Source organism: Reyranella sp. (assembly GCF_965249915.1).
GTDB lineage: Bacteria > Pseudomonadota > Alphaproteobacteria > Reyranellales > Reyranellaceae > Reyranella.
This window is the reverse complement of the sequence record NZ_OZ252257.1, coordinates 6,140,591-6,189,949: the sequence shown is the minus strand read 5'-3', so window position 1 is coordinate 6,189,949 and position 49,359 is coordinate 6,140,591. Positions and strand designations below refer to the sequence as shown.

Annotated in this window: 48 protein-coding genes and 1 pseudogene (1 of these 49 running past the window's edge); 12 read left to right on the top strand and 37 right to left on the bottom strand. The window is 67.0% G+C overall.

Annotated features, from left to right (window positions below; all coding sequences use genetic code 11):
- From ACP15H_RS30425 to ACP15H_RS30415, 3 genes and pseudogenes are all read left to right on the top strand, one after another.
- Nucleotides 1-598: pseudogene (locus tag ACP15H_RS30425) on the top strand (cobaltochelatase subunit CobS); the annotation flags it as partial.
- 14 nt (nucleotides 599-612) lie between these two features.
- The gene (cobT, locus tag ACP15H_RS30420; protein ID WP_425069841.1) at nucleotides 613-2,526 is read left to right on the top strand and encodes a cobaltochelatase subunit CobT; all 1,914 of its coding nucleotides are present in this window, start codon (nucleotides 613-615) and stop codon (nucleotides 2,524-2,526) included.
- 255 nt (nucleotides 2,527-2,781) lie between these two features.
- Nucleotides 2,782-3,777: an esterase-like activity of phytase family protein gene (locus ACP15H_RS30415; RefSeq protein WP_425069840.1), complete on the top strand. Its 996-nt coding sequence runs from the start codon at nucleotides 2,782-2,784 to the stop codon at nucleotides 3,775-3,777.
- 350 nt (nucleotides 3,778-4,127) lie between these two features.
- Here ACP15H_RS30415 and rpmB read toward each other — a convergent pair whose 3' ends face one another.
- From rpmB to ACP15H_RS30390, 5 genes are all read right to left on the bottom strand, one after another.
- The gene (rpmB, locus tag ACP15H_RS30410) at nucleotides 4,128-4,433 is read right to left on the bottom strand and encodes a 50S ribosomal protein L28 (RefSeq protein ID WP_425069839.1); all 306 of its coding nucleotides are present in this window, start codon (nucleotides 4,431-4,433) and stop codon (nucleotides 4,128-4,130) included.
- Nucleotides 4,434-4,508: 75 nt separating this feature from the next.
- Nucleotides 4,509-4,991 (bottom strand): YcgN family cysteine cluster protein, encoded by a 483-nt coding sequence (locus ACP15H_RS30405; protein ID WP_425069838.1) that lies wholly within the window; start codon nucleotides 4,989-4,991, stop codon nucleotides 4,509-4,511.
- Entirely contained in the window at nucleotides 4,981-5,979 is a 999-nt protein-coding gene (gene meaB, locus ACP15H_RS30400) for a methylmalonyl Co-A mutase-associated GTPase MeaB (protein ID WP_425069837.1), read from the bottom strand. Before meaB ends, ACP15H_RS30405 begins: the two co-directional genes overlap by 11 nt.
- Nucleotides 5,980-5,994: 15 nt before the next feature.
- Entirely contained in the window at nucleotides 5,995-7,164 is a 1,170-nt protein-coding gene (locus ACP15H_RS30395) for an MFS transporter (RefSeq protein WP_425069836.1), read from the bottom strand.
- Complete coding sequence (locus ACP15H_RS30390; RefSeq protein ID WP_425069835.1) at nucleotides 7,151-9,019, bottom strand: ABCB family ABC transporter ATP-binding protein/permease; 1,869 nt, start codon at nucleotides 9,017-9,019, stop codon at nucleotides 7,151-7,153. Before ACP15H_RS30390 ends, ACP15H_RS30395 begins: the two co-directional genes overlap by 14 nt.
- 106 nt (nucleotides 9,020-9,125) lie before the next feature.
- Here ACP15H_RS30390 and ACP15H_RS30385 point away from each other — a divergent pair, with 106 nt between their 5' ends.
- Nucleotides 9,126-9,956 carry a DUF3108 domain-containing protein gene (locus ACP15H_RS30385; protein ID WP_425069834.1) on the top strand — a complete coding sequence of 277 codons (831 nt, stop codon included), beginning with the start codon at nucleotides 9,126-9,128 and terminating at the stop codon, nucleotides 9,954-9,956.
- An 81-nt stretch (nucleotides 9,957-10,037) separates the two neighbouring features.
- Here ACP15H_RS30385 and ACP15H_RS30380 read toward each other — a convergent pair whose 3' ends face one another.
- The 4 genes from ACP15H_RS30380 to ACP15H_RS30365 all read right to left on the bottom strand — a co-directional run bounded on the left by ACP15H_RS30380 (nucleotide 10,038) and on the right by ACP15H_RS30365 (nucleotide 13,858).
- On the bottom strand, nucleotides 10,038-10,217 hold the full coding sequence (locus tag ACP15H_RS30380; protein ID WP_425069833.1) for a hypothetical protein: 180 nt from the start codon (nucleotides 10,215-10,217) through the stop codon (nucleotides 10,038-10,040).
- A complete protein-coding gene (locus ACP15H_RS30375) occupies nucleotides 10,214-10,291 on the bottom strand; it encodes a GIY-YIG nuclease family protein (RefSeq protein ID WP_425069989.1) in 78 nt (25 codons plus the stop codon). Before ACP15H_RS30375 ends, ACP15H_RS30380 begins: the two co-directional genes overlap by 4 nt.
- 157 nt (nucleotides 10,292-10,448) lie before the next feature.
- Nucleotides 10,449-12,605, bottom strand: a complete 2,157-nt coding sequence (scpA, locus tag ACP15H_RS30370; RefSeq protein ID WP_425069832.1) for a methylmalonyl-CoA mutase — start codon at nucleotides 12,603-12,605, stop codon at nucleotides 10,449-10,451.
- Between the two features lie 41 nt (nucleotides 12,606-12,646).
- Nucleotides 12,647-13,858: a polyhydroxyalkanoate depolymerase gene (locus tag ACP15H_RS30365; protein WP_425069831.1), complete on the bottom strand. Its 1,212-nt coding sequence runs from the start codon at nucleotides 13,856-13,858 to the stop codon at nucleotides 12,647-12,649.
- A gap of 81 nt (nucleotides 13,859-13,939) precedes the next feature.
- Between ACP15H_RS30365 and ACP15H_RS30360 the strand changes: the two genes are divergently transcribed.
- The gene (locus tag ACP15H_RS30360; RefSeq protein WP_425069830.1) at nucleotides 13,940-14,596 is read left to right on the top strand and encodes a glutathione S-transferase family protein; all 657 of its coding nucleotides are present in this window, start codon (nucleotides 13,940-13,942) and stop codon (nucleotides 14,594-14,596) included.
- A gap of 103 nt (nucleotides 14,597-14,699) precedes the next feature.
- On the opposite strand, the gene ACP15H_RS30355 is transcribed toward ACP15H_RS30360, so the two are convergent.
- Nucleotides 14,700-15,233, bottom strand: a complete 534-nt coding sequence (locus tag ACP15H_RS30355; RefSeq protein WP_425069829.1) for a DUF3833 family protein — start codon at nucleotides 15,231-15,233, stop codon at nucleotides 14,700-14,702.
- Nucleotides 15,234-15,351: 118 nt separating this feature from the next.
- Here ACP15H_RS30355 and ACP15H_RS30350 point away from each other — a divergent pair, with 118 nt between their 5' ends.
- Nucleotides 15,352-16,299, top strand: coding sequence for an alpha/beta hydrolase (locus tag ACP15H_RS30350; RefSeq protein WP_425069828.1), 948 nt, complete (start codon nucleotides 15,352-15,354; stop codon nucleotides 16,297-16,299).
- A 212-nt stretch (nucleotides 16,300-16,511) separates the two neighbouring features.
- Here the strand turns inward: ACP15H_RS30350 and ACP15H_RS30345 are convergent, their stop codons facing one another.
- Nucleotides 16,512-18,320, bottom strand: coding sequence for an adenylate/guanylate cyclase domain-containing protein (locus ACP15H_RS30345; protein WP_425069827.1), 1,809 nt, complete (start codon nucleotides 18,318-18,320; stop codon nucleotides 16,512-16,514).
- A gap of 138 nt (nucleotides 18,321-18,458) precedes the next feature.
- Nucleotides 18,459-18,992 (bottom strand): hypothetical protein, encoded by a 534-nt coding sequence (locus tag ACP15H_RS30340; RefSeq protein WP_425069826.1) that lies wholly within the window; start codon nucleotides 18,990-18,992, stop codon nucleotides 18,459-18,461.
- A 557-nt stretch (nucleotides 18,993-19,549) separates the two neighbouring features.
- On the opposite strand from ACP15H_RS30340, the gene ACP15H_RS30335 reads away from it, so the two are divergent.
- A complete protein-coding gene (locus ACP15H_RS30335; protein WP_425069825.1) occupies nucleotides 19,550-20,419 on the top strand; it encodes an amidohydrolase family protein in 870 nt (289 codons plus the stop codon).
- A gap of 139 nt (nucleotides 20,420-20,558) precedes the next feature.
- Nucleotides 20,559-21,362, top strand: coding sequence for a maleate cis-trans isomerase family protein (locus ACP15H_RS30330; RefSeq protein ID WP_425069824.1), 804 nt, complete (start codon nucleotides 20,559-20,561; stop codon nucleotides 21,360-21,362).
- A gap of 79 nt (nucleotides 21,363-21,441) precedes the next feature.
- Here ACP15H_RS30330 and ACP15H_RS30325 read toward each other — a convergent pair whose 3' ends face one another.
- Entirely contained in the window at nucleotides 21,442-22,416 is a 975-nt protein-coding gene (locus ACP15H_RS30325; RefSeq protein WP_425069823.1) for a tripartite tricarboxylate transporter substrate binding protein, read from the bottom strand.
- Nucleotides 22,417-22,545: 129 nt separating this feature from the next.
- A complete protein-coding gene (locus ACP15H_RS30320; protein ID WP_425069822.1) occupies nucleotides 22,546-23,556 on the bottom strand; it encodes a Tim44 domain-containing protein in 1,011 nt (336 codons plus the stop codon).
- Between the two features lie 117 nt (nucleotides 23,557-23,673).
- Here ACP15H_RS30320 and ACP15H_RS30315 point away from each other — a divergent pair, with 117 nt between their 5' ends.
- Nucleotides 23,674-24,129: a hypothetical protein gene (locus ACP15H_RS30315; RefSeq protein WP_425069821.1), complete on the top strand. Its 456-nt coding sequence runs from the start codon at nucleotides 23,674-23,676 to the stop codon at nucleotides 24,127-24,129.
- On the opposite strand, the gene ACP15H_RS30310 is transcribed toward ACP15H_RS30315, so the two are convergent.
- Nucleotides 24,022-24,660: a hypothetical protein gene (locus ACP15H_RS30310; RefSeq protein WP_425069820.1), complete on the bottom strand. Its 639-nt coding sequence runs from the start codon at nucleotides 24,658-24,660 to the stop codon at nucleotides 24,022-24,024. The two genes, ACP15H_RS30315 and ACP15H_RS30310, sit on opposite strands and share 108 nt — an antisense overlap.
- Before the next feature lie 25 nt (nucleotides 24,661-24,685).
- Nucleotides 24,686-25,321, bottom strand: a complete 636-nt coding sequence (gene trhA, locus ACP15H_RS30305) for a PAQR family membrane homeostasis protein TrhA (RefSeq protein WP_425069819.1) — start codon at nucleotides 25,319-25,321, stop codon at nucleotides 24,686-24,688.
- A gap of 85 nt (nucleotides 25,322-25,406) precedes the next feature.
- Between trhA and ACP15H_RS30300 the strand changes: the two genes are divergently transcribed.
- The gene (locus ACP15H_RS30300) at nucleotides 25,407-25,844 is read left to right on the top strand and encodes a DUF5991 domain-containing protein (protein ID WP_425069818.1); all 438 of its coding nucleotides are present in this window, start codon (nucleotides 25,407-25,409) and stop codon (nucleotides 25,842-25,844) included.
- A gap of 51 nt (nucleotides 25,845-25,895) precedes the next feature.
- Nucleotides 25,896-26,309: a RidA family protein gene (locus tag ACP15H_RS30295; RefSeq protein WP_425069817.1), complete on the top strand. Its 414-nt coding sequence runs from the start codon at nucleotides 25,896-25,898 to the stop codon at nucleotides 26,307-26,309.
- Here the strand turns inward: ACP15H_RS30295 and ACP15H_RS30290 are convergent.
- The 8 genes from ACP15H_RS30290 to ACP15H_RS30255 all read right to left on the bottom strand — a co-directional run bounded on the left by ACP15H_RS30290 (nucleotide 26,306) and on the right by ACP15H_RS30255 (nucleotide 34,761).
- A complete protein-coding gene (locus tag ACP15H_RS30290) occupies nucleotides 26,306-27,223 on the bottom strand; it encodes a FecR family protein (protein WP_425069816.1) in 918 nt (305 codons plus the stop codon). The two genes, ACP15H_RS30295 and ACP15H_RS30290, sit on opposite strands and share 4 nt — an antisense overlap.
- A gap of 12 nt (nucleotides 27,224-27,235) precedes the next feature.
- A complete protein-coding gene (locus ACP15H_RS30285; protein ID WP_425069815.1) occupies nucleotides 27,236-28,567 on the bottom strand; it encodes a tetratricopeptide repeat protein in 1,332 nt (443 codons plus the stop codon).
- A gap of 110 nt (nucleotides 28,568-28,677) precedes the next feature.
- Nucleotides 28,678-29,520, bottom strand: a complete 843-nt coding sequence (locus tag ACP15H_RS30280; RefSeq protein WP_425069814.1) for a carbohydrate ABC transporter permease — start codon at nucleotides 29,518-29,520, stop codon at nucleotides 28,678-28,680.
- A 2-nt stretch (nucleotides 29,521-29,522) separates the two neighbouring features.
- Nucleotides 29,523-30,431, bottom strand: coding sequence for a carbohydrate ABC transporter permease (locus ACP15H_RS30275; protein WP_425069813.1), 909 nt, complete (start codon nucleotides 30,429-30,431; stop codon nucleotides 29,523-29,525).
- A gap of 31 nt (nucleotides 30,432-30,462) precedes the next feature.
- Nucleotides 30,463-31,803, bottom strand: coding sequence for an ABC transporter substrate-binding protein (locus ACP15H_RS30270; protein ID WP_425069812.1), 1,341 nt, complete (start codon nucleotides 31,801-31,803; stop codon nucleotides 30,463-30,465).
- Nucleotides 31,804-31,984: 181 nt separating this feature from the next.
- Nucleotides 31,985-32,449 carry a DUF1348 family protein gene (locus ACP15H_RS30265; RefSeq protein WP_425069811.1) on the bottom strand — a complete coding sequence of 155 codons (465 nt, stop codon included), beginning with the start codon at nucleotides 32,447-32,449 and terminating at the stop codon, nucleotides 31,985-31,987.
- Nucleotides 32,450-32,467: 18 nt separating this feature from the next.
- Entirely contained in the window at nucleotides 32,468-33,685 is a 1,218-nt protein-coding gene (locus tag ACP15H_RS30260) for a CaiB/BaiF CoA transferase family protein (RefSeq protein ID WP_425069810.1), read from the bottom strand.
- Between the two features lie 41 nt (nucleotides 33,686-33,726).
- Nucleotides 33,727-34,761 (bottom strand): fatty acid desaturase family protein, encoded by a 1,035-nt coding sequence (locus ACP15H_RS30255; RefSeq protein ID WP_425069809.1) that lies wholly within the window; start codon nucleotides 34,759-34,761, stop codon nucleotides 33,727-33,729.
- 260 nt (nucleotides 34,762-35,021) lie between these two features.
- Between ACP15H_RS30255 and ACP15H_RS30250 the strand changes: the two genes are divergently transcribed.
- A complete protein-coding gene (locus ACP15H_RS30250; RefSeq protein ID WP_230553079.1) occupies nucleotides 35,022-35,240 on the top strand; it encodes a cold-shock protein in 219 nt (72 codons plus the stop codon).
- A 137-nt stretch (nucleotides 35,241-35,377) separates the two neighbouring features.
- On the opposite strand, the gene ACP15H_RS30245 is transcribed toward ACP15H_RS30250, so the two are convergent.
- From ACP15H_RS30245 to ACP15H_RS30185, 13 genes are all read right to left on the bottom strand, one after another.
- Nucleotides 35,378-35,668, bottom strand: a complete 291-nt coding sequence (locus tag ACP15H_RS30245; protein ID WP_425069808.1) for a hypothetical protein — start codon at nucleotides 35,666-35,668, stop codon at nucleotides 35,378-35,380.
- A gap of 144 nt (nucleotides 35,669-35,812) precedes the next feature.
- Nucleotides 35,813-37,720, bottom strand: a complete 1,908-nt coding sequence (locus ACP15H_RS30240) for an AsmA family protein (RefSeq protein ID WP_425069807.1) — start codon at nucleotides 37,718-37,720, stop codon at nucleotides 35,813-35,815.
- A 72-nt stretch (nucleotides 37,721-37,792) separates the two neighbouring features.
- A complete protein-coding gene (locus tag ACP15H_RS30235) occupies nucleotides 37,793-38,176 on the bottom strand; it encodes a DUF4345 domain-containing protein (protein WP_425069806.1) in 384 nt (127 codons plus the stop codon).
- Nucleotides 38,177-38,267: 91 nt separating this feature from the next.
- Nucleotides 38,268-39,248, bottom strand: a complete 981-nt coding sequence (locus ACP15H_RS30230; RefSeq protein ID WP_425069805.1) for a Bug family tripartite tricarboxylate transporter substrate binding protein — start codon at nucleotides 39,246-39,248, stop codon at nucleotides 38,268-38,270.
- A 316-nt stretch (nucleotides 39,249-39,564) separates the two neighbouring features.
- Nucleotides 39,565-40,602 (bottom strand): D-cysteine desulfhydrase, encoded by a 1,038-nt coding sequence (locus ACP15H_RS30225; RefSeq protein WP_425069804.1) that lies wholly within the window; start codon nucleotides 40,600-40,602, stop codon nucleotides 39,565-39,567.
- A 61-nt stretch (nucleotides 40,603-40,663) separates the two neighbouring features.
- A complete protein-coding gene (locus tag ACP15H_RS30220; protein WP_425069803.1) occupies nucleotides 40,664-41,185 on the bottom strand; it encodes a superoxide dismutase family protein in 522 nt (173 codons plus the stop codon).
- 33 nt (nucleotides 41,186-41,218) lie between these two features.
- A complete protein-coding gene (locus ACP15H_RS30215) occupies nucleotides 41,219-42,091 on the bottom strand; it encodes an SDR family oxidoreductase (protein WP_425069802.1) in 873 nt (290 codons plus the stop codon).
- Nucleotides 42,092-42,119: 28 nt separating this feature from the next.
- Nucleotides 42,120-42,749 (bottom strand): hypothetical protein, encoded by a 630-nt coding sequence (locus ACP15H_RS30210; protein WP_425069801.1) that lies wholly within the window; start codon nucleotides 42,747-42,749, stop codon nucleotides 42,120-42,122.
- Complete coding sequence (locus ACP15H_RS30205) at nucleotides 42,746-44,416, bottom strand: transporter substrate-binding domain-containing protein (protein WP_425069800.1); 1,671 nt, start codon at nucleotides 44,414-44,416, stop codon at nucleotides 42,746-42,748. Before ACP15H_RS30205 ends, ACP15H_RS30210 begins: the two co-directional genes overlap by 4 nt.
- A gap of 1 nt (nucleotide 44,417) precedes the next feature.
- A complete protein-coding gene (locus ACP15H_RS30200; protein WP_425069799.1) occupies nucleotides 44,418-45,113 on the bottom strand; it encodes a methyltransferase domain-containing protein in 696 nt (231 codons plus the stop codon).
- Between the two features lie 3 nt (nucleotides 45,114-45,116).
- Nucleotides 45,117-47,228 (bottom strand): adenylate/guanylate cyclase domain-containing protein, encoded by a 2,112-nt coding sequence (locus ACP15H_RS30195; RefSeq protein ID WP_425069798.1) that lies wholly within the window; start codon nucleotides 47,226-47,228, stop codon nucleotides 45,117-45,119.
- Between the two features lie 296 nt (nucleotides 47,229-47,524).
- Entirely contained in the window at nucleotides 47,525-48,919 is a 1,395-nt protein-coding gene (locus ACP15H_RS30190; RefSeq protein ID WP_425069797.1) for an amidase, read from the bottom strand.
- A gap of 10 nt (nucleotides 48,920-48,929) precedes the next feature.
- Nucleotides 48,930-49,359: the 3' portion of a GNAT family N-acetyltransferase gene (locus tag ACP15H_RS30185; RefSeq protein WP_425069796.1), read on the bottom strand. 29 nt of this gene lie beyond the right edge of the window; the window shows 430 of its 459 coding nt (coding positions 30-459); its start codon lies beyond the right edge, outside the window; its stop codon occupies nucleotides 48,930-48,932.

Here is a 49,359-nt window from a genome sequence, read left to right as displayed (position 1 = left end):
GCAGAACCCCACCGCCCTGGTGTTCGACGAATACGACGCCGGCCGCGCCGACGTGATGTTCGTGATCCAGCGCGTGCTCGAGGTCGACGGCAAGCTCACGCTGCTCGACCAGAACAAGGTCATCCATCCGCATCCGGCGTTCCGCCTGTTCTCGACCGCCAACACGGTCGGCCTCGGCGACACGACGGGCCTCTATCATGGCACGCAGCAGATCAACCAGGGCCAGATGGACCGTTGGTCGATCGTGACGACGCTGAACTACCTGCCGCACGAGCAGGAAGTGAACATCGTCGCCGCCAAGACGCCGCACTACAACAGCGACGAAGGCCGCAAGACCATCGCCGCCATGGTGGCCCTGGCCGAGCTGACCCGCGCGGGCTTCATCGCCGGCGACATCTCGACCGTCATGTCGCCGCGTACGGTGATCACCTGGGCCGAGAACGCGCGCATCTTCGGGGGCGACGTGGGCTTTGCCTTCCGTCTCACCTTCCTGAACAAGTGCGACGAGGTCGAGCGCAGCACGCTCGCCGAGTACTATCAACGCTGCTTCGGCAAGGAATTGCCGTCGTCGAGCGCCAAGGGCGGCAAGCTGCACTAACCGGAGAGGGCCGCATGGCCAAGGACTCCACTCCCCTCGAGGAGTTTCGTCGCGTCACCGCCACCACAATGCGGGCGGTGTCGCGCAAGGAAGTGAACGTAGCCTTCGTCCCCGACGGCGGTTCACTGCTGGGCCAGGAAGCCCGCATCACCGTGCCGGCGCGCGATCTGCCGGTCGAGGATGTGAGCCGCGTCCGCGGCGAGGCCGACTCGATGGCGCTGAAGCTGCGCCATCACGACCGCAAGACCCATCTGCGCCGCGTGCCCCGCGGCGAGGCGGCGCGCGCGATCTTCGAGGCGGTCGAGCAGGTCCGCGTCGAGGCGCTGGGCGCCCGCAAGATGGTCGGCGTCGCCGACAATCTCTCCGCCCTGTGGCGCCAGCGCTCCGACCAGCGCGGCCATGCCCGCATCAAGACCAAGGAAGATGCCCCGATCGCCGACGTGATCGGCCTGATCGCCCGCGAGCAGCTCCTCGGCGCCGAGCCGCCCGAATCGGCCAAGGCGATGGTCGACATGTGGCGCTCCGACATCGAAAGCGCCGCCGGCCGCGATTTCCAGAAGCTGCGCGATTCGCTCACCAACCAGGAAGCGTTCGCCCGCGCCGCCCGCCAGCTGATCCGCGACCTCAAGCTCGGCGACGAGACGGCCGAACTGCAGGACGACGACAACGAGGACTCGCAGGACCAGGAGAACGCCGACGGTCAGTCGAACGAGACCGGCGACGAACAGAGCGATTCGAGCGAGACCCAGGGCTACGGCGCCCAGGGCGAGGAATCCGAGGACGCGTCCGAGCAGGACGATGCTTCCGAGACCGTCGCCGACCAGGCCCAGACCGAGATGCAGATGGGCTCGGGCGACGAGGAGGAGCCGGGCCGTGCCGAGCGTCCGTGGCTGCCGCCGGGGGCGCTCAGCAACGAGCCCGCCGGCCAGCAGTATCACGCCTATTCCAACAAGTTCGACGAGATCGTCGAGGCCGACGCGCTGTGCGACGCCGAGGAACTCGGCCGCCTGCGCAACCATCTCGACCAGCAGCTCGCCCACCTTCAGGGCGTGATCGGCAAGCTCGCCAATCGCCTGCAGCGCCGCCTGATGGCGCAGCAGAACCGCGCCTGGGAGTTCGATCTCGACGAGGGCATCCTCGACGCCGCGCGCCTCACCCGCGTCGTCACCAACCCGATGCACGCTCTGTCGTTCAAGACCGAGCGCGACACCAACTTCCGCGACACCGTGGTCTCGCTGCTGATCGACAATTCCGGCTCGATGCGCGGCCGGCCGATCACGGTGGCGGCGATGAGCGCCGACATTCTCGCGCGCACGCTCGAGCGCTGCGGCGTGAAGGTCGAGATCCTGGGCTTCACGACGCGCGCCTGGAAGGGCGGCCAGAGCCGCGAGCAGTGGCTCGCCGCCGGCAAGCCGGCAAACCCGGGCCGCCTCAACGACCTGCGCCACATCGTCTACAAGCCGGCCGACGCGCCGTGGCGTCGCGCCCGCAAGAACCTGGGCCTGATGCTGCGCGAGGGCATCCTCAAGGAGAACATCGACGGCGAGGCGCTGCTGTGGGCGCACAGCCGCCTGCTGCCGCGCCCCGAAGAACGCAAGATCATGATGGTGATCTCCGACGGCGCGCCGGTCGACGATTCCACCCTGTCGGTCAATCCCGGCAACTATCTCGAGCGGCACCTGCGGGACGTGATCGACTGGATCGAGACGCGCTCGCCGGTCGAACTGGTCGCCATCGGTATTGGTCACGACGTCACGCGCTACTATCGTCGCGCCGTCACCATCGTCGACGCCGATCAGCTGGGCGGCACGATGATGGAGCAGCTCGCCTCGCTGTTCGACGACGACGACAAGAAGGACGCGCGCGCCGCCCGCGGCTCGGCCAAGCAGCCCGGCAAGGGCGGCAAGTCCGGCAAGCGCGCGGCCTAGAGCCAGTTATTTGACTTCGGCCCGAGAAGCTCCGTCGTCTCAGGGCGGGTTTCACCCTGCCCGAGCCGGAGCGCCCGTCGGAGCCCCGGGCGCAATCGGAAGTGAAGTTTTCCGTCGTCTCGACCGGAGCGCGCAGCGCGGAGTGGAGAGACCTTCTCTCCACCCAATAACGGCAAATCGTGGAGAAAAGGTCTCTCCGCTCCGCCTCGCTTCGCTCGGCTCCGGTCGAGACGACGGATACTGAATTCGAACTCGATGACCAACCGCTTCCTCCTCACGCTCTGCCTGCTCGTCGCGGCCTGCGCCGGCGTCTCGCCGCCGCCGGCCGGCGCGCAGGAACAGCCCGTCACCATCGAGAGCTCGCCGCTCACGCTCAAGATCGACGAGCCCACCGCGACCCGGGTCGGCCGCCTGATCTGGCGCGGCGGCCTCGAGATGCGCGCCAGCTCGCGCAATTTCGGCGGGCTGTCGGACCTGCACATCACGCCGGACGGTCGTACGCTGACGTCGATTTCCGACGAAGGCGCCTGGCTGGTCGCCACGCCGCGCTTCGATGCCAAGGGCATGCTGGTGGGCCTGGCCGACGCCAGCATGGGGCAATTGCGCGGACTGGACGGCAAGCCGATCGACAGCAAGCCCGAGGCCGATGCCGAGGCGATGGCGCGCCTGCCGGATGGATCCTGGATGGTGGCCTTCGAGCGCCGCCACCGGCTCTGGCGCTACACGTCGCTCACGGCGACGCCGCTGCCCGTCGAAGGGCCGGCCGATATCGGCCGCCAGCCCGCCAATGGCGGCATCGAGGCGATGACGGCGCTGGCCGACGGCACGCTGATCGCCATCAGTGAGGAATACAGCCTGCATCCCGCGACGGTGACCGGCTGGATCGGCAAGCCGGACGGCAGCGGCCGCTACGTCTGGAACCCGTTCGCCTACGCCACCATCCCCGACTACAAGCCGACCGCGCTGGCGGTCCTGCCGGACGGCTCGTTCGCGACCCTGGAGCGGGCCTTCGACATGGTGCGCGGGGTGCGGGTCCGGGTGATGCGGTTCGAGGCCAACCAGCTCAAGCCCGGCGCCACGGTACAGCCCGAGGAGCTGGCGCGCCTCGCCTCACCCTATGCGGTCGACAATCTCGAAGGGCTGGCGGCAACGCGCGGCGCCCGGGGCGAAACGCTGCTCTGGCTGATATCGGACGATAATTTCAATCCGCTTCAGCGCAATATTCTGATGCTGTTCGAAGTAGCGCCTTAGAGTCTTTCTGACTTCACTCGAAGCAGAACAGACTTTCCAGCAACGGCCTCACCCTAGGAGCGAAAGCAGTGAGCGTCTCCAAGGGTGGGCACGAGCACCACGTCCTTTGCCCATCCTTCGAGACGCACGCCTGCGGCGTGCCGCTCACGATGAGGTGGTGCGAGTGAGTTTAAGTGGGAAAACTCCAGGGCGCTGTGCCAATGACGAATCGCGATCCCCCTCCCCATTCAAATGGGGAGGTGCCGGCGCAATCGCCGACGAAGGGGTCATGAGAGAGGCGTTCGTCCTTCGGCGCTCTCGGACATTGCAAGGCAATGTCCTGTCGCTCAAGAGGCTGAGCTTCGCTCAGCCTACGCCGCCTGCTTGGCGTCCTTCTTGCCCTTGGCCGACACGACGCGGCGCTTCAGCACCTTCATCTCGGGTGAGAGCTTGCTGTCGTTCGTGTCGAGCAGGTAGGCGTCGATGCCGCCATTGTGCTCGATGGTCTTGATGCCGCGCGGCGTCAGGCGCAGGCGCACCGCATGGCCCAGCGCATCCGACAGGACCGAAGCGACCTGAAGGTTCGACATGAACCGGCGCTTCGACTTGTTGTTAGCGTGGCTCACATTGTTGCCGTACTGGACGGACTTGCCCGAGAGGGCGCAACGACGAGGCATGGCGATATCCGCTGAAAAAAACGATCCCGCCGGAGGGCGGGAAGGCCGGCTTTTTACGGGCCGAAAGGGTGCCCGTCAAGCGAACCAGTCCACCACTCTTTCGCTGATATCCTCAACCTGGTCCTCCGGGATCACCCGCCCCCGGGCGGAGATTCCCGCCTCGTGCACGCTGTTCGGGTCGCCCGAGACCAGCGGATGCCACCAGTAGAGATCCTGCTTGAGGTGCACCAGCCGATAGCCACAAGTCCTGGGGAGCCAGTCCATCTTGGCCACCACCTTTGGGGTCAGCTGGATGCACTCCGGCACGATCTTCTTGCGGTTCTTGTAGTCCTTGCAGAGCGCCGTCTTGGGGTCGAGCAGCCGGCAGCAGGTGTCGGTCTGGGCAAGCTCGCCCGTGCCCTCGTATTCCAGCTTGTTGACGCAGCACATGCCGCAGCCGTCGCACAGCGATTCCCATTCCTGCTGGGTCATCTCGGCGAGGGTCTTGCGCTTCCAGAAGGGTTCCTTCTGGGCGTCGGCCGCGCGGCGGGCGCGTTTCAGGAAGGATTTAGCGACCATGGAAGGCTTGTAGCATGGACCGGGCCGCCGCGGCGGGCGTGAGCCGCCCGGCCTCGACGTCACGTTCCAGTGCGCCCACCCGCCGCCGGACCTCGGGGTGAGCCTTGAGCTCCGCCAGCAGGGTTTCGCCGACCTCGTTCCACATCCAGGCGCGGGCCTGCTCGGCACGGCGCTTCTGGATCCCCGCCTCGCCCACCGCCTTGTTGAAGCGCTCGACGACATCCCAGATTTCGACGACGCCGTCGCCGGTCTGGGCCGAACTCGTGGTGACCTCGGGCGTCCAGCCGGGGGTCGGCGAGCGCAGCATGCGCAGCGCATGCTGGTAGTCGGCGGCCGAGCGCCTGGCGGTCGCCTTGAGATCGCCGTCGGCCTTGTTGACCACGATCAGATCGGCCAGTTCGATCACGCCGCGCTTGATGCCCTGCAGATCGTCGCCGCCGGCCGGCAGCAGCAGCACGATGAACATGTCGACCATGTCGGAGACCGCCGTCTCGGACTGGCCGACGCCCACCGTCTCGACGATCACCGTGTCGAACCCGGCGGCTTCCACCAGCAGCATCGTCTCGCGCGTGCGCCGGGCGACACCGCCCAGGGTGATGCCGGCCGGTGACGGCCGGATGAAGGCCTCGCGGCGCCGCGACAGCTCTTCCATGCGCGTCTTGTCGCCCAGGATCGAGCCGCCGCCGCGCTTGGACGAGGGATCGATCGCCAGCACGGCGAGCGAGCGGCCACGCTCCAGCAGCGACAGGCCGAAACGTTCGATCAGGGTCGACTTGCCGACGCCGGGCACGCCGGTGATGCCGAGCCGCACCGACTTGCCGGTGTGCGGCAGTACCTCTGCCAGCAGCGCATCGGCGCGCGCACGATGGTCGCTGCGGGTCGATTCGATCAGGGTGATGGCCTGGGCGAGGGCACGCCGGTCGCCCGCCAGCAGGGGCGCAAGAAGGGGGTCGGCCGACTCGCCGGACATCGCTGCGGACGCATTCATCGGCAAGCAGCCTTATCAGCCGCGGCGGCGCATTGCCAGCAAGGCGCCGCCCGTGGCGATCGCGTAGAAGAAGCCCAGCGTCCAGCCGAGACCGGGTTCACCCACCGCATCCATGGCCGCCCCCGTCAGCGGCCGGCCGACCAGCCCACCCACGACGTAGATCAGGCTGAAGGCGGTATTCGCGCGCGCGATGTCGCCGCCGCTGAAGCGCTGCCCAAGCAGCGCCAGGCCCACCGGATAGATGGCGAACGAAATGCCGCCCCACAGCATGATGACGCCCACGATGGCGAGCGACTGGGCCGGCACGAAGGTGAGGCCGATCACCAGCGCCGCACTGACCGTTGCGAGACCGGCCAGCACGCCGCGCCGGTCGGAATGGTCGGCCAGCCAGCCGATCGGCCATTGCAGGGCCACGTTGCCGACCACGAAGGCCGAGAGCCACAGCGCGCCGGTCTCCGGCGCCACGCCGGCGCTGACCGCATAGACCGGCAGGAAGCTGAAGGCGACCTGCTCGCCCAGGCCTCCGGCGAAGGCCGCGAGCATGGCCAGCGGCGCCGCCACGAAGATCGCGCCGTAGCCACTGTCGGCGTGGTGCCGGATCGCCGGCGCCCGGTACCTGTAGGGCAGCAGCGGCAGGGCGACCAGAAGGGCGAGCCCGGCGCAGGTCAGGAACGGCACCGGCCCGTAGACGCCGACGATCTGCAGCACGAAGGGTCCCAGCGCCATGCCGCCCGCGAACATCGCGGCATAGATCGCCATGACCCGGCCGCGCCGCTTCTCGTCGACGACGAGGTTCATCCAGATCTCGCTCACCACCCACGGCACGCCGCCGACCGCGCCGTGCACGAAGGAGAGCAGGAACCAGGCGACCGGATGCGTGGTCAGCGTATAGCCGACCGTGCAGAGGGAACCGGCCAGGACGGCGGCCAGGATGAGCGGCACGGCGCCGAAGCGGGCGGCCAGCCGGGGAATGTGCGGCCCGGTCGTGAGCATGCCGAGCGCCCAGGCGGCGGCGACGATGCCGATGGTGAGCTTGTCCTCGCCCTGCCGCTCCAGCGCGAGCGGCACCAGCGGCATCACCGCGCCCGACTGCAGGCCGATGGCGGCGCAGGCGACGAAGACGGGAACGAGGGAACGCCAGGGGCCGGTGGCCCCCAGTCCGACCTTCGCCCTAATCGCCGACACGCAGATGCCCCTCGGCGCGGAAGGAGGCCGCCTCCTCGACGCGGCGCTCGGCCGCGGCGGCGGCCTCCTGCTGGCGGCGCCACATGTCGGCATAGAGGCCGTTACGGGCCAGCAGTTCGCCATGACGGCCGCGCTCGGCGACCCGGCCGCGGTCGAGCACGATGATCTCGTCGGCGTTGATGATGGTCGACAGGCGATGGGCGATGATCACCGTGGTGCGGCCGCGGCTGACCTCTTCGAGCGAGCGCTGGATTTCCTGCTCGGTGCGCGTGTCGAGCGCGCTGGTCGCCTCGTCGAACAACAGGATGCGCGGGTTCTTGAGGATGGTCCGCGCGATCGCCACGCGCTGCTTCTCGCCGCCCGAGAGCTTCAGCCCGCGCTCGCCCACCGTGGCCTCGTAGCCCTGCGGCAGGGCCACGATGAAATCGTGGATGCGGGCCAGGCGGGCGGCCTCCTCGACCTCCTCGCGGCTGGCGCCGGGTCGTCCGTAGGCGATGTTGTAGTAGATCGTGTCGTTGAACAGCACGGTGTCCTGCGGCACGACGCCGATCGCGGCGCGCAGGCTCGCCTGCTGGACCTCGCGGATGTCTTGGCCGTCGATGCGCACATGGCCGGCCGACACGTCGTAGAAGCGGAACAGGATGCGCGAGATGGTCGACTTGCCGGCGCCGCTCGAGCCGACGATGGCCACCGTATGTCCGGGCGCCACGCGAAAGCTGACATCGTGCAGGATCGGCCGCGACGGCTCGTAGCAGAAGTCGACATGATCGAACACGATCTCCCCCCCGGCCACGGCGAGCGGCGGCGCGCCCGGCCTGTCGGCGATCTCGGCCGGCACGTCGAGGAGGCCGAACATCTTCTCCATGTTGACCAGCGCATTGCGGATCTCGCGATAGGCGAAGCCCAGCATGTTGAGCGGCATGTAGAGCTGGATCAGGAAGGCGTTGACCGCCACGAAGTCGCCGATCGTCATCGTGCCGGCGATCACGCCCTGACCCGCCATCGCCATGACGGCGACGAGGCCCACCGCGATGATCGTGCCCTGCCCGATGTTGAGCAGCGAGAGCGTGCGGCTGGAGCGGATGGCGGCATTCTCGTAGCGCCGGCGGCCGACATCGTAGCGCCTTGCCTCGTGCGGCTCGTTGCCGAAATACTTCACGGTCTCGAAGTTCAGCAGGCTGTCGATCGCCTTGGCATTCGCATCGGTGTCGGCCTCGTTCATGTAGCGCACGAACTTGATGCGCCATTCCGAGAAGACGATCGAGAAGACGATGTAGACGCCGACCACGACCAGCGTCACGACCGAGAAGCGCCAGTCGTAGAGGCTCCACAGGATGCCGCCGACCAGCATGATCTCGAACAGCGTCGGCAGGATGTTGAAGGTCGTGAAGCGGATCAGGAAGTCCATGCCCTGCGTGCCGCGCTCGATGACGCGACTGATGCCGCCCGTCTGCCGCTCGAGATGGAACCGCAGCGACAGCGCATGGAGATGCCCGAACACGACGAGCGCCAGGTTGCGGATCGCCCGCTGGGCCACCGGGGCGAAAATGGCGTCGCGAATTTCGCCGAAGGCCTGGGCCAGCACGCGGGCGGCCCCGTAGGCGACGATCAGGGCGATCGGCACCGCGACCGCCTGCGCCGCGGGCGTTCCCAGCGCATCGACGGCGTCCTTGTAGAGAATCGGGACGTAGACGTTGGTGACCTTGGCCACCACCAGAAGCACCAGGGCAATGACGACCCGGACCCGCAGCGCCAGTTCATTCTTCGGCCACAAATGGCGTCCGAGAATCTTGATGACGCCCCAGGCGCGGGGGCCGTCGACCTTGGGGATGCCGTCAGGGCCGGGTTTCGACATGAACGAAAAATGCCTTATTGGGCCACCATGTTGGGTGGCGAAGGGAGCGTCGGGCTTCTATCGTGCCCATGGAGCCGACGTAAGCCCTTCCGGGAAAGGGAGTCTCATGAGATTTCGTAGGGCCTTGGCAGCGATCGTCTTGAGCGTGGCCGCGCCTGCGGCAGCGTCGGCCCAGGGCGCCTCGGACGCGCGCCAGGTCGATATTGCCTACGAGATCACCTTCGCGGGCCTGTCCGGCTTCCGGATCGACCTGACCGCCCGGTTCAACGGTCCGAACTACGATATCGAAAGCCGTACCTTCAAGGAAGGCGTGCTGCGCGCGGTCACCATGCACTATGACGGGCGCAATCGCGCCTGGGGCGGCTTCTCCCCGCAGGGCGCCCGGCCGGCCGCCGGCTCGCTGTCGATCGTCGTCGGCGACAAGCCGCGCACCTGGATCGCGCAATATGCCGGCAGCACGGTGCAGGAGAGCCACAATCCCGCCTACACGCCGTCGCCGCAGAACGCCATTTCCGAGGAGCAGCGGCGCGGCTCGCTCGACCCGCTCTCGGCCGCCCTCAGCGTCGGCATGGCCGGCGACGCGGCCTGCGACCGCACGGTGCAGACCAACGACGGCAAGCGCCGCATCGACGTCATCATCAGGAAGGTCGGCACCGAACCCGCCGTCTCCGCCGGAATCCCCGGCGCGCAGGGCGACGTCCTCGTCTGCGAGATCTTCACCAAGCGCGTGGCCGGCGAATTCGAAAGTTCGCCGAAGGAAGCCGAGACCGAGCGCGAACGGCCGATGCGCGTCTGGCTGGCCCATATGGACCAGAGCCAGATCCGCTATCCCGCCAAGCTGGAGGCCCAGACCGGCTTCGGCACGATCCGCGGCCGCATCCTCTCCTTCCGCGAACGCCCGATGACGCCGGACGAAAGCCAGGCGATGCGGAAGTAGCGAGCAAGCGAAGGATCCCTCACTTCGTTCGGGATGACACCTTTACTGGGTTTGCGCAGTGCGCCAATGCAGAAAACGGTGTCATCCCGAGCGTAGCGAGGGATCCTTGCTCGGCGACACTTCCAAAAGATCAGCCCATGTTGGATTGGCGGCCTCGACCAACTCATTCTTCTTCGACCGCCGCCATCCCTTGACCTGCGTTTCCCGGGCGATCGCATCCTCGACGTACTGGTAATCCTCGGCATAAACGAGGGTCGTCACATTGTAGCGGCTCGTGAAGCTTCGCGATGCTGAGCGATCCGATTTTCGAGGTTGTTCGTCACACCGACGTACATGACGTTCCGGCTGGTGTTGGTGAGGATATAGACCCAGTAGGTCGGCATTCTTAAGGCCGCGAGAAGTCAAGGATCCCTCGCTGCGCTCGGGATGACACCTGTCTTGGAACAACCCTCTCGTGTCATCCCGAGCGCAGCAAGGGATCCTTAGGTCATCTCAGGCCGCGCGCTTCTGGTCGCGCTGGCGCAGGATCGAGAGGATTTCGGCGGCGGCGGCCGGGATGTTGGTGCCCGGTCCGTAGATCGCCGCGACCCCCGCCTTCTTCAGGAAATCGTAGTCCTGGGCGGGAATGACGCCGCCCACCACGACCATGATCTCCGACGCGTTCTGCTTGGCCAGTTCCTCGATGAGCTGCGGCACCAGCGTCTTGTGGCCGGCGGCCTGGCTCGAGATGCCGATCACGTGCACGTCGTTCTCGATGGCCGCGCGCGCGGCTTCCTCGGGCGTCTGGAACAGCGGCCCGACATCGACGTCGAAGCCCAGGTCGGCGAACGCGGTGGCGATCACCTTGGCGCCGCGATCGTGGCCGTCCTGGCCCATCTTCACGACCATGAGACGCGGCCGGCGGCCCTCCTCCTCGGCGAAGGCGGCGATGTCGGTGCGGATGCGGTCGAGACCGGCATCGCCCTCCCATTCGCCGGCATAGACGCCGGAGATCGAGCGGATGGTCGCCTGGTAGCGGCCGTAGACGCCTTCCAGCGCCGAGGAGATCTCGCCCACCGTGGCGCGGGCGCGCGTGGCCTCGATCGAGAGGCCGAGCAGGTTGCCGGTGCCGGTGCGCGCGGCCTCGCCCAGCGCCTTCAGCGCGGCGACGCACTTGGCCTCGTCGCGGGTCGTCCGGATCGTGTGAAGGCGCTTCAGCTGTGCCTCGCGCACGACATCGTTGTCGATGTCGAGGATGTCGATCGCCGCCTCTTCCTTGAGCTGGAACCTGTTCACGCCGACCACGATCTCCTCGCCGCGGTCGATGCGGGCCTGGCGCCGCGCCGAGGCCTCCTCGATGCGCAGCTTGGGCATGCCGGCCTCCACGGCCTTGGTCATGCCGCCCAGCGCCTCGACCTCCTCGATCAGCTTGCGCGCCTCGGCGACCAGGCTCGCGGTCAGCGATTCGACGTAGTAGCTGCCGGCCAGCGGATCGACGACCTTGGTGACGCCGGTCTCGTGTTGGAGGATCAGCTGGGTGTTGCGCGCGATGCGCGCCGAGGTCGGCGTCGGCAGCGCGATCGCCTCGTCGAACGAGTTGGTGTGCAGCGACTGCGTGCCGCCCAGCACCGCCGCCATCGCCTCGTAGGCGGTGCGGATCACGTTGTTGTACGGGTCCTTCTCGGTGAGCGAGACGCCCGAGGTCTGGCAGTGGGTGCGCAGCGACAGCGAATCGACCTTCTTGGGCTCGAACGGCTTGATCAGCTCGGCCCACAGGAAGCGCGCGGCGCGCAGCTTGGCGGCTTCCATGAAGAAGTTCATGCCGATGCAGAAGAAGAACGAGAGGCGCGGCGCGAAGGCGTCGATGTCGAGGCCCTTGGCCTTGGCGGCGCGCACGTATTCGAGGCCGTCGGCCAGCGTGAACGCCAGCTCCTGGACCAGCGTCGAGCCCGCCTCCTGCATGTGATAGCCGGAGATCGAGATCGAGTTGAACTTGGGCATGTAGAGCGCGGTGTGCTCGATGATGTCGGCCACGATGCGCATCGAAGGTCCGGGCGGATAGATATAGGTATTCCGGACCATGAACTCCTTGAGGATGTCGTTCTGGATCGTGCCCGCGAGCTTGTCCTGCGGCACGCCCTGCTCCTCGGCGGCGACGATGTAGCCGGCCAGCACCGGCAGCACGGCGCCGTTCATCGTCATCGACACGCTCATCTTGTCGAGCGGGATGCCGTCGAACAGGATCTTCATGTCCTCGACCGAATCGATCGCCACGCCCGCCTTGCCGACGTCGCCGACGACGCGGGGATGATCTGAATCGTAGCCGCGATGGGTGGCGAGATCGAAGGCCACCGACAGGCCCATCTGGCCGGCCGCGAGATTGGCGCGATAGAACTTGTTGCTCTCTTCGGCGGTCGAGAAGCCGGCATACTGGCGGACCGTCCAGGGACGGCCGGCGTACATCGTGGCCTTGGGGCCGCGCGTGAAGGGCGGGAAGCCGGGCAGCGAGCCCACCGTCTCGATCTGCTCGAGGTCGGCGGCCGTGTAGAGCGGCTTCACCGGAATCCCCTCGGGGGTCATCCAGGTGAGGTCATCGAGCGGGCGGTCGCGCAGCTCCTTCGCTGCGAGCTTTTCCCAGTCGGCGAGGGTCTTCTTCGGAAAATCGGCCATACCCGCAATGTACTGCGGATTTCCGGCCTCAAAAAGCCCCGCTATTCGTTCGCAAGAATCGTGTTTCGCACCAAGGGATAGATCTGGGTGGCCCAGCGGCGGCCGCTGAACACGCCGTAATGGCCGACGCCGGCCTGCATGTAGTGCTTCTTGCGATAGGGCCGCAGGCTGGAACAGAGGTCGTGGGCGGCCACGGTCTGGCCCAGCGCGCAGATATCGTCGCGCTCGCCCTCGATGGTGAACAAAGCGGTGCGGCGGATCGCCTTGGGATCGACCCGGCGGCCCTTCCAGTCGAGCTCGCCCTTGGGCAGCCGGTGCTCCTGGAACACCCACTGAACGGTCTCGAGATAGAATTCGGCGGCCATGTCGAGCACGGCGAAATACTCGTCGTAGAAGGCCTTGATGGTGTTGGCCTGCTCGGTCTCGCCCTTGGACAGATGCTGGTAGAGCTCGACCTGCGCCTTGATGTGGCGCTCGGCGTTCATGCTCATGAAGGCGGTGAGCTGGATGAAGCCGGGATAGACCCGCCTTGTGGCGCCGGGATAGCGCATCGGCACGCGATGGATCAGGTTCTGCTCGAACCAGCTGATCGGCTTGCCCATCGCCAGCTCGTTGACCTTGGTCGGGCTGATGCGGGTGTCGATCGGGCCGGCCATCAGGGTCATGCTGCGCGGCTGCGCCGGATTGTCGTCCTCGGCCATGATCGCCACCGCCGCCAGCGCCTGCACGCAGGGTTGGCAGACCGCGATGACATGGACGCCTTCGCCCATCACCTCGAGAAACTTGATCAGGTGCTCGACATATTCGTCGAAGCCGAAGCGGCCGTTCCAGATGCCGACGTCGCGGGCATTGGCCCAGTCGGTGATGTGGACGTCGTGGTCGGGCAGCAGGACGCGCACGGTATCGCGCAGAAGCGTCGCAAAGTGCCCTGAAAGAGGCGCGACCAGCAGGACCTTGGGCTGCGGCGGCACACCCACCTTGGCGAAGCGCAGCAGGGTCCCGAACGGCGTGGCGAAGACCTCTTCCTCGCGCACCGCCACCGTCTGGTTGCCGTAGGGCACCTCGGTGATGCCGAAGGAGGGTCGGCGATGGCTGAGCGTGGCCCGCGTCGTCATCTCGCACAGCGCGCTGGCCGCCCGCCAGCTGTCGGGCGTCGGACTTCCCCCGTTGGAAAGGGTCTGCCCTGCCGCTGTCGCCCAGAGGCGGACCGGGAGCATCATGTCGGCGGCGGTCTGATACATCGCATAAAGCATAAGGGGCGACCGGCTCGGTATTTGCATGTTTGCGGGCACCTAAGATACAGACAGTCCCACCAACCGGGAGGGGTGGAGTCCATGGCCAAGGCCTCGCTCACCATCAGTAGCAAAAACTATTCCTCTTGGTCACTGAGAGGTTTTCTTCTCTGCCGGATGGCCGGCCTGGATTTCGAGGAGCGGGTCGCGCCCTGGGACGATCCCTCGACGCGCGCCGAGCTTCTGCTGCTGTCCCCCTCGTTCCTGGTGCCCTCCCTGGAGGACGGTCCGGTCAAGGTCTGGGACACGCTGGCGATTGCCGAATATCTGCACGAGACCAGGCCCGACGCCGGCCTGCTGCCCAAGGATCCGGCAGCCCGCGCCCATTGCCGGGCGGTCTGCGGCGAGATGCATTCGGGCTTCGCCAACCTGCGCTCGGCCCTGCCGATGAACCTCAAGGTCCGTCACGAAAGCTTCAAGGTGTGGGGCGGTGCCCAGGCCGACATCGAGCGGGTGACCGCGATCTGGCGCGACTGCCTGCAGAAGTATGGCGGGCCCTACCTGTTCGGGAAGACGCCGACCATGGCCGACGCCATGTACGCTCCCGTCTGCACCCGCTTCCAGACCTACAACGTGAAGCTCGATGAGGCCTCGGCCGGCTATCGCGACCTGATGCTGCGCTTCCCCGCGATGCTGGAATGGATCGCGGCCGCGAAGTCCGAGCCCGAGGAAGTCGAGGAGCTCGACGTCGAGTTCTAGCTCTTTGTCTTTGTCGTCCTGAGCGCGGCGAAGGACCTCACGCTCGCCAGGGAGTACCCTGGTCGTCCGGCCAGGTCTTTCGCTTCGCTCAAGACGACCTGGGTCAACTCCCCGGCGCGCGGCGGAGTTCGAGTTCGACCCGGCCGACGCGGATGCCCCATTTGCCGACGGTGGCCTTGTTGATCAGGGAGCCGTCGGGATTGAGCGCGAGCACGTCGGAGAAGTCGACGGTCCAGCCGCCCAGGCTCACCGCATATTCCAGCCGCACCACCTTGCCCTCGGTCCAGGCGCGCGCCTGGCCGACCACGTCCTCGCGCATGCCGACATAGGTGCCGGGCGCGGTGCGCTCCAGGCGCCAGGTCTTGCGGTCCTTCTCGCCGTCGGCATAGGCGAAGTCCTCGACCAGGGTCAGCGTCTTGCCGTCCCAGGCGCCGTCGATCACCACGTCGAAGCGGCGCTGCGAGCCGGTCCAGCTGTTGGTGAAGACGCCTTGGCCTACCGTGCGGCCGGGGAAGAACTGTTCCAGCACCAGCGGCGGGGACGAGGCGGCGACGGTCGCGTCCGGCGGCGAGGCACAGGCGCCCAGCAGCGCGAGCAGGCCGAGTAGGGAGAAGCGGGACGGCAGGGTGGATGTCATGCCGATTGTACGTCGAACGGACGCCCGCCGGATCACCCGCGCCCCATCGCCCTCGATCACCCCCTTGTCGCCCCGCGCCCTGCCGCGCAGAGTCCGCCCGACGAATCGGAGGACATGAATGCTCGACGCCGAAGCCCGTATCCTGCTCGACCTGATGGAAGAGGCCACCAAGGCCGGCCGGCCGAAGCTGGAATCCCTGCCGCACGCGATCGGCCGGCAGGCGGTCGACAAGATGTCGGAGGACAGCGAGGCCGATCCGCCCGAGGTCGCGGAAACCATCGACGGCGCCTTCGCCGGACCGGGCGGCCAAATCAAATACCGGCGCTACCTCCCGCTCGGCGTCACGCCCGGCAGCCTGCCGACGCTGATCTACTATCACGGCGGCGGCTTCGTGATCGGCACCATCGAGACGCACGATTCGACCTGCCGGCGGCTGGCCAACAGGAGCCGCTGCCAGGTGATCTCGATCGACTACCGCCTGTCGCCCGAGCATCCCTTCCCCGCCCCGATCGACGACGGCATCGCCGCGTTCCGCCACGTCCGCGACAACGCCGCCGCGCTGGGCGCCGATCCGGCGCGCCTCGCGGTCGGCGGCGATTCGGCGGGCGGCGCGATGGCGGCCGTCGTGTGCCAGGCGATGCGCGATGCGAAGGAAGCCGGCCCCGCCTTCCAGATGCTGATCTATCCCGCGACGGACTCCAGCCAGGAGAGCGGCTCGCGCAAATCCTTCGCCGAGGGCTATTTCCTGAGTAAAGGCCTGATGGACTGGTTCTGGAAGGCCTACGTGCCGGCCGGCACCGACCTCTCGGACCTGCGCCTGTCGCCGCTGCTCGCAAAGGACTTCACCGGCCTGCCGCCCGCCTTCGTGCTCACCGCGGGCTACGACCCGCTGCGCGACGAGGGCCGCGCCTATGCCAACCGCCTGATCGACGCCGGCGTGAAGACGACCTACGTCAACTATCCCGGCACCATCCACGGCTTCTTCTCGCTCACGCGGTTTTTGAAGCAGGGCCTGAAGGCCAACGACGAGGCGGCGGCGGTGATGGGCGCGTTCTTCGGGACGTGAGTCCGTGCGTAGCCCCCTCACCCAGCCTCTCCCCCTATCGGGGGAGAGGAGTATGAAAGGAGCCACGCCTCATCATCATGTTCCTCGCCCCCGCTAGGGGAAGAGGAGCTTGAAAGCTCACGCTCAACCTCATGTTCCTCTCCCCCGATAGGGGGAGAGGTTAGGTGAGGGGGTTACAGGCGGTGCGTCGCCCCCTCACCCAGCCTCTCCCCCTAGCGGGGGAGAGGAGCTTGAAGAAGACGTACGAAGCTGACGGGGCGGTCGAAGCCCTTCAGCGCGACCTCTTCCTCGCGCTTCGGGACGTCGGCGATGACGGTCTGGACGGCGGGATCGTCGGCCACGGCACGACTCAGCACCACGTCGCCGCCCGCGCTCTGGCCCTGCAGGCGCGCGGCCATGTTTACCGTGGAGCCGAAATAGTCGAGCCGGTCGTTCAGGGTCACCACCACGCTGGGGCCCATGTGGACGCCGAGCTTGAGAGACAGATCCTGGTCGGCGATGCGGGCCTGCATGGCGAGCGCCGCCCGCACCGCATGGGCGGGATCGCCGAACGAGGCCATGACCGCGTCGCCGATGGTCTTCACCACCGCGCCGTCATGGTCGCGCACGATGGCGGCCAGCAGCGCGAAATGCTCGCGCACGACGTTGTAGGCGGCGGCATCGCCCAGCCGCTCGTAGAGCGCGGTCGAGCCGCGCAGGTCGGAAAAGAGCAGCGCCACCTGGCTCACCCCGGCCTCGTCGCCCGGCCGCAGGGTCGCGGCGGCGAAGAGATCGCGGAAGGCCTGCAGCGAGATCACCTCCGGCACGGTCAGCGCCTCGCGCGTCCAGGTCCGGTCCTCGATCAGCGCCGCCAGTTCGAAGCCCGCCTCGTTCACGAAGTCGACGGTTCCCGCCTCGCCCGAAGAGCTTACCTCACCGGGGGGCGCCATCGCCTCGACGCCCGACGCCGTCACCCTAAGGCCGGGGAACGGCCCGCCCTCATGCTCGACATCGACCGTCGCGCCGGGATGGAGCGTGCGCAGCCGGTAGCGGCCGGGCGGCAGATCGATCGCCACCGTCCGCCGCTCGCCCGGCGCCAGAAGAAGCTGGACCGCGACATGCGGCGTCGCCATCGGGCCGGAGAGGCAGAAGCCGCCCGCCATCAGCGGCCGCACCGAGGGCGCGGGCGCGAAGGTGAGCTCGACGTTCTTCTCGAAGTCGCGGTCGTAATCGATGTTGCAGGAGGGGCAGTGCGCGCCGCGCGGCAGTTCCGACAGGGCCGAGGCCGAGAGCTTGGGCCCGCGGCAGTTGGTGCAGAGCAGGTCCCAGCTCATGGTCAGAAGCCCCGCCCGCACCGAGGCGAGGCAGGCCTCGATGGCGGCGCGCGGTGCCACGCCGATCTGGCGCGCCAGCCGCTTGGGCTTGAGATGGGCGAGGTCGCCCGCCATGCCGCCCAGCACCGTGCCGGTCAGCACGCGGCCGAGCCCGTTGCCGTAGGGGCTGCGGTCGATCTCCGCCGCCATCGCCGCCGCGCGCTCGAACGCGCCCTCCGGCAGCACCGGCTGCGGCAGCTCGAACGGCGTCTCGCGCTGGCCCTTGAGGAAGGACACGGCCTCCAGGATGCGCGCCGCAACGGCGGCGCCGGCCTGCTCGGCCAGGCGGCGGCCAAACAGGCGGCCCATCAGGGTGAGCGGCTCCCATTCGAGCGCGTAGCGGACCACCGAGCCACCCTTGCCGTCGGGCTCGAGATCGAACACCGGCCCGAAGCGGCGGAACGGCCCCTTGGAGAAGACCCGCGACACGTTGAAATGCCGGCCCAGCACCCACTCGTAGGGCTTCTCCTCCCATTCGAGCGTGAACCCCGCCGCCTTGCCCCGGCCGCGGCGCAGCACCGTGCCGTTGGGCTGCGGCGTCTCCTCCAGCAGATAGGGCGGCAGACCCATCGCCTCGTTGAAGCGGTTGGTGTCGGCCAGCACCGGCCACAGCACGGATGGCGGCAGATCGAAGGTCCAGCTCCAGGTGCGGCGCGAGAGAGGCGGCATGGGGCTGGTACTGTAGCACGCGGGCGGGCGGATCAGGGGCGGGGGATCACGGGTGGGTGAGATTGGAGCGGATAGCTAATTGCCTAACTATTCCGCTTAACCAGTGCGTCCGACGATTCGCGACATCAGCCCCACTCCTCAAGGCAAAGTCACCTTCACCAGCTTCCCGCCCCGCACGTCCACGCGCTTCATCATCGAGCCGCCCTCGGCGCGGTCGCCGGGGCCGTCCCACTTCACGGCGGTCGTGACGTACCAGACGCCGTCGGGGACGCGCGGGAAGGAGAAGCTGCCGGAGGCGTCGCAGGTGGTGCGGCGCAGGGTCGAGACGTAGAGCGGGTCGTCGCGGTCGAACTTCGCCGGGCCCTGGCTCGAGGCGCGGGTGCCGCGCATGTCGTTGCCGAAGATCGCCGTCATGCGGGCGCGGGCATAGGCGCTGTCGGGCACGAGGTTGGCGCCCTGGCCGGCGCAGGTGTGGGTCGTGTCGCCCGCCTTCATGGTCGCCACGCCGCTCACCGTGTTGGGGCCGCTCTTCTTCGACCATTCGACCTCCGAGGCCGGGATCGGCTGCGACAGCGCGCTGGGCGGCGGCGGCGCGAAGGCCTGGTCGAACTGGGAGCAGCCGGCGGTGGCGAGGAGGGCGGCGAGGCCGAGGGCCAGGGCGGTTGGCTTCATGGGAGGGGCTGACTCCGGGTTTGCGAGGACGGATCGAGGGGCGAAAAGCGTAGACGACAACGCGGGTTGCGGGCCTGTGTTCCTTTGGTGGTTTCGCGGGCGGGGCGCGGTCCGGGCGGGTGCTCGGAAGGCTCCGGCGGGCCGGATAAACGAAATACTCGAAACAACCGAAACATTCGAAATGAATGTCGCACCCTTTCGTGCCAACCGTGACACCAGATGATGCGCAGGCCATCAGAGTTCCCACTATCCGTTGGCTCGATGGCCCTGGCACGAACCTCAAATCGCGCTTCTCCTCTCCCCTCATCCTGAGGAGCGCCGCCACGCGGCGCGTCTCGAAGGATGGGTGACAGGCACGGTGCGGGTTCCCATCCTTCGAGACGGCCCTTCGGGCCTCCTCAGGATGAGGTCGAGTGATGAAGGCTGAGCGTAAGGGGGTTGGGTCGGGTAAGGGCTTGAATCGATTGTGTTCAATCCGGTTTCGGCTCTCAGTGCGGGGGCGGCGTCTGCGGAACCGGTTGATTCTCCGGTGTCCGGAAAGACACTAGAGTGGCCGCATGACCACCCAGGAACGCTTTCCCCTCCCCGCCGGCAGCGCCGACTGCCACGTCCATGTCTACGGTCCCTACGATCGCTTCCCCGCCGTCTCCGGCGGCAAGTTCTCGCCGCTGCAGGCGACGCCGGTCGAGGCGCTGCTGGCGCTGTGGGACCGGCTGGGCATCGCGCGCGGGGTCATCGTCCATGCGCTGGCGGCCGGCGGCGACAACGAGGTGACGCTCGACGCGCTGCAGCGCCATCGCGACCGGCTGCGCGGCGTGGCGCTGCTGAAGCCCGAGGTGAGCGAGCGCCGGCTCGACGAGCTGAGCGAGGCGGGCTTCAAGGGCGTGCGCATCAACCTGCTGCGCCAGGACGGCAAGCCGGTCTCCTCGGGCGGCATGAGCCTCGACGACCTTGTGGCGCTGGCGCCGCGCCTGGGCGCGCGCGGCTGGCACGTGCAGCTCTGGGTCGAGACCGGCGACCTGATGGAGCTGGCGCCGACGCTCGAGAAGATGCCCTTCGATTTCGTGATCGACCATATGGGCCGCACCATGGCCGACAAGGGCGTCGACTATGCGGGCTTCCGCTGGTTCTGCGAGCGGCTGAAGAGCGGCCGCTACTGGTGCAAGCTCTCGGGCGCCGACCGCAACACCCGCCAGGGCGCCGGGCCGGGCGCCGCCTACGACGACACCGCGCCGTTCATGGAAGCGCTGGTCGCCGCCAATCCCGACCGTCTGGTCTGGGGCAGCGACTGGCCGCATGTCGGCCACGCCGCCGAGGCGATCCCGCAGGAGGCGGATTTGCTCGGGCTGTTCTTCCGCTGCGTGCCGGACGCTGGCGTGCGGCAGAAGATCCTCGTCGACAATCCGAAGGTGCTTTACGGGTTTTGAGCGGTGCGTCGCCCCCTCACCCAGCCTCTCCCCCTATCGGGGGAGAGGAGCATGACTCCTCATACCCCTCGCCCCCGCCAGGGGGAGAGGTTGGGTGAGGGGGTTGCGCACGCCGCTGCTCATACGAAAGGCATCACACATGACTCACCACGACAACTGGGGCTGGCGGGCCCGCATCGGGCTGTTCATCGTCGGCAACGAAGCCGTGCCGGAGGCCGAGTGGTGGGCGATGGCGCCGCCCGGCGTGTCGGTGCATGCGGCGCGGGTGATGGCTTCGACGCCGTGGGCCAAGTGGCGCGCGGATCGCAGCGGCGTCGATCTCGCCGATGATCTGGCGCGCGGCGCCAAACAGTTCTCGGCCATGAAGCTGCAGGCCGTCGTCTTCGCCCATACGTCGAGCAGCGTCGTGGGCGGCAAGGGCTGGGACGAGGCGACCGTCACGGCGCTGTCGTCGGTGGTACGATCGGGCATCGCGGGCGACGAGGCGAAGGTCACCACCAACGGGCTCGATACGCTGGCGGCGCTTCGGCACGCGGGCGTGAAGCGGCCGTTCCTCGTGGTCCCGCCGTGGTTCCCCGACGACACGGTGGGCGCGGCCTTGCGCTACTACGGCGATCATGGCGCTGCGCCCGTGGGTCACCTGCGCCTCGATCCCGGCCGCAAGTGGCGGGACGTGCCGCCGCAGGATCTCTATCCGCAGGGCATGGGCTTCGAGCAGGAAATCGAGCCGCTCTATGCCCAGATCCGCAAGGCGTGTCCCGCCGAGGCCGACGGCGTGCTGATCGGCGGCACGGGCTTCCGGTGCGTCGGCATCATCGAGACGCTCGAAACCGACCTCGGCCGTCCGGTGATCACCGCCAACCAGGCGAGCCTGTGGCACTGCCTGCGGATGACGGGCATCGCCGCGCCGGTCGAGGGGTATGGGGCGTTGTTGCGGTCTTGACGCTGGGGGCGCGCGACTCCAGTCGCGCGTCTTTGTTGCCGTGAGAGAAGATCGCGCCACTGGAGTGGCGCGCCCCCAGCTACGTCGCCAGCAGATTGAGCTTCCTTAAAAGCTCCCGCTCCTGCTCCATCGTCTTCGCCATCTGCGCCTGATAGGCCGGCCCGTCGAGCAGCAGCAGCGGCTGGTCCATGTTGTCCAGGAACTCGAGGTGCCTGGGCTCGCCCGCGGCTTCGCGGAAGGCGTCGGCCAGGATCTTCACCACGGGGGGGTCCATGCCCTTCGGGCCGATCAGGCCGCCCGGACTGTCGACGGCGATCTCGAGGCCGAGCTCCTGGACCGTCGGGACCTCGGGGAACCGCTTGGCGCGGTTCGCGGTGAAGACCGCGAGCAGGCGCAGCTTGCCGGACATCACCAGCGGCGCCCAGCCCGAGGATTCCGAGGCGAAGTCGATCTCGCCGCCCATCAGCGCGCGCAGCGTGTCGGCGGTGCCGCGATAGGGCGCGTGCGTCCAGCTGAGGCCCTGCTTCAGGCCGAGGCTCTCCATCGCGAGATGCTGCGTCGAGCCGGCGCCCAAGGTGCCCCAGTTCAGCTTGCCGGAGTTCGCCTTCGCATAGGCCAGCAGTTCGGGCAGCGTCTTCCACGGCGCATCGGGGCGCACCACCACGCCCATGACGAAGCCGGTGATCTGCAGGATGTAGGTCAGGTCCCTGATCGGATCGTATTTGAGCGAGGCGTTCAGCATCGGCTGGCGCAGCACGCTCATGTGCATCTGGCTGATCGTGTAGCCGTCGGGCCTGGCGTCCTGCAGCGCCAGCGCGCCCAGCACGCCGGCGGCACCGCCCTTGTTGTCGACGATGACGGGCTGCCCCAGCTTCTTCGCCGCCGACTCCGCGAGAATACGGAAGCCGGCATCGGCCGGCCCGCCGGCGGCCCACGGGATGATCAGCCGGATCGGCTTGTCGGGAAACTTTCCTTGCGCGCGCGACGGTGCGGCGGCGGCGAGCGGCAGGAGTGCCGTGCCCGCAAGGGCGGCCCTTCGTGTCAGGCTGGTCATGTGTTTCCTTCCCTTCCCCCCAACGACGGGCTCGGCGACAGGCTATTCGAGCAAAGAGCGGGCCGCACAAAGAAAATCGGCCGGCTTTGGGGCCGGCCGATTCTGCATTTCAAAAGATCGAGGTCGCGATCAGGTCTGCTGGATGGCCGAGAGGATCCAGTTGCCGCCGCGGCCGCGCGTGAAGGTCCAGACCTCCGTCGCCTCGCTGCGGACAGTGGCATTGCCTTCGACGATGCGGCCGTCGGCGACGCTGCGCATCACGTCGATCATGCTGAAGCGCATCGCCACCGTGGCGTACTCCATCGCGCCTTCGCTCCACGCCTCGGACAGGTCGCCCTGCTCCAGCTTGACCGCGTCGATCTTGTTCTCGACGCCGCGGCTCGCATTGGCCGACAGCTCCTGCGTGAAGTAGCCCAGCATCTCGGGCGTCACGAGGCTGCGCAGCTTGGCGAGGTCGCCGGCGCTGTAGGCCGCCTGGACGTTCACGAGCAGCGCTTCGAAGGCGTTGTAGTCGGCTTCGCCGATGGCGAGCGGCTGCGTCGCGGAAGAGGCCGACGCGGCGCCCGCGCCGGCACCGCCCAGCATGCCGCCCATCAGGCCGGTGCGGGCCATCGAGTCGGACGCCGGACGCGGCGAAAGCGGATTGCCGCCCGAGCCACCGGCACCGGCGCCGGCAAAGGCCGCCTGCGGGGCGCCATTGCGCGACTTCCACCAGCGGACGCCGAAGTAGACGATGCCGGCGATCAGGCCGAGCTGGAGCAGGAAGCCCAGCATGCCGGCCATGCTGCCGAGGCCGGCGCCGAAGCCGCCGCCCATCAGCATGCCGATCAGGCCGGCGCCCAGCATGCCGCCCATCAGTCCCGACAGGAACGGATTGCGCGACATGAAGCCACCGGGCTTGGCGCCAGCGGCCGCGCTGGCCGGATTGGCCGACGGGCTCTGCTGCTGCGGCGTGGTGCTGCGCTCGACCGGCTTGGAGGTCGGCGCGGTCTGGGTCGGGGCCGGCGCCTGGCCGGACTTGCTGCCGCGGCTGCCCGCGCCGCTGCCACCGCCCGCACGCGCATCGGCGGGCGACGGGGCCAGCGACGGCACCGCAATGATCAGAGCCGCGAGGATCGCGAGCCAACGAAACTTGGTCATCTGGACATCCCTGTTGGACACCGGGTTAGGCCCGGTCTTTTGCACACCGTATGTTAGTGCGCCGAGGCGGTAATTCAAGGGCGCAACCGGCCTGTGCACAGGGTCGTTTCAAGCCTCATGCACATCCGAATTCTCACCGTGGTTCTGGCGCTCTGGCCGGGCATGGCCGCGGCCGACAGCTGCCTCGACCAGGTCCGCGAGCTGGCGCGCAGCCAGAACATCTCGACCGACCCGCCCACCGCCTCGCCCGACAAGGCGCCCAGCGTCACCTCGCGGGAACTGGGGCGGTCCGGCGGCGTGATCGAACCGCCGGCGACCTCGGACCGTTCGGTGATCGCCCCGCCCGCCACCACCGACAACCGCATGCCGACGATGCCGGACGTGACACAGAAGCCCGGCACGCCACCCAGCCCGCAGGCGGCCCGCGATGAAGCGAGGAAGGAGTCGGCCGCCGACCGGACGGCGCTACAGGCCGTTCTGGTCGCGGCGCGTGCCGAAGCCGAGCGCGGCCAGGAGGCCAACTGCCTCGACGGGCTGAAAAAGGCCCGGGAGCTCCTCGAGCGCACGAAATAGCGAGGCGATCCAGCTCACATCCTCGAGGTCGAGCGGCCCCAGCAGGAAGAACAGGCTGACGCTGGCGATCAGCACGGTCGCCGCGATCGCGGCGCGTCGGGCGACGGGCGCCGGCCGCACCGGCTGCACGCGATAGAGCGTTCCGCCCCCGCGCAGCTCGACCCTCTGCACCACACGTGGGCGCCGCCGGATTTCGGGTTCGCGCGGCAGCCTGACCTGACGCACCGAGAGCGCGTTGGGGGAGGCCTTCTTCAGCCTGTCGTCTGCGTCGATCTTCGGCGCCACGTCGAGTGCCGCCAGCGGATCGCGCGCTTGTTCCTCGCCCTTCCAGGCCTCGGGCAGCACCCGCACCAGACGCACCAGCGTGAAGGCAAGCCAGGCGGTCGCCAGCGGCAGGCCCAGCCGGAACGCGATATGGGTCTCCGCCGTGTTCCAGGCCCACACGCTCATCGACGCACCGGCGACGGCCATGACGAGGCCCGCAGCGAGGACGGCGACGGCGGTCAGGCGGAAGAGCAGACGCGACGACATGAGGGTCACGTAAACCGGTGTCGCTTCACGGCGTCAACAGCGACAGGATCGCCGCATAGTGGATAGAAGCCGCCACCAGGACCGAGGCATGCCACAGCGCCTGCTGGTACGGCAGGCGGCTCGACAGATGGAAGATCGTGCCCAGCGAATAGACCACGCCACCTGCGAGAAGCAGGATCAGGCTCTCCCGCTCCACCGAGGCCAGCAGCTCGTCGATCGCGAACAGGCCGATCCAGCCCATCAGCAGATAGAGCACGACCGAGATCTGCTCGATGCGCCGCGGCTGCACGAACTTCGCGGCGATGCCGAGGGACGCCGCCGTCCACATCACCGCCGTCAGGCCGCTCGACCACGGTTCGCGCAGCTTCAGCAGGGTGAGCGGCGTGTAGGTGCCGGCGATCATGACGAAGATCGCGGCGTGATCCAGCCGGCGCAGCCATTCGCGCCGCGGACTGGCGAGGCGGAGATTGTAGGCTGCCGAGCAGCCGAGCATCGCCAGCAGCCCCACGACATAGACGAGGATCGGGCCGACCTGCCCCGGCTGCGACGAGCGCGCGGCCACGATCAGGATCGCGGCCGCACCGACGACGCCGAGGACGAGTCCGAGCGCATGGATGGCGGCGTCGGCGCGCAGGTAACGGTCGAATCTCGGGTCTGCCATGCGGGTCACGATGCGGACACGGGCCGCTTCGCGCAACCCGCGCGATGACAGTCCCGTTGTTGCAGGCTCTGAAAAGGAGATCGACGTGAAACCTGTCTTCGCCGGCCTCGTCGTAGGCCTTGGACTTGCCGCAGCCTCCATCGCCAACGCGGCGCCGCAGTGGGATGGCACCTATGTCTATGAACAAGCCCTCGGGCCCGGCGCCGGCGGGACGCAGAATTTCGTGACCCACACGCTGACCGTGGCCGGCCCCGAAGGCTGTCGCCTGGTCGCGCAGGGCTTCCAGACAGACGAGAACATTCGCTGCAAGGCCATGCCCGACGGCGACCGCTTGCTCGTCTCCTTCGTGAGCTACGGCGACGGCAAGGTCGAGAACAAGTACGGCGTGAAGCTCTACAGCGTCGGCCAGCCGCTCTTCGCCATCGCCGAGGCGCCGAACGGTCTCGTCACGACATGGCAGGGTTACGCGAAGGCCGCCGGCGAGAGCGCGCCGACCGCCGCCTTCAAGAAGGTGGGACGCTAAGAGGCCAGCGGATACAGTGCCCTCCAACCGAAACCGGAGGAGACACGAGACATGTCCGACATCGCCTACACGCCGATCCTGCCCGAAGGCTGGCCGCGCCCGCGCGGCTTCTCCCATGCCGTGGTCGCCACGGGCACGCGCAGCATACGCATCGCCGGCCAGATCGGACGCGAACCCGCCCAGGCCCACATTCCCGCGGACGCCGATGCCGGCACCCAATGGCGCATCGCGTTGTCCAACCTCGTGACCGTGCTCAAGGCCGCGGGCGGCCAGCCGGAGCACTTGGTGGCGCTGCGCGCTTACGTGACCGACATCGCCGAGTTCAATGCCGCCGGCGCGGCGGTCGGCGCCGCCTGGGGCGCCACGCTCGGCCGCCACTTCCCGGCGATGACGCTGGTGCAGGTGTCGGCCCTGATCGACTCCAACGCCAAGGTCGAGATCGAGGGCGAGGCGATCCTGCCCTAAGGGCCGCCGCCGCCGCCCCCGATGGTGATCCCGCCACCGCCCAAGGTCGTCCCGCCACCCGTCTGCCCGCCGGTGGAACCGCCGGGCTGGCTGGGCGCGCCGCCGACCGGACGCGAGGCGTTGTTGACGGTGATGGCCTGCGTCGCGACGAGCTGCAGGTAGGCGAGCCACGGCGCCAGCTTCGACGATGGATCGGCATAGGGCAGCGCCTGGGCATTGAGCGTCTTCAGCGCCGCGTCGATCAGCACCTTGTCGCCCGGGCCGATGACGTTGCCGGTCGTCTGGGTCTGCTCGAACAGCGCCAGATAGGCCTGCAGGGTATTGGGCGGCAGGATCACCGGTTCGTAGGGCGCGGCACCGCCGGCCGGCACGAAGATCTGCGAGCCGTAGCGCACCGCGCGCTGCGTGCCGGCAGCGTTCGACACGGTCATGCGGTCGCCGAACAGGAAGGTCGCGGTGGTCGAGCCGTCGGCGCCCATGGTGACGGTCGCGATGCCGCCGCGCACACCGATATGGGCGCTCGGCGTACGGATGATGACGTCGCCCTTCTTGCTGATCGCGCCGCCGACGAAACGCAAGGCGCCCTTGGTTGCGTTGACGGCCAGCTCCCCGACATTGCGGTTGGAATCGAAGACGAACTTGTCGATCACGAGTTCGCTGTTGGCGCCGATCGTCAGGCCGGAGCCGTCGAGGAAGACGAGGTGCGCGCGATCGGCCGCTCCCGTGACCACGCGCTCGTTGCCGAAGACGTCGATGCCGACGCGCAGGGTTCGCGTGGGCAGCGAGGGTGGCGTGCCGCGCGGATCGCCGCTCGCCGCCGAGGTGACGCCCACCTGCTGCGCCGAGGCCGCCGATGCAACGGCCAGAGGCAACAGAACCGACAGAAAGACCGCGCATGATTTCCGCAAGGACATCGTAACGCTCCCTCAGAATCGCCAGCCGAGGCCCAGGAGGCTGCTGAACGAATTGAAGCTGTAGTTGTTGATTGAGGCGGAACGCTGGAAATACGTGGTCTGGCCCACCAGGGTCAGGCGATCGTCCAGCGGGACCGAGAGCAGCAGCCCCAGATTGACGTCGGTCTGGGTGCGCACGGTGCCCGGCTGGACGAACGGGGCGGGCTGATCGTAGGTGGCGAAGGCCAGCGCGGCGTTGCCCGCCAGCGTCCACTTGCGGCCGTTGAGACCCACGGGATCCTCGAAGCGCCATGTCAGCGACCCGCCCAATCCCGCCTCGCCGTAGCTCTGGAAACCGGTCATCGCGATATAGCGCGTATAGTTGCCGCCCAGCGACGCTTCCAGGCTGGGCGTCAGGTCGGCGCGGATATTGGCCGCCACCGTTCCGTTGTTTCCCGAGTTCTGGGAGTTGAAGGGAACCGCCGAATTGTCCACGAAGTCGCGCCGTTGCCCCAGCACCACGACGCCGGCACGCACCTTTTCGGCGACCGGGACCGAGGCTTCGAGCCCGGCGCCCCAGGCCCAGTAGGTCGGCAGGTTGCCCACGGTGATGTAGCGGCCGCTGACGAAAGGCTTGAGCTGCACGCCACTCAGGGGACCGTCGATCAGCTCCATGCGCGGGCCGATGCCGAGGTCGAGCAGCATCACGTCGGCGCTGGTCACCTGGAACTGCTTGGCGGTGTAGAAGGAAAAGTCCGTCTCCAGGGTGCCGCTGTCCTGGCGCCCGAAATCGTAGCGATGGCTGAGCGAGGCCGCGCCGACGAAAGCGAAGTCGCTCTGTCGCTGGAAGGTCGGGTTGGGCACGACGGTCGCGCCGAAGGATTGCAGCGTGCCGGTGGGCAGGCTGGCGGGATTGTCAGAATAGCGGATGCCGGCCACGAACTCGCCGGTGAGGCGCGACGGCCCCCAGCGCCGGTCGATGTCGCGGATGAACTCCGACGAGCGTTCGGCGACTTCCTTGCTGGTCTTGCCGGAAGTGCGGGCCTGCTCGAAATAGGTGCGCGCCGCGTCGTAGGACTTGAGCTTGTAGTAGAGAACGCCCAGCTCGAACTTCACCCGCGGCTGATCGGCATCGAGCACCAGAAAGCGCTCGTAGGCGGTGATCGCGCCTTCGTAATCCTCGGCCGCGGCGGCAGCCTGCGCGTATTTCAACAGGACTTCGGCATTGTCGGGCTGACGCAGCGTCTCCTCGAAGGCCGCCCGATAGGAGGCGCGCATCGCATCCGTAACCTGCGCAAATGACGGGGACGAAAGGGCCAGCGTCGCCACCAGGAACGGCGCAAATGCAGGACGGTACGTCGGCAACAACGGTACTCCCGAAGTGTCCCTCTCCCCAGGTTGCATTGTGGACGGCTGGATGGCGGACGGGAAGCCCGAAGCGGCGCCGTTTCTGCAGGACGGACGTCCGAGCCGCGCTACTTCACGCCGCCGGCTGACAGGCCCTGGACGATTTCCTTCTGGATGATGATCGTCAGCACGATGACCGGCAGCATCACGATGAGGGCGGCCGCCGCGAGCGGTCCCCAGGCGAAGCTCTCGAAGGTCAGCATGTTGTAGACCGCGACCGGCATGGTGCGCGTCGTGCGGCCGGCGAAGACCGCGCCGAAGATGAAATTGTTCCACGAGGAGATGAACGCCAGGATCGCGCCGACCACGATGCCGGGCCGCGCCAGCGGCAGCGCGACGTAGCGGAAGGCCTGCCACAGCGTGGCACCGTCGATGCGCGCCGCTTCCTCGAGCTCGTGCGGCTGGGTCTCGAAGAAGCCGATCATGATCCAGACCACGATCGGCAGCGTGATCACCATGTGGGTGAGCGCAATCGGCCAGATCGTGCCGATCAGGCCCAGCACCTGGAACAGAGTGAAGAGCGGGATCAGGTAGGAAAGGCCCGGCGTCATGCGGCTGAGCAGCAACACCGCCGCCATCTTGTGTGCGCGCGCCTTGGCGATGCCATAGCCCGCCGGCACGCCCAGCAGCAGGGCGACCAGGGTCGCCGAGCCGGTCACCTGCACCGAGTTCCAGAAGTAGAGGAACATCGGGCTTTCCTCGAACACCTTGGCGAAGTTCTCGAGGGTCGGTTCGGTGGGCCAGAAGACCGGCGGCCAGGCCGTGTTGTCGATGTCGTACTTGAGCGACAGCGACAACATCCAGAAGAACACGAAGAGACACGGCGCCAGCAGCACGGCCACCGAGACCGCAAGCGCCGCCTTGTCGACGGCCCTGCGGATCCTGCGCTTCGTGCGGAGGGAAATGGCCATCGTCAGTTCCACTTGGCCTTCTGGCGCGCCCACAGCAGCACCAGGGAGAGCGCCACGATGATGGCGAAGAACACCACGACGACGGCCGACGCGGTGCCGACCTGATTGTAGGCGAAGGCCTGCGCATAGAGGTAGACGTTCAGCACCTCCGACGAGGTGCCCGGCCCGCCGTTGGAAATCACCCAGATCGTCTCGAATACCTTCAGCGCATCGATGGTGCGCATGATCAGCGCCACGACGAGGAACGGCAGCACCAGCGGATAGGTGATCTTCCAGAACATCTGCCACTGGCTGGCGCCGTCGATCAGCGCCGCCTCGTAGGGCTCGGTCGGCAGCGAGGCGAGACCGCCCAGCACGATGATCATGACGAATGGCGTCCACAGCCAGATCTCGACCAGGATCAGGCTGGGGATCACCGTGTTGGGCGAATAGACCCATTCGGACGGCGGCAGGCCCACGAGGCTGAGGAAGTAGTTCAGCACACCGAGCTGCGGATGGAACATCATGGTCCAGATCAGCGACACCGCCACCGGAGTCGCCATCATCGGCATGATGAACAGGGTGCGGAAGAAGCCGCGCCCGCGGAATTTCTTGTGGAACACCAGGGCGGAGATCGTGCCCAGCACCATCGGCAGGGCGACCGCCAGGATGGTGAAGTAGATCGTGTGGCCGATCGATTCGAGGAAGCGCCGGTTGGTGGCCAGCGCCACGTAATTGTCGAGGCCGACGAAGACCTGCTTGCTGCCGATATGCCAGTCGTTGAGGCTCATCCAAATCGTGAAGATCCACGGGAAGATGATCACCGCGGAACTCACGATCAACGCCGGCCAAATGAACAGCAGGTAGGGACGCAGACGGTGTTCTCCCGCCGCCCGCGTGCCTGCCGCTATCGTTACGTCTGCGCCCGCCATACGCTACGCCCGTCCCGCCCGCGTCTTCCGGTCAGCTCGCCTCGCTCTTGTCGAGAACCGGCTTGAACTCGGCCGTGGCACGCTTCATCTCGGTCGCAGCATCGGCGCCGCCCAGCAGGTTTGTGAGCGCCGTGCCGATGACGTCGCGGAACTCGGTCACCGGCACGATCACCGGCAGGCCCGGCATGCTGATCGGCGCGCAGCCCGCGGCACAGTCCGCCCACTCGCGCGGAATGGTGAGCGTCGACAGGATGGCAGGGTCCTTGAGCGGCGCCGTCCGGAACGGGATGCCGCCGCCGACCTGCAGCATGCGACCGGCCATCTTCGGGCCCGTCATCCACAGCATCGTGTAGTAGGCCGCTTCCTTGTGGGCGGCGTTCTTCGGAATCGCCATGCCGGTGCCGAAGGTCACGGAGCCGTGGCCCTTGGGCCCGCTCGGCGGCACCCCATACCCCACCTTGCCGACAACGCGGCTCTTGGTCTTGTCCTCGACGGGCGCGGCGAAGCCGGTGGCGTCGATCCACATCGCGGCCTTGCCCTGCATGAACAGGCCCTGCGCCTCGTTCCAGTTGAAGCCGGCGATGCCGGCCGGCCCATAGGAGGACAGCAGCTTCTTGTAGTATTCCGCCGACGCGATCGCATCGGGCGTGTCGGTGATGAGGCGCAGGGGATTGCCCGTGACGGTCTCCTGGCCCCAGCCTGAGAGGAGCTGCGTCCAGAGCACCACGTTGGCGTTGCGCACACCGCGGCCGACGAAGCCGGAGACGCCGGCCGAAGGATCGTTGAGGGCCGCGGCAGCGGCCATCATCTCGTCGAGCGTCTTGGGGAAGGCCACGCCCTTCTTCGCGAACAGCTCCTTGTTGTAATAGACCATGAAGTAGTCGCAGAGGATCGGCAGCGCATTGACCTTGCCGTCCGACGTGGTCGCGAAGCTCATGCCGAGCTTGGAAACGTCGCCCAGCTCGTACTCGGCCGGCATCATCTGCGGATCCTTGAGCCAATCCGTGATCTCGAGCAGCCATCCGGCCTTCTCGAACTGGCGCTTCTGGACGTGGAAGGCGAAGTTGAAGAGATCGAAGCTCGGCTTGCCCGAGTTCAGCTCGATCGCCACCTTCTGGCGCGCCTGCTGCTCGGGAATGACTTCGATACCGAGCTTGATGCCCGTCTGGTCGAAAAAGTCCTTCTGGTACTTCTTCATGAGATCGGCGCGCGGGCCGGTCTCCATCAGAACCTCGACCGTCTGGCCCTTGAAGCGCTGCCAGTTGAAGGCGCCGCTCTGCGCATAGGCTGTGACGGTGTTGAGCATCGGGGCGGCGAGGCCGCCCAGGGCAACGCCCTGCAATGCACGCCGACGCGTGATCGAACGAACCATGCTGTTTCCTCCAGACGCTTTTCAGTCGCGGGCTTTTACCCTGCGTTGAGCGAATCCTAGAGGAACACGCTCGCGTCGTCATCGGGAGAAAAGCGCCGGGCCGACCTGCAGCGACACATTTCAGGAATCGTGCGATTGCGGCCAGGCTGCTCTTCGCGGCCGCAGCATCGGCGGGCTTCCGTCAGAAGCCGAGGGCGCTCAGCCCCGGGTGATCGTCGGGCCGGCGGCCGAGAGGCCAATGGAATTTGCGGTCCGCGTCGACGATCGGATGCTCGTTGATGCTGGCGATGCGGCGCCGCATCAATCCATCGGCATCGAATTCCCAGTTTTCGTTCCCATAGGCCCGGAACCAGGTGCCGCTGTCGTCGTGGAATTCGTAGGCGAAGCGCACGGCGATGCGGTTTCCTCCGAAGGTCCAGAGTTCCTTGAGCAGGCGATAGTCGAGTTCGCGCGCCCACTTGCGCTTGAGAAAGGCTTCTATGGCTTCGCGGCCTTGAAGGAACTCCGCGCGATTGCGCCACTGACTGTCCGGCGTGTAGGCCAGCGCGACCCTGGCGGGATCGCGGCCGTTCCAGCCATCCTCGGCAAGGCGGACCTTCTCGATTGCGGTCTGCTCGGTGAAGGGCGGCAAGGGCGGACGGGACATGGCGAGCCTCCTCTCGTATCAGATGATCTTGCGCGTGCGCAGGTCGGCCAGCTCGGCCGGCCCGTAGCCCAGCTCTGCCAGCACCGCGTCGTTATGTTCGCCCAGCTCCGGCGCGATGCCTGGTTTGGCCGGCGTCTCGGAGAACTTCCAAGGGGTACCGTGGACCTTCAGCTTCCTGCCGAGCTTGGGATACTCGACTTCTGTGACATAGCCGTTGGCCACGACGTCGGGATCGTTCGACGCTTCGAGGAGCGTGTTGATCGGTGCCGAGACGATGTCCGCGCCGCGCAGCCGCGCCACCCAGTCGTCGCGCGTGCCGGTCGCGAACAGACCGTCGAGCGTGGCGAGAAGCTCGGCGCGCTTGGCGTCGTTGTCGATGATGATGCCGAGATCGGCGAAGCCCGCCTCCACCAGACGGTCGTAGAAGCCCAGCGAGGACATCGCGTCCTTCCAGTTCTCGGGGCCGACCAGCTGGAAGACCAGCGGCTTGCCGTCGCGATCGTCGAAGCTCGCGCTGATGCCCGGCCGCTCGCGCGTGCCGGTGACCCGGGCCTGCCCGGTGACCGGATTGCGGTCGCGCCACATCGCCGTCTGGAGCGTCCAACCCATCAGCCGGATCTGCCCGCCCAGCAGCGAGAGATCGATCTTCTGGCCAACTCCGGTGGTGCGCGCATGCGTCAGCGCCGCCAGCGCGCCGCCGAAAGCCAGGATGGCGCAGGTCTCGTCGGCCACAGACACGACACCGGTCCGCATCTTCTGGCCCGGCATGGAATAGGCCTCGGCGATGCCGCCCAGCGCCTGCGCCATGGAATCCGTGCCCGGCAGATCGGCATGCGGTCCATCCGGGCCGTAGCCCGAGATCGACACGTAAACGAGCCTGGGATTGACCTTACGCAGTGCCTCCCAACCGAAGCCGTTCTTCTCGGCCGCACCGGGCCGGAAGTTCTGGCCGAAGATGTCGGCCTTCGCGACGAGCTTGCCCAGGATCTCGCGCCCCTCCTCGCTCTTGAGGTTCAAGGTCACGCTCTTCACGCCGCGATTGTTGGTCTCGAAGAAGGTGCTGCCCATGTCCGGCAGAACGGTCATGCGGCGCGACGGGTCGCCGCCCTGGGGCGATTCGATCTTGATCACGTCGGCGCCGAGATCCGCCATCAGCATCCAGGGCACGGTGCCCGCCTGCGCGGTGGAGCAGGAGACGACCTTGACGCCCTGAAGCGGGCCGTGGGGAACAGACATCGACGGGGGCTCCTCTGTGAGAGCCCCACGCTAGAGCAAGTTCAGGCAGGCGTCTCCCGTCGCGCCACGTCGCAGAAGCGGACGAGGCGGCTGGAGGCCTCGTCCCACAGCGTGAGCCGCGGCGCAGCGAGGCCCGCACGCAGGCCGAGGGGCGAAACGGCGCGCACGGTCTGGGCGGCTTCGTGAGCCTGCGGCAGCCGATAGTTCGGAATGCGCTGGTTGAGATGATGAACGTGATGGAAGCCGATATTGCCGGTGAACCAGCGCAGGACGAGCGGCAGATCGAACCAAGACGAACCATCCATCGCGGCATCGACATAGCGCCATGCGCCGCGACCGCTCCACTGCGCCCCGGGAAAGCGATGCTGCAAGGTGAACAGCCATACGCCCAGGATCGAGGCGACGACCATGATCGACAAGTGCACCAGCAGCACATCGCGCCACCCCAGCAGCACAACGAGCGTCGCGAACAGCGCCAGGAGGCTCGCATTGGTGAGAAGGACCGAGCGGCGCTCCCGCACCCACGCACGCGGCGTGTCGAACGGCACTCGGTAGAGCAGCACGAACACCAGAGGCGGCAGCAGGAAGTTGGCGATCAACGGATGACGGACGAGGCGATGGACGAACCGCTGGCGCGGCGACAAAGCGAGATAGGCGCGCACGGTGAGGCACGAGGAATAGATGTCGCTGCCGCGATCGCCGCGATCGAGATTGTTCCATTCGGCATGATGCTGCGCGTGCTGACGTCGCCAGTTCGCAAAGGGCGTGAAGGTGCACAGGCTGCACAACCGGCCGACGATCGTGTTGGCGCGACGCGACCTGAAGAAGGAGCCGTGCCCGCAATCGTGCTGAACGATGAACACGCGGACCATGAACGCACCGGTCGGAATGGCGAGGGCCAGCACGAGCCACGGAGAAATGCCGCACGCGACGTACATGGCCGCGCAGCCCGCGAGGAAGGGACCGAACGACGTTGCAAGCTGCAGGAGGCTTTGTGCCTCGGAAGGGTGCGCGAAGGAGCCGGCAGCCGCGCGCAACTCGACATCGATGGGATCGGGGATCGAGCGAGGCTCCATGAACACCTCCGTCCTTCGCCACGATACAAGGAACAAGTGTATTTGGGCCTTGATAGTGTCGGAACAAGGGACCATATGAAGCTCGTCGATACACGGACATCTGATTTGGTCCGCGCCCGCCGGCAATGTTCAGCGGCCCGCTCCACGACACTTGATCCCGAAAGCCAGTGCAATTTCGACGGGCTCCAGCGCGCTTCCGCTTGTTCAAATGCGGAGTGAGCGCACGGACTCGCATATCCAAAATAGAAAAGGGGTCTCCCATGACGACGACTACGGGAACCGTGAAGTGGTTCAATATTCAGAAGGGCTTCGGCTTCATTCAGCCGGACAATGGAGGCACCGATGCCTTCGTGCACATCAGCGCGGTTGAGCGCGCCGGCATGAGCATGCTGAGCGAGGGCCAGAAGCTCGAATTCGAGCTGGTGGCCGATCGCAAGAGCGGCAAGATGGCGGCGGAAAACCTCAAGGCTGCAAGCTGATCACGGGTCGCCGGTAACGGCGACCGCCCTCCTTCCTGCGCGCCACCACGGATGTACTGGGGCGTGCGGCTGGAGCGGCAACGCGATACGGCCCCGTTCCTGCAAAGGGACGGGGCCTTTCGCATTCTGGGGTCGTCTCAGTTCGTCTTGAAGACCTTGGCCATCGCCGACATCAGGTCCTTGGGACCCTTGTCCATCAGCATCGCCTTGGGCAGCTCGTCGAAGCGCTGACGGCCGCTGACCGTGAGGCAGGGTCCGTCCTTGCCGTCCTGGATCAGGCGCAGATTGCGCAAGCGGGTCAGATCCTGGGCGCGCATCGCGCGCACATCGGACTGGCCGAAAGCGACGCGCCGGAGCGTGACTTCCTCGTCAGGCGTCAGGATGACCTGGGGTGTACGCGGGGCTTCAGCTTTTCGTTCAATGGTCATGTCGCAACCTCGTCTTGCGCTTCGAGGCATCGTCGGATGCTTCGGAATAGGGAGGCGCCGACGCAGACGTCGCCGAATACCCTTCCTAGATGGGCGCTCCGCACGGCCGCGGCAAGCGTTCATTCCCGCGCAAGCGGCCGGCGCTCAAGGAGCGGAAAGAACCTCCTGGGTGAGACCCGCGCACGGCACGTCCTTGGCATTGCCGAAAACCGGGGTCGGGATCGGGATCACGCGCCCCAGAGAAATCTGCGGCGCGCGCAGCTTGCCTTGGATCATGACCGCGCCGTGAAGGTCGAGCAGATCGAAGCTTTTGGGATCGGAATCGATTTCGGCCTTGAGTGCCTGGCTCTTGAGGGAGAGCTGCCCCTTCACGTGCAGCACGGACTTCTGGGTATCCAGCAGCGTCCGGTCGAACGTGACAGTGCCCTGCTGGAAGTTGAGACGGCTCACGGCGCATTTGATGGGAATGCGGTTGTCGCCGGCGACATAGAGCACCAGCGCATCGAAGATCTGCAGACCCGCCAGACTCACCATCAGGCTGCTGACCGAACCGCCCCCGAGCGCGAATGCCATGTGCCCGTTGGCCGTACCCATGACCTGCGCGAGCGAACGACCGTTGCCGGCAAGCGCCACCCTCCCCTGGATCTTGCCTTGCGTGGCGTCGAAGTAGCGTGACTGGCGGAAGAAGTTCTTCAGTTCGATGTCGGTCGCCCTGAGGCTGGCTTTCACCTTCGGATCGTCCGTGCGCGCATCGATGCCCATCTCGCCCGCGATCGAGCCGCCGCCCAGCACCGACAGGGTGAGTGGCTTGACCGTGGCGTTGCCGTCCTGGATCAGGACGCGAAACGCCAGCGCCTGGACCGGCAACCAGGGCGGCGCGATGACCCTCTTGGCGTCCAGGGTCACGTCCATATTCATCGCGCGCAACTTCTCGACGTGCAGCGGCACATTGGGAAACAGATCGCCCGATGATTCGAGCTTCGCCTGCGTCTGGGCCTGCTCGGCCGAGACATTGGTCTTGCGCGAGGGCGTCGCGCCGACCAGGGGCGCCAGATCCTCGAAGACGAGTTTCTGCGACAGGAGCTTGGCCGTCAGGAACGCCGGCTTCCGCCGCTCGTCGATCGTGACTTCGCACGTCAGATCGCTTTCGCCGACACGCCATCTGGATTGAACGAACTTCCAGAGACCGGTCTCGCGTTCCAGTTTACCCGTGATCGTGTAAGGCGGGGTTGGCGGCCCCGGAATGCCGAGAAGCGGATAGATATCGGAGAGGTTGGGACCGGAGAGCGTGAGATCGACGTTCGCGCCCGTCCACTTGAAGGGATCCTGCACCGTCCCCTTCATCTTCAGCTTGGTCCCCCCGAAGGACACATCGAGATCGAGCGGATAGAGCTGATCCGTATCGCGCAGCATCAGCACCGAGCCGCCGACGAAGCGCATCTCCAGTGGCTGGCCCTCGAGCTTGCCCTTGAGGGACAGCTCCGCCGCGTCCTCCGCCTTGCCGGTCGCCGTCGAAACCGTGCCGTCGAGTTCCAGCTTCCGCTTGGGATCGCGGTAACCCAGTTTGCCTTCGCTGATCTCCAGGCGGCCGATCACCGGCGCGTCGAACCGGCTCTCGGGTTCGAGCGCCTTCGCGGCCCCGGTGATGACCGGCGTCTCGTCCATGCTCCAGTTCAGCTGTTCCTTGTCGCCCGTCTCGACCTGCACCTCGGGCTTGCGCAGCACGAGACGGGGCATGACGAGGTTACCGCCGAGCAGCGGCCACAGGCGGATGTCGAAGTCGACCTGGTCGACCTTGAGCATGTAAGGCGCCTTGCCCCATTTCGCGTTGGCGACCTCGATGCCTTCGAGCTTCACGTTCGAAGTCCATCCCCACTCGATGGCAACCTTGGCGATTTGTGTCTTGCGCCCGGTCAGATCGCTGGCCCAGCCCTCGAGCTGGCCGCGCAGATAGTCAGACGTCGCGACGACATAGATCGTGCCGGCGGCGATCAGCACGAGACCGATGAAGATGGCAGCCGTCCAACCGAGGATCTTGACGGCACGTTTCATCCCTCGGGAACGGAACCGCTGCGCTGCGGTTGCATCAGGGAAGCCCGGGCAGGGGGACTCCCACTCCGTTCTTCAGGGACGCGGCACCAGCCGCCACTGCCAGAAGCACAGCAAGGGTGTGACGACCAGCTCCATGGCCAGCGCGCCTGCGACGGATGGCGACAGAGGATCGCCCAGCGTCACGCCCAGCAGGCGACAACAACCGCCCATCACAACAATTGCCGTCAGGAGACGTATGCGCGCCGTCTGGCGCTCGATGTCGGGGATCGCCGTCCAGAAGGCGAGCCCGATGGCCAGGAGCAGCCCCGAGAGATAGCGGCCATGGTTCACTTGAGAACCCACCGATCCTGCGAACGGGAGAAACACTCCCCACAGGCCCGCGGCGACCGGAACGATCCCGACCACGGCGAAGCTCCCCTGTGCGGCGCGCTTCGCCACGAGCGACGTGGCCTTCATCCCGTCCATCCTTTCCCGACTTCAGGCCGGCTCCTCTCTGTACGAAGGAACCGGCCCATGCGATCAGCGGGCCGGAAAGGATCCAGGGGTCTCAGTCGCCGGCCGCGATGTTTCTTTCCCTGGCGATGCCGGCGAACGTGTCCACCGTTTGGTCGAAGAGCCGGCCGAACGCCTTGCCGTCGGCCCCTACGGGATCGAAGCCCAGGTCGGCGAGCCGCGCGATCACGGCCTTGTCCTGAAGGACGGCCAGCACCGCGGCATTGAAACGCTCGATTGCAGCAGCAGGCGTTCCCTTGGGCGCCAGCAGCCCCTGCCAGGTCGCCTGCACGAAACCCGGCGCGATCGTCTCGCCGGCCGTGGGTACTTCGGCGAACGCCTTGGAACGCTGTTCGCTGGTGATGGCCAGCGCCACGAGCTGTACGCCGCGCGCCTGCGGCGCGCCGGCCGCAAACGTGACGACACCGGCGTCGATGTTGCCCGAGATCAGATCCTGCAGCAGCGGTCCGCCGCCGCGATAGGGCACGTGCGTCACGCGCAGATCGCCCGCCGCCCGCAGCAGCAGTTCGCTCGTCAGATGCTGGCTGCTGCCCAGCCCCGGCACGCCGACATTGAGCTTGCCGGGATTGGCTTTCGCCGCCGCGGCAAAGGCCTGCGCGGTGGCGAATCCCGAGCGCGGGTGGGTGAACAGCCCCTGTGGTCCGGAGATCGCCAGCGTCACCGGCTGGAAAGCCGGATAGAGCGCCGGCGTTCCCGCGACGGGCAGTGCCTCGGTCGCCGCGAACGTGTCGTTCACGAGCAGGATCGTATAGCCGTCCGCCTGGGCGCGCGAAGCGCTCAGCGTACCGACGCGCCCGGCGCTCCCGCCGATATTATCGATGATCACCGTCTGCCCGAGCTGGGCGCTGAGCGGCGCCTGGAGGACGCGGGCGAAGGCGTCGACGCCACCGCCCGGGGGCCATGGCACGACGATCTTCACGGATCGGTTGGGATAGGCGCCCTGGGCGCGCGCAGCGAGAGGGGCGGCCAGGGTTGTGGCGGCAAGGCCGGCCAGCAGGTGACGTCGCTTGAGCATGACTTCTCCTTTCGCCGCCGCGGAGGCGGGGCGTCGGGTTCGATGAACGGTGCGGAGATCAGACGGTGTCGCGCGTCAGCGGCGACACAAAGGGCGGCGAGAGCGAAGGACGATCATGCCCTGAAATTGGCCGCCGGCCGCTTCATGGTCAATGAAACGGGCTCATCGTTTTGCGCTGCACACGCGAACGAAATGTTCCACGCGCGGCGCGTTCATCAGAAAGAGTTGAGTAGGCCAGCGCTTGCGCCATTGCCGCCCGGCCCGGACCGCCCTCCGTGCGAGGGCGGTCGCGAGAGCCAGGCGGGCCGTCATGGCATCAGTCCGCAAGCTCGGTGCGGCCCAGCACCACGTCCTCGTACACGTGCAGCGACGGCAGGCCACCGGTATGGATGAACAGGACCTTGGCGCCCGGCTTGAAGTGACCCTGGCGGGCGAGCCCGATCAGGCCGGCCATGATCTTTCCGGTGTAGACCGGATCGAGCAGGATGCCCTCGGTACGCGCCAGCATCTGCACCGCCTCGACCATCTTCTTGTTCGGCACCGAGTACTTCGGCTGCCAGAAGCCGCCGAAGCTCTTCACCGCCGAGGCCGGCACCTTCATGCCGAGGCCGAGCAGGTCGCAAACGGCCTGCGCCTCCTTCAGAACGAGCGGCTCCTGATCGGCGGGATCGCGGCTCACGCCGACGCCGATCAACGGGATCTTGATGTTGTTGCCGAGAAAACCGGCGACCATGCCGCCATGGGTACCCGAGCTGCCCGAGCCCACCACCACGGCATCGAGCGCCAGGCCCATGTCGAGCCACTGGACCTGCATCTCCTGCACGCAGGCGACATAGCCCAGGCCGCCGATGGCGTTGGAACCGCCGCCCGGGATCACATAGGCCTTGCGGCCGAGCGAGGCCACTTCCTGCGCGACCTTCGACATCGCCTCGGCCATGTTGGTGCCGCCGGGAACGACGGTGATCGCCTCGACACCCATCAGCTCGAACATGAAATTGTTACCGCCGGCCTCTTTCTTGTAGCTGCCGGGGACGCGCTCCTCGATCACGAAGCGGCACTTCATGCCTTCCTTGACGGCGGCAGAGAGCGTGATGCGGCAATGGTTGGACTGCGGCGCGCCGCAGGTGACGAGCGTGTCGCATCCCTGGGCCAGCGCCTCGCCCGCCAGGAACTCGAGCTTGCGCGTCTTGTTGCCGCCGGGAAACAGGCCCAGCAGGTCGTCGCGCTTGATCCAGATGTCGGGGCCCACGCCGCCGGGGCAGCTGGCGGCGAGGGCCTTGGTGAAATGCGGCAGGTGTTCGATGGGCGTGGGCGCGTGGGTGTAGATGCGACGCGGAAAGCGAGACAGGTCCATTCAATCAGCTCCAGCTAGAAAAAGCGCGCCCTCGCCCGCCGAAGCGGACGAAGCCTTCAGGTCACTCGGTGATGACGCCGCAGACGATGCGGTCGCCGGCATTGCCGGTGGGGTCGGTCTTGTAGTCGTCCGGTCCAGCATGAATGATGATCGCCGAGCCGTCGGCATCGAACACCGAATTGGGCTGTCCCTTGACCAGCGAGATCATGGAATTGGCGACGTCGATCTTCAGTTCGCCGTTGGCCGGGATGTACAGGTTCGGCATGTCGCCGGCATGCGAGCCTTCGGTGGCTTCCATGCCATGCTTCTTGGAGGCCGGATTGAAATGACCGCCGGCACTGGTGAAGGGCGGCTCGCACTTGCCGACCGCGTGGACATGGAAGGCATGCTCGCCCGGCGCCACGCCCTTGAGCGACATCTTGAGCAGCACGCCGTGGGGAGTCTGGACGAGCTGGACGGTGCCGACATCCTTGCCGGACGCATCTTTCAGTGACGCTTTTGCCGTCTGGGCCTGGGCGGCAAAGGAGAAGGTGGCGACTCCGGCTGCAGCGACCAGGCTGCACATCACTGGGACGATACGCATCGGTTCCTCCGTCATTGAGTTGGGCGAGCCACCCTACTCCAGGACCTTCGGCGGCCGGTAGAGCGGAAAGCCGTTGAAGGGCTTCGAATTGCCGTGATCGGGCACCTGGTAGAAGGTCGATTTGCCATAGTTGTGCAATCCGCCATCGACCCGCAGCGTGGTGCCGGTAACGTACGCAGCCGCGTCGCTGAGCAGATAGACGATCGCACCGGCGATCTCGGACTCCGTGCCATGGCGCTTGGCGGGAATACGGTCCTTCACCGACCGCAGCGCCCCGTGGGCGCGCTCGGGATAGCGGTCGAAGCCGGACGAGGCGATGAAGCCCGGGATGACGGAGTTCACGCGGACGCCCGAATGCGCCCATTCGATCGAGGCGCTGTAGGTGAAGTTGGTCTGGCCGGCGCGCGCCGCGCCATTGTGCGCCATGCCGGGATTGCCCAGCTCGAAGTCGGCGCCGACATTCACGATGACACCGCCCTGCGCCTCCATCGAGGCGAGATAGACCGCCTTGGAAACGAGAAAGGTGGCGGTCATGTTGTTGGCGATCACCGCGTTCCACCCATTCAGCGAGATGTCCTTCAGGGGCGCGGGAAACTGCCCGCCGGCATTGTTCACCAGCCCGTCGATCCGGCCGGCCCAGCCCATCACGCCAGCGATCGCCGCCTTGACCTCGTCTTCGCGGCGCAGATCGGCCGAGTAGATGAAGGTGTCGGGATCGCCCAACTCCTCCTTCACCCGTTCGAGCTTCTCCATCGTGCGGCCGATGAGAGCGACCCGGGCACCGAGTGACTTCAGCTCGTGGGCGGTGCAGCGGCCGATGCCGGAGCCGCCGCCTGTGACGATGACGGTCCTGCCCTCGAAGAGGCCGGGGCGGAACACCGAGTCGTAGCGCACGCTGGTTGTCATCTTCTTACCGGATCCAGTCGGATGGAGACTATCCCTCCCGGGCGCGCAACGCGACGCGGCCGAGATGGCGTTGCAGGAGGCGCATCAGCGCGAATCCGGCCTGCAGGGTGATGCCGAAACAGAGGATGCCGATGGCGAACAGCACCATCTTGTCGCCGAGTGTCGGCATCAGCTCGGCCTCGCGCAGGATGACGGCGATTCCCTCGGGCACGCCGATGGCGGCGCCGGCGCTCGAGGACATGACCAGCACGAAGAAGGCGCGTGTCACATTGGGCAGGAACAGCAGCGCGCCGAGCGGCGAGCCGTCGCGCAGCTGGCGCAGGGCCTCGCCGCCATTGTCGGCGACATAGGCCGCGGCATAGGGCACCAGCGACAGCGCGACCGTCATGATCCCCGACGGCGCCACGTGGACGCCGAACAGCGTCGCGTCCGAGGGGATGATGTTCAGCAGGAAGAACATGACCACGAAGGTCGGCGCCGCGCGCATCAGGCCGATCAGCGTCGTGGCGACGGCGCCGCGCGCGCCACCCGCCAGCTTCGCCAATGTCAGCAGGCCGCCGACGGCGAGACCGATCAGCAGCGCAATGGCGGCGATCTCGAAGTTGACGACCATGCCGGCCAGCAGTTGCGGGACGAAGTCGGGAGAGATCTTGCTCATGCCGTCACCATCTGCCGGCGTTCGAGCCAGACTCGCAGTTTGTCACACATCCAGACCACGACCATCACCACGCAGACGTAGAAGACGAGCAGCAGCGAATAGGTGCTGGCCCGGCCGCTGGCGAACGAGGTGATGTCGGTCAGCGCGCTCAGCAGCTCGGGCGCGCCGATGAAGCTCGCGATCGGCGTGCCCTTGGCGGCGTTGACGAGAAAGGACACGATCTGGGTGGCCGAGCGGCTGACCGCGCGACCGAACAGGTCGACGGTGGGCGCCGGGGACCCTCCCCGCTCGGTCCGCAGCGAGTGCATCGCCTCGCCGATGGCCTGCCCCGCATTGGCCCCGTTCATCAGCCCCAGCGCCACAATGGCCGCCCCGATCGCGACCGCCGAGGAATAGGGAAACAGCGCCAGCGCCACGGCCGCGGAAATGACGAGGGTCAGCACGACCGGCGAGGATTGCAGGACGATGGTGAGCGCGCGCGCAGGCCAGCGCAGCAGGAACGACTGCGCACTCTGCAGCGCGCCCAGCGCCAGGGCGAACAGCAGGGTTGCCGCGAGCGCCCCGGCCACCAGGACCAGGGAATTGACGATTCCCGCCTTGAACAGCTGCCAGGCGGGCATGGTCTTGAACATCGGAAACTGCACGCTGATACCGGTGTGCGTTTCCAGCCACGCTTCGAAGGCGGCGACCTGGCCGGCGAAGGGTGTCGGCTCCAGCGCCGCGCTCAACGCCGGGAGGATGCAGGCCGGGCTGGTGCTTCCGGCATCGGTGTTGCAGTCGGGCCGGTTCCAGACCGCGCGCTGGTGTTCGAGAAAGCCGAGGCTGATGCGATTTTGCTTCGCAACCTCGAGGAAAATTCCGTCGCGATGAAAGATCTGACTCATCAGGTCGAGCGCGCGCGCGAGCCGATCGCTGCCGGTCAGGGCGACGGCCATGCCCCACGGAAGCTGGGCGAAACCGAACTTCCTGTCATAGGCGTTCGCGAAGGCCGGTTCCGTGAAATAGTAGTCGAAGAAGCTGTCGTCCTGGGCCGCCAGAACGCAGGTCTCGTCGCGCAACCTGTCGGGGAGCACGCCGGCCTCGTCGAACAGCATCAGGCGGGCATTGTGCGAGACGATCTGGGCGTTGGAGTTGTTGCCGATCGTGACGCAGATCGTGCGGCTGGCAATGTCGGGCCAGTCCTTGATCGTGAGCCCCTTCGGCCCGACGATGATCGTCTCGGACTGGTAATAGTGCGGACGAATGAAGCGCACCTGGCCGTCGCGCTGGGTATTGTGCCCCATGGTCGCGATGGTGAGATCGATCTTGTCGTCGGCCAGCAGGGGGATGCGGCTCGCGGCGTTGACCCGCGTGAATGCCGGTTCGACGCCGAGATGCCTGGCGATCTCGCGCGCCACATCGACGTCATAGCCCGAGCGCACCTGGCCCTCGCGGGTCCCGAACAGCGGGTAGTATTCGCGCACGCCGACGCGGATCTTGGAGTCACAGAAAATCCGCACCAATCGGTCGAGGCCGGGCTGTTCGCAGGCGCCCGGGACCGCGGCGGCGGCTCGGGCCTCATCGATCAGCTTTTTCAGGGCCTCATCCGGGGTCTCGGCGCGCGCCGACAGACCAGCAAGCGCGACGCACCACACGAGCACGACGAACAGAACGCGACGCAGTGCCATGTCAGCCTCGCGTCCCGGCCGTGGCGATTTCCACGATATGCATGTCGGCGAAAGCGTGTGGCCCGTAGCGATGGATGGAACGCCCCTCCTCCGCTCGCAGAATCGAAGGTGTCATCAGGTCAATCTTTTCGTTGGCGATGTGGACCAGCACCGTCTTCACGATATGCATCGCGAGACCGTACCGTTCGAGTATCAGGCGCGAGCGCCCGACGTCGACGAAGGCGTTATGGGTGATGAGGGCGCGGCCATTGACCGCGAGATGATCCGACAGGCCCTCGAGGAAGGGATCGAGCAGCTCGCGGCCGTCGATGCCTCCCGAACTCCAGGTCGACAGTCGGCCGGACACCTCGAAATGATCCATCGGGAAATGGGGCAGGTTGGCGACGATCAGGTCGAAGCGCCGACCCGCTACCGGCTGCCACATGTCGCCGCGGAGAATTTCCGCCTCGTGGCCCAGGTCTCTCAGGAGCGCCTGTCCGGCGGCAACGGCATCGTGCTCTACATCGATCCCGCAAAGCGAAGCGGCGCCGAGGCTGCCCAGCACGGCGAGGACGACGCCACTGCCGCACCCGAGTTCGAGCGCCCGGGCACCGAGCACCCGACTGGGTTCCGCGCGAAGCGCCTGCACCAGTGCCGCCGTGTACTCGCTCGGCCGCAGCGCGGCGACCGCCGGAGAAGACTTACGGACGTCAAACATCGGTCAGCGCGATATCTGCAGCGGCACGAGCCGCGAGGGATCGATCGCCGCCAACCGCTCCGCCATCGTGGCCGCAACAGGATCCTCGGGATACTCCGCAACGATCTCCTGATAGCGAGACAATGCCAGCGCGTAGTCCTCGGCGACCAGCGCGGTGTAGGCGGAGCGGGTGAGCTTGCACAGGCGGACCGTCGCCTCGTCCGGCTCGAACTCCGGACCGATCCCGTAGGCGCCGACCAGTTCGTAGATCGGCACTTTCGAGCGGCGGCCCTTCACGGTGACTTCGTCGACCGGGCGCACGCAGAGCCGCTCGCCGGCCTCCTTGAAGACGGCGTGGCTGATGCAGATGCCCGTGCCGTACTCCTTGTTGATGCCCTCGAGCCGCGCGGCGATGTTCACGCCGTCGCCCATGACGGTGTAGCTCATGCGCTCCTTGGAACCGATATTGCCCACCAGGACGGCGTCGCTATGGATTCCGATGCGGACCTTCAACGCCTTCTTGCCGGCCGCCTCCCAGCCCGCGTTCAGTTCCTTCATGCCCTCGCGGATGCGCAATGCCGCGAAGCACGACCTTTGCGCATGGTCTTCGAGCAGGGCGGGCGCGCCCCAGAAAGCCATGACGCCGTCGCCGATGAACTTGTCGATCGTGCCGTGCTCCATGTTGACCGCGTGGGTCACGACTCCGAGATAGGCCGACACCCGCGACAGCAACTCCTGCGAAGGCACTTCTTCCGATAGGGTCGAAAAGCCCTCGAGATCGGAGAAGAAGATCGTCAGGAAGCGGCTGTGGCCGCCCAGCACCAGCTTCTGCTCCGAATCGAGGAGCTGTCGCACGAGACCCACGGGCACGAAGGCTGCAAACGACTTCACCGCGGAATCGAGCGTGTCGATGGCGCGCGCGAGGACCGCAACCTCGCGGATCGGCGACTTCAGCAGCGGAAGATTGTCGCCCTCCAGGTTCTGGATCTTCGTCACCTTCAGCGCGAGCCGCTCAAGGGGTGTCGAGACGACGCTGGAGAGGAAATAGATGATGCAGATCTGGAGCAGAATCGCGATCACGCCGAACAGCGCCAGCCGCTTGTTCTGCTCGTCGAACGCACTGGTGAAGTCTGCGAGCGGCGTAACGACGAAGAGCTGCCACTTCTTGCCGAATTCGGGCGGCAGGGTCGTGAGGCTGGCGATGTAGTGCTCGCCGTGATGCACGAAGGAGAACGTATGCTCGCTGTCGCGCGGCCGGAAGCTGAACGCGATCGCCGGAAGTTCGTCTCCGAGCGAGGTGATGTGTTGCAGCTCGACCTTGCCGTTCTGGCTCGTATAGGTCTTGGTGCGTTCGGAATTGGCGATGACCCGGCCCTGATGATCGAGGATGTAGGACTGGGTGCCCGGGCTGATCTTGCGCTCGGCGAGATAGTTGGACATGCCATCGAGCGTAATGTCCGCCGCGGCGACGCCGCGCAGCGCGCCGTCGGCGTAGAAAGGCGCGCCGACGGTGAAGCCGACGATCCCCAGCGTCGCGAAGACATCGACATCGCTGACCGACAGTTCGCCGGTCTGCTGCGCGGTGCGATACCACAGGCGCGCACGCGGATCGTAGGAGGTCGTCTGCTCGGAGAGTCCCAGCTCCCGACGGTCCTTGTCGAGGAACAGGTAGTGATCGATGGGTGCCGACCCGCTTCGCGGCGTGATCCACCGGTCGGCCCAGCGCGTGCCCACCGGCGGCAACTTGCCTTGGATCTCGACGGCCGGATCGATCTGCCGGGCCTGACGGAAGGAACCGTCGCTCAGGCCGACATACATGCTGATGATGCGATCGCTGTGCTGCAGGATGCTGAAGAGATATTTCAGCGAGCGATTCTCTTCGTAGAATTCCGGCTGCTCGGAGCCGAGCGCGGCGGCACTTCGCACCAGCGACTTGATCGGGTCAAAGAGGTGCTGGATGTTTTCGATGGCCTCGGTGCTGAAGCGTCCGATCAGCTCGCCGGCATTATCCCGCGCGATTTTCTCGTTCGAGACATAGTTCACCGCCACGATCGCGAAGAAGACCGGCACCGTCAGCAGGATGAACAACGTCAGGATACTGGGACGCAGCCGCAGATTTTTCGCGAAGCTTGTCATTGCGCGGCGTCGGAGATCCCGGGAGGAGCGATAGAAACACTATAAGTGAAAGGAGATTCAGCGTCCACGCGCCGTGCCGCCGCGCCCCAGCGCTATCGCATATGAGGGAAAGGTCCCTCAGTCCGTTCGGGATGGCACCGTTTGTTTGATCGGCGCACTGGGAAAACCCCAACAAATTTGTCATCGCGGGCGGGGTACCCCCGCCCTGGAACGGCGGGCGGGCACCTTTCGCCTCCTGGAAACGCCAACGACATCGGCCTTTCCAGGCCATATGCGATTGCCCTACGCCGTGCGCCTTACGTCGGCGGTCGCCTCGCATGCCAGTCGGTCTCCCGCTGATAGGAGTGTCCCGCCGCGAGGATGGCGCCTTCGTCGAAGGCCTTTCCGACGATCTGGAAGCCCACCGGCACGCCGTCTGCGGTCATGCCGCCGGGAAGCGTCAGCGTCGGGTGGCCGCTGAGATCGAACGGCGCGGTGTAGCGCAGTCGTTCTGCGACGGTTTCGGGATCCCGGCCCGCCGCCAGCAGCGCCTCGGTCGACCAGACGGCCCTGCCCATCACCGGCATCAGAAGCAGGTCGATCGACGCCAGAAGCCTGTTCAGCTCTCCAGTGAGGGCCGCCCGGCGCAGCTGCATCCTGGCAAGCTCCATTGCCGAGAGACGGCGGCCGTGATCGAGCAGTCCGGACAGGACGGGCCCGTACTCGGAGGCCCGCGCCGGATAGGTGGCTTCGTGCGCCACGGCCGCCTCGACGCCGCACAGCGGGACCCAGTCGCGCGCGCCCTGGTCGAAGCCATCGGGCAGTTCCACCTCGACGATCACCGCCCCCGCCTTCGTCAGCGCCCCGACGGCCCCCTCGAGCGCGCGACGCACGTCGTCGTCGAGTCCCCGCATGTTGGTGGCGAGGCCGATGCGCTTGCCACGCACACCCTGTTCGATCGACACAGCATAGTCGGGCACCGGCCGGCCGACTGCCGTCGGGTCCTCGGGATCGGCGCCCGCAATCACGCCGAGGACGATCGCGGCATCGAGGGCACTGCGGGCCATCGGGCCGACATGGTCGAGCGATTCGGCGAGCGGAAAGACGCCGGCGCGGCTCACGCGCCCCCAGGTCGGCTTCAGCCCCGACAGCCCGTTCATGGTCGAGGGAAAGCGAATCGATCCGCCCGTGTCCGAACCGAGCGAGGCAAAGCAGAGACCGGCCGCGGTGGCGGCACCGGAGCCCGACGAAGACGAGCCGGTCCAATAGGCCGGGTTCCAGGGATTGAGCGGCGCCGGAATACTCGGGTGATGCGCGCCATAGGCACCCTCGGTCATCTGCAGCTTGCCGAGGATCACCGCCCCCGCCCGCTTCAGCCGCGCGACGACGGTCGCATCGCGCGACGGCACGTTGCCGCGATGGATCGCCATGCCGGCCGCGGTCGGGATGCCCTCGGTATTGCAGAGATCCTTGACCGCGATGGGCACGCCGTGCAGCGGCCCGCGCGACGTGCCGGCTTCCGTCTCGGCATCGAGGCACGCGGCATCGGCCAGGGCACGGTCGGCCGTCACGGTTGCATAGCTACCAAGCTTGGGATCAACCTCGCCGATCCGCCGGAGCATCGCCTCGGTCAGCTCGACGGACGACAGCTTGCGGGCCTTCAGGCGCCGCGCGACCTCGTCGAGCGACAGATAGTGCAGATCGGCTGGCATGCGGACTCCCTCACAGCGACTTCTCCATGACCTGGATATGTTCGCCGCGATAGTCGCGCCGCTCAAGCGCCCTCCAGCCCAGACCCTCGTAGAGCGAAGCGGCGGAAGTCGTGAAAAGGTAGAGGCGCTCGTACCCGATGCGCCGCGCCGCGTCCTCGACGGCACCGACCAAAGCGGACGCGATACCCCGCCTGCGGTGTTCTGCGGGGACGTAGACGCTTGCGAGCCAGGGGTTGCGCGGATCGCCTTCGAGGTCGTCGAAGATCAGGGATGCCGTGCCGACGATGCCGTCATCGTCACCCAGGGCGACGAAGGCGATCGGCACCCGGTCCACGTTCATCTTGCCGCGAATCCGGACCCCGCGCTGGTCGAGCGTCTCGCCGGGATTGAGATGTCCCCACTCGTCGAAGCCCCAGATGGAAACCTGTTCGGCCAGATCG

What these genes read in the sequence shown, in the direction of transcription:
- cobT (WP_425069841.1), top strand. Translation starts at nt 613, where the DNA reads ATGGCCAAGGACTCCACTCCCCTCGAGGAGTTTCGTCGCGTCACCGCC.
- ACP15H_RS30415 (WP_425069840.1), top strand. Translation starts at nt 2,782, where the DNA reads ATGACCAACCGCTTCCTCCTCACGCTCTGCCTGCTCGTCGCGGCCTGC.
- rpmB (WP_425069839.1), bottom strand. Translation starts at nt 4,433, where the DNA reads ATGCCTCGTCGTTGCGCCCTCTCGGGCAAGTCCGTCCAGTACGGCAAC.
- ACP15H_RS30405 (WP_425069838.1), bottom strand. Translation starts at nt 4,991, where the DNA reads ATGGTCGCTAAATCCTTCCTGAAACGCGCCCGCCGCGCGGCCGACGCC.
- meaB (WP_425069837.1), bottom strand. Translation starts at nt 5,979, where the DNA reads ATGAATGCGTCCGCAGCGATGTCCGGCGAGTCGGCCGACCCCCTTCTT.
- ACP15H_RS30390 (WP_425069835.1), bottom strand. Translation starts at nt 9,019, where the DNA reads ATGTCGAAACCCGGCCCTGACGGCATCCCCAAGGTCGACGGCCCCCGC.
- ACP15H_RS30385 (WP_425069834.1), top strand. Translation starts at nt 9,126, where the DNA reads ATGAGATTTCGTAGGGCCTTGGCAGCGATCGTCTTGAGCGTGGCCGCG.
- ACP15H_RS30375 (WP_425069989.1), bottom strand. Translation starts at nt 10,291, where the DNA reads ATGTACGTCGGTGTGACGAACAACCTCGAAAATCGGATCGCTCAGCAT.
- scpA (WP_425069832.1), bottom strand. Translation starts at nt 12,605, where the DNA reads ATGGCCGATTTTCCGAAGAAGACCCTCGCCGACTGGGAAAAGCTCGCA.
- ACP15H_RS30365 (WP_425069831.1), bottom strand. Translation starts at nt 13,858, where the DNA reads ATGCTTTATGCGATGTATCAGACCGCCGCCGACATGATGCTCCCGGTC.
- ACP15H_RS30360 (WP_425069830.1), top strand. Translation starts at nt 13,940, where the DNA reads ATGGCCAAGGCCTCGCTCACCATCAGTAGCAAAAACTATTCCTCTTGG.
- ACP15H_RS30355 (WP_425069829.1), bottom strand. Translation starts at nt 15,233, where the DNA reads ATGACATCCACCCTGCCGTCCCGCTTCTCCCTACTCGGCCTGCTCGCG.
- ACP15H_RS30350 (WP_425069828.1), top strand. Translation starts at nt 15,352, where the DNA reads ATGCTCGACGCCGAAGCCCGTATCCTGCTCGACCTGATGGAAGAGGCC.
- ACP15H_RS30345 (WP_425069827.1), bottom strand. Translation starts at nt 18,320, where the DNA reads ATGCCGCCTCTCTCGCGCCGCACCTGGAGCTGGACCTTCGATCTGCCG.
- ACP15H_RS30340 (WP_425069826.1), bottom strand. Translation starts at nt 18,992, where the DNA reads ATGAAGCCAACCGCCCTGGCCCTCGGCCTCGCCGCCCTCCTCGCCACC.
- ACP15H_RS30335 (WP_425069825.1), top strand. Translation starts at nt 19,550, where the DNA reads ATGACCACCCAGGAACGCTTTCCCCTCCCCGCCGGCAGCGCCGACTGC.
- ACP15H_RS30330 (WP_425069824.1), top strand. Translation starts at nt 20,559, where the DNA reads ATGACTCACCACGACAACTGGGGCTGGCGGGCCCGCATCGGGCTGTTC.
- ACP15H_RS30325 (WP_425069823.1), bottom strand. Translation starts at nt 22,416, where the DNA reads ATGACCAGCCTGACACGAAGGGCCGCCCTTGCGGGCACGGCACTCCTG.
- ACP15H_RS30320 (WP_425069822.1), bottom strand. Translation starts at nt 23,556, where the DNA reads ATGACCAAGTTTCGTTGGCTCGCGATCCTCGCGGCTCTGATCATTGCG.
- ACP15H_RS30315 (WP_425069821.1), top strand. Translation starts at nt 23,674, where the DNA reads ATGCACATCCGAATTCTCACCGTGGTTCTGGCGCTCTGGCCGGGCATG.
- ACP15H_RS30310 (WP_425069820.1), bottom strand. Translation starts at nt 24,660, where the DNA reads ATGTCGTCGCGTCTGCTCTTCCGCCTGACCGCCGTCGCCGTCCTCGCT.
- trhA (WP_425069819.1), bottom strand. Translation starts at nt 25,321, where the DNA reads ATGGCAGACCCGAGATTCGACCGTTACCTGCGCGCCGACGCCGCCATC.
- ACP15H_RS30295 (WP_425069817.1), top strand. Translation starts at nt 25,896, where the DNA reads ATGTCCGACATCGCCTACACGCCGATCCTGCCCGAAGGCTGGCCGCGC.
- ACP15H_RS30290 (WP_425069816.1), bottom strand. Translation starts at nt 27,223, where the DNA reads ATGTCCTTGCGGAAATCATGCGCGGTCTTTCTGTCGGTTCTGTTGCCT.
- ACP15H_RS30280 (WP_425069814.1), bottom strand. Translation starts at nt 29,520, where the DNA reads ATGGCCATTTCCCTCCGCACGAAGCGCAGGATCCGCAGGGCCGTCGAC.
- ACP15H_RS30275 (WP_425069813.1), bottom strand. Translation starts at nt 30,431, where the DNA reads ATGGCGGGCGCAGACGTAACGATAGCGGCAGGCACGCGGGCGGCGGGA.
- ACP15H_RS30270 (WP_425069812.1), bottom strand. Translation starts at nt 31,803, where the DNA reads ATGGTTCGTTCGATCACGCGTCGGCGTGCATTGCAGGGCGTTGCCCTG.
- ACP15H_RS30265 (WP_425069811.1), bottom strand. Translation starts at nt 32,449, where the DNA reads ATGTCCCGTCCGCCCTTGCCGCCCTTCACCGAGCAGACCGCAATCGAG.
- ACP15H_RS30260 (WP_425069810.1), bottom strand. Translation starts at nt 33,685, where the DNA reads ATGTCTGTTCCCCACGGCCCGCTTCAGGGCGTCAAGGTCGTCTCCTGC.
- ACP15H_RS30255 (WP_425069809.1), bottom strand. Translation starts at nt 34,761, where the DNA reads ATGGAGCCTCGCTCGATCCCCGATCCCATCGATGTCGAGTTGCGCGCG.
- ACP15H_RS30250 (WP_230553079.1), top strand. Translation starts at nt 35,022, where the DNA reads ATGACGACGACTACGGGAACCGTGAAGTGGTTCAATATTCAGAAGGGC.
- ACP15H_RS30245 (WP_425069808.1), bottom strand. Translation starts at nt 35,668, where the DNA reads ATGACCATTGAACGAAAAGCTGAAGCCCCGCGTACACCCCAGGTCATC.
- ACP15H_RS30240 (WP_425069807.1), bottom strand. Translation starts at nt 37,720, where the DNA reads ATGAAACGTGCCGTCAAGATCCTCGGTTGGACGGCTGCCATCTTCATC.
- ACP15H_RS30235 (WP_425069806.1), bottom strand. Translation starts at nt 38,176, where the DNA reads ATGAAGGCCACGTCGCTCGTGGCGAAGCGCGCCGCACAGGGGAGCTTC.
- ACP15H_RS30230 (WP_425069805.1), bottom strand. Translation starts at nt 39,248, where the DNA reads ATGCTCAAGCGACGTCACCTGCTGGCCGGCCTTGCCGCCACAACCCTG.
- ACP15H_RS30225 (WP_425069804.1), bottom strand. Translation starts at nt 40,602, where the DNA reads ATGGACCTGTCTCGCTTTCCGCGTCGCATCTACACCCACGCGCCCACG.
- ACP15H_RS30220 (WP_425069803.1), bottom strand. Translation starts at nt 41,185, where the DNA reads ATGCGTATCGTCCCAGTGATGTGCAGCCTGGTCGCTGCAGCCGGAGTC.
- ACP15H_RS30215 (WP_425069802.1), bottom strand. Translation starts at nt 42,091, where the DNA reads ATGACAACCAGCGTGCGCTACGACTCGGTGTTCCGCCCCGGCCTCTTC.
- ACP15H_RS30210 (WP_425069801.1), bottom strand. Translation starts at nt 42,749, where the DNA reads ATGAGCAAGATCTCTCCCGACTTCGTCCCGCAACTGCTGGCCGGCATG.
- ACP15H_RS30205 (WP_425069800.1), bottom strand. Translation starts at nt 44,416, where the DNA reads ATGGCACTGCGTCGCGTTCTGTTCGTCGTGCTCGTGTGGTGCGTCGCG.
- ACP15H_RS30200 (WP_425069799.1), bottom strand. Translation starts at nt 45,113, where the DNA reads ATGTTTGACGTCCGTAAGTCTTCTCCGGCGGTCGCCGCGCTGCGGCCG.
- ACP15H_RS30195 (WP_425069798.1), bottom strand. Translation starts at nt 47,228, where the DNA reads ATGACAAGCTTCGCGAAAAATCTGCGGCTGCGTCCCAGTATCCTGACG.
- ACP15H_RS30190 (WP_425069797.1), bottom strand. Translation starts at nt 48,919, where the DNA reads ATGCCAGCCGATCTGCACTATCTGTCGCTCGACGAGGTCGCGCGGCGC.